This is a genomic window from Sphingomonas sp. Leaf5, from assembly GCF_001421155.1.
GTDB lineage: Bacteria > Pseudomonadota > Alphaproteobacteria > Sphingomonadales > Sphingomonadaceae > Sphingomonas.
The window spans coordinates 113,994-170,821 of the sequence record NZ_LMJZ01000023.1; the positions used below are offsets into that span (position 1 = coordinate 113,994).

Here is a 56,828-nt window from a genome sequence, read left to right on the forward strand (position 1 = left end):
CATGCCCCACAACAGGCTGTTGAGGTCGGCCGGCAGGATGTTGGTCGTGTCGATCGTCGTCAACGTGGTGCCATCGGCCAGCCAGCGTGACGAAAAGTCCCAGCCGCTCTCCGCCCCGGCGCGCAGCTCACGATACACCTCCGCCACCGGCCGGCCGCTGGCCTTTGCCGTCTCAACATCCTCGCGCCACGATTCGTCGCGTGGCGTGGTCCGCGCATCCCAATAATGTTGCAGCACCGCTCCGTCGGGCAGCGTCGCCGACCGCCCGGGCGCGGTGAAGAACGCATGTTCGCGCTTCAGCGCCGCCACCCGCCGCGCCAGCACCGCCGGGTCGGTTTCCTTCGACAGGCCCATCATCAGGTACAGGAACGGCGGCTGCGACCGGCTGAGATAATAGCTGCGCGTGCCGTTGGGCACATGGCCGTATCGCTCGACCAGATCGGTGAACGCCGCGACCATCGATTCGATCAGGTCCTGGCGGTTGTCGGCAGCCAGACCCAGCATCGTGAAATAGCTGTCCCAGTAATACATCTCCCGGAACCGCCCACCCGGCACCACGAACCGGTCGGATACCGCCAGTGCGCTCGACCCCGGCGGCGGTGCCACCGGTTCGCGGGTTAGATGCGGCCACAGATCGGCGATATGCCGCTCGATCGGCAGGCGCGGGCCGTGATCGGACTCGGGCACCGGCAGCAGCCCCGGCACGTCAAAATTGGCCAGCACGAACGCCTTGAGCGCCGCATCGTCCCGGAAATCGCCGCGCCGGAAATCGGCAAGGATCGCGGCATCGGCGCGCTTGGGCACCGCATCGACGAAGGTCTTGCCGTCGGGAAAGATGCGCCGCATCTGCACCGCTTCGAACAACGGCCCGAACCGGTCGGCCGGGGTCGCCACCCCCGCCGCCGGGGCCGTGACGGCGACCGGCGGTGCCTGACCGGACGCAGCGCATCCGGCCAGCAGCAACGGCAGCAACAGGCGATACCGGTGCCGCATCTCACGCCACCGTCTGTTCGATCACGCCGAAGATCGGGTGATGCCGATCATCCTCGGCCCAGATGCGGACGGTGTCGCCGGCCTTCAGGAACGGCGTCTCCGCCTTGCCGCCATGGATCGTTTCGACCGTGCGGATCTCGGCCAGACACGAATATCCGACCCCGCCCCCGGCCACCGGCTTGCCCGGTCCGCCATCGGCATCGCGGTTCGACACCGTGCCCGACCCGATGATCGTGCCGGCACCCAGCGCGCGTGTTTTCGCGGCATGGGCGATCAGTGTGCCGAAATCGAAAGTCATGTCCTCGCCCGCGTCCGCCCGCCCGAATGGCTGCCCGTTCAGGTCGACGTTCAGCTTGCGGTGCAGCTTGCCGTCCTGCCACCAATCGCCCAGCGCATCGGGGGTGACGAACACCGGCGAAAATGCCGATGCCGGCTTCGACTGGAAGAATCCGAACCCCTTGGCCAGTTCGCCCGGGATCAGCCCGCGCAGCGACACGTCGTTGGTCAGCCCGACCAGCCGCACCGCCGCCAGCGCCGCCTCGCGCGAAGCGCCCATGGCGACGTCGCCGGTGACCACCACCACCTCGCCCTCGAAATCCAGACCCCAGCCATCGTCGCCCGCCGGGATCGGGTCGCGGGGGCCGAGAAAGCCGTCCGACCCGCCCTGATACATCAGCGGATCGTGCCAGAAGCTGTCGGGCATCTCCGCCCCGCGCGCCTGCCGCACCAGCGCGACATGGTTCACATAGGCCGATCCGTCCGCCCATTGATACGCGCGCGGCAGCGGCGACGCGGCCTCGCGTTCGTGGAACCGGTCCTTGGGGATCACGTCATGGTCGAGATCGGTGGCAAGGTTGCGCAGGTCGCCCTCGACCCGGTCCCAATCGTCCAGTGCCGCCTGCAACGTCGGCACGATCGCGCTCGCATCGGCATACCAGGCAAGGTCGCTCGACACGACGACCAGCCGACCGTCCCGGCCGTGCTTGAGGCTGGCGAGTTTCATGGATGCGCTCTCCTGATCGTTGTTCTTGTGTCCCGGTTCTGCGCGCCCGCACCAGCGATGTCGAGGGCCGGGCCGCACCGTTTCTTAACCCGTTGGGCATATCAAAAGCCGGTCGCCCATTCGCAGGACCGCCGTCATGCTCCGCGCCGAAGATTTGATCCGCGAACATCTGCAACTGGCGTCGGTGGCCGCCGATCTCCTCCGCCATGCCGAGGCGCGACCGATCGATCAGGCATCGATCGCGACGACACGCTGGTCGCTCAGCCGGCAGCTGTTCGCCCATCTCGCGACCGAGGACCGCGTCCTCTACCCCATGCTCCGGCGCAGCGCGGACCGGAAAACGGCGGAACTGGCCGACCGGTTCGCCACCGAACTCGGCGGGCTGGCCGATACGTTCAAGGGCTATATGCTCGACTGGACCGCCGAACGCATCCAGCGCGACCCCGACGGCTTCGAACGCGACACCCGCATGCTGTATGCCCGGCTGGGCGAACGCATCCGGCGCGAGGAAGCCGAACTCTATCGTCACATTCCTGACACGCGATCCGTCGCCAAGGTGGACGTGGCCGCGCGAGGGGCCTAGTGCAGCGCCGATACCGACAGGCATGAGGGTTTCAGGACGTGGCGAACGTAGCGGTGATCGGCGCCCAATGGGGTGACGAGGGCAAGGGAAAGATCGTCGACTGGCTGGCGGAGCGCGCCGACATGGTCGTGCGGTTTCAGGGCGGCCATAACGCCGGCCACACGCTGGTCGTCGGCGGCACCGTCTACAAACTGTCGCTGCTCCCCTCTGGCATCGTCCGCGGCACGCCGTCGATCGTCGGCAACGGTGTCGTCCTCGATCCATGGGCGCTGAAGGCCGAAATCGAACGGCTGCGTGAACAGGGCGTCTCGGTCACCCCCGACACGTTGATGATCGCCGAGACGTGTACCCTGATCCTGCCCTTCCACCGCGACCTCGACGGCCTGCGCGAGGATGCGAGCGGGGCCGGCAAGATCGGCACCACCCGTCGCGGCATCGGCCCGGCCTATGAGGACAAGGTCGGTCGCCGTGCGATCCGCGTCTGCGACCTTGCCCATCTCGACGATCTCGAAGCGCAGCTCGACCGCCTGACCGCGCATCACGACGCGTTGCGCGCCGGCTTCGGCGAACCGCCGGTCGACCGGGCACGGCTGATCGCCGAACTGCGCGAGATCGCCGATTTCGTCCTGCCCTATGCCCAGCCGGTGTGGCGCGTGCTGGCGCAGGCGAAGGCGACCGGCAAGCGCATCCTGTTCGAAGGGGCGCAGGGCGTGCTGCTCGATATCGACCACGGCACCTATCCCTTCGTCACCTCGTCCAACACCATCGCCGGCACCGCCGCCGGCGGTTCGGGCATGGGTCCGGGCGCGGTCGGCTTCGTGCTGGGCATCGCCAAGGCCTATACGACCCGCGTCGGCTCCGGCCCGTTCCCGACCGAACTGGAGAACGAAACCGGCGAGCGGCTCGGCGTACGCGGCCATGAATTCGGCACGGTGACCGGCCGCAAGCGTCGCTGCGGCTGGTTCGACAGCGTGCTGGTACGACAGGCGGCGGCGGTCGGCGGCATCACCGGCATCGCCCTGACCAAGATCGACGTGCTCGACGGGTTCGAGGAAGTGGCGATCTGCACCGGCTATCGGCTGGGCGATCAGGTGCTCGACTATTTCCCGCCGCACGCCGCCGATCAGGCGAAGGTGGAGCCGGTCTACGAAACCATGCCCGGCTGGTCGGAATCGACCGCCGGCGCGCGCAGCTGGGCCGAACTGCCGGCACAGGCGATCAAATATATCCGCCGGATCGAGGAGTTGATCCAGTGCCCGGTGACGCTGGTATCGACCAGCCCGGAACGCGACGACACGATCCTCGTGCGCGATCCGTTCGCCGACTGACGCCTTCGCCGTTACCCACCCACGCCCGCTCGGTTCGAGCAGCTTCGAGCGAAGTCGAGAAGCGTCCGTCGAGAACGCCTTGTGTGGCGTAACCCCTTCCCGACTTCGGTTCTCGACCGGCTCGAAGCCAACGGGGCAGGCTGGCGGGGCATGAGACAGCAAAAGGCCCGCCCGGATCACCCCGGACGGGCCTTTTCGCCAAATCAGCCGATCAGCGCGGCTTGCGTACCTTGCCCGGCGGCTTGGTCGTCGTTGCATCACCCGTGCTCGGCGACATGGTGTCGTCGGTCGTGGCGGTGGTGCCCGTCGTCGTGCCATCGGTCGTCGTTTCACCCGGCCCAGTCGGATCGGTAGGTACCGGGTTGGTCGGACCGGTCGTCTGCGGCATCGGCTGGGTCGGGCGCGCCGGGTCGACCGTGCCGGGTACGCTGTTCGGCGACGTCGGTTGGGTCTGGGTCGTCGGCACCTGCGCGACGGCGGCGGTGGCCCCGCCCAGGATCAGCAGGCTCGCGAAAATGGTCTTGCGCATCGAGTGTCTCCTTGCATCAAGCAGGGGACTCAAGTCGCGAACGGCCCGAAGGGTCCATCCGCTTCACTCAACCCATCGTAAAATATGGTCATTCCTGCGCCGGACCGTGGCTCAGCGGCGATCGGCCATCAGCCGACCTGCCCGCGGTGCCGCAGTTTCTGATCGGCCAGCACCAGCGCGACCATCGCCTCGACCACCGGTACGCCGCGAATGCCGACACAGGGATCATGCCGTCCCTTGGTCGCGATCGTTGCCGCCTGCCCATCGGGGCCGATCGTCTCGACGGGCGTCAGGATCGAACTGGTCGGCTTGAACGCGACCCGCAACGTCACCGGCTGTCCGGTCGAAATGCCGCCAGCGATGCCGCCGGCATGGTTGGCAAGGAACGCCGGCCCGCCCTCGCCCGGCCGCATCGGATCGGCATTGGCCTCGCCCGACAGCGCGGCCGCCGAGAAGCCGTCGCCAATCTCCACGCCCTTGACCGCATTGATCGACATGGCCGCGCTCGCCAGTTCGGCATCCAGCTTGGCATAGAGCGGCGCGCCCCAGCCTGCCGACACGCCCTCGGCACGACAGGCGACGACCGCACCCAGCGACGACCCGGCCTTGCGCGCGCCGTCGACCAGCGCCTCCCAGCGCAACGCCGCCGCCGCATCGGGACAGAAAAACGGGTTGCGGCCGATCTCGGCCACATCGAACGCCGCCGGGTCGATCGCATCGCCGCCGATCGATTCGACCCATGCGGTGATCGTCACTTCGGGGATGACCAGCCGCGCCACCGCACCCGCCGCGACCCGCGCCGCCGTCTCGCGCGCCGACGACCGCCCGCCGCCGCGATAGTCGCGAAAGCCGTATTTGGCGTCATAGGCATAATCGGCATGACCGGGGCGATACGCCTTGGCGACGTCCGAATAATCCTTCGATCGCTGGTCGACATTCTCGATCATCAGGCTGATCGGCGTCCCCGTCGTCCGCCCCTCGAACACCCCCGACAGGATTCGCACCGCATCCGGCTCGCGCCGCTGGGTGGTGAAGCGGCTGGTGCCCGGCCGCCGCGCGTCGAGGAACGGCTGGATATCCGCCTCGCTCAGGCGCAGTCCCGGCGGACATCCGTCGACGACCGCACCCAGCGCCGGGCCATGGCTTTCGCCCCATGTCGTGAAGCGGAACAGATGACCGAAGCTGTTGTGGCTCATGCGTCTTCCCCCAACGCCGCAAAGGCACGGGCATGGGTCGCCGCGCCGGGTGTGTGGACGCACGGTCCGTCGTTCAGGCGGATGCCCAGAAAATTCTCACCGGCATAAGGGCTGTCGAACCCGCGCGCCGTTGCCGCATCGAACCCGAAGCGGCCATAATAATCCGGATCGCCGAGCACGAATGCCAGCTCGACCCCGGCGCTGCGCAGATGGGCAATGGCGGCGGCGACCAGTGCCTCGCCGACCCCCTGCCCCCGCGCCGCACGCACCACGGCCAGCGGTGCGATCGCCACCGCAGCGACCTCGCGCGTGTCGGCGGCCACCTGCATCCGGCTGGCGGCGATCATGCCGACCACCGCGTCGTCATCCTCGGCGACCAGCACCAGCACCAGATCGCCGTCGATCGCCAGTTGCTGGACCAGCCGCGCCTCTTCGTCGCGCGGGAAACAGGTGCGCAGCAGCGCATCGACCACCGGTGCGTCGGCCCCGGTCGCCGCGCGGATCACCGCCGGATGCTTCATCCGCCGTATTTTCCGGTCGGACATGCCGCCTTCGCCAGCTCCTCGCCGATCGTTTCCGGCGCGATCGGCCGATGGCGGTAGCGATTTGCAGCTTCGTTGGTGCTGTCGACGACATTGCCTTGCGGATCGTAATCGATATTCGCGAGCACCTGATAAGTGGCCGCAGCGCAGTCGATGGCGAAACGCCGTTTCGACGATCGGACCCGTACCGTTCGATCGGCGCTATAGTCCGCCGTCGCCCAGAAAACGGGATTCATTTCCCCTTCGTTAGCGAGATCATTGGCCCTGACGGACCAGATAGCGCCGGTATCTGCCGTCGCCACCTTGCGCCACGGATTGTCGTCCTGCGCCACCATGAGCATCGTTAACACCGTCAATGCGGTCGTCACCATCGAACAGCCCCCCGTTGACCTACCTTACCTCACGCCAGCGCGATGTCGGGGGCGTCCTCGGCCTTCATGCCGATGACGTTATACCCGGCGTCGACGTGATGGATCTCACCGGTGACGCCGCTCGCCAGATCGCTCAACAGATACAGCCCCGCCCCGCCGACGTCGTCGATCGTGACGTTGCGGCGCAGCGGCGAGTTCAGCTCGTTCCACTTCAGGATATAGCGGAAATCGCCGATGCCGCTCGCGGCCAGCGTCTTGATCGGCCCGGCGGAAATGGCGTTCACCCGGATATTCTCCGGCCCCATGTCCATCGCCAGATATTTGACCGACATGTCCAGCGCCGCCTTGGCCACGCCCATGACGTTGTAATGCGGCACGACCTTTTCCGACCCGTAATAGGTCAGCGTCAGCAGCGATCCGCCATTGGGCATCAGCGCCCGCGCGCGCTTGGCGACGGCGGTGAACGAATAGACGCTGATGTTCATCGTCATCAGGAAATTGTCGAGGCTGGTGTCGTAATAATGACCGCGCAGCTCGTTCTTGTCCGAAAAGCCGATGGCGTGAACGACGAAGTCGATCGTCGGCCAGCGCGCGGCGATCGTGTCGAACGCCGCGTCGAGCGCGCCCATATCAGCTACGTCGCATTCGATCAGGAAGTCGGAACCCAGTTCGCCCGCCAGCGGACGGACGCGTCGTTCCAGCGCCTCGCCCTGGTAGGTGAAGGCCAGTTCCGCGCCCTGCGCGGCAAGCTGCTTGGCGATGCCCCAGGCCAGCGACCGATCATTGGCGAGTCCCATGATGACCCCGCGCTTGCCCTGCATCAAACCGTTCACGCGACTTTCCCTTTTTCGTCTGTAGCCGCATCCTCTAGCGCAGGGTCGGGCGTTTCCGCCAGCGCCGCGTTCAATTCGCCGCCGATCACCACGCCAAGTCCGACGATGTAGAAGAAAAACAGCGCGATCATGACCCCGGCAAGGCTGCCATAGGTGCGGTCATATCCGCCCAGCGCGTCGATCGCCAGCGGCAGCAGCTGCGTCGTGCCGATCCACACCGTCGCCGTCGCCACCGCCCCCGGCCATTTCGGGCAATTCGACGTCCGGTATTTCTTGGGGCTGAGCGAATAGAACAATGTGTAGAGTGCCACGAACAGCGCCAGTGCCGGAAACAGCTTCGCGATCGACAGATAGGCCGCATAGGGCTGCAGGAACGGCAGCACGCGGTAGATCAACTGCTCGACGCCGACCAGCACGACCTGAAGGCTGAACGCGATCATCAGCATCAGCACCGACCCGACGATCAGCCCGATCGATCCCAGCCGATATTCCCAGAAGGGCCGCGAAAACGGGATGCCATAGGCCTGCCGCAGGATCGACCGCACCGTTTCGATGAAGCCCGTCGTCGTCCACAGCCCGACCAGCGCGCCCAACCACAGCAGCGATCCCGACCGTGCCTGCAACACGTCGAGAATCGGCTGTTCCAGCACCACCGCCACGTCGCGTGGCACGGTTTCGAGGAACGCGGTGACCGCATGGATGCTGTCGCCGCTGCGCCCGACCGCGCGCGCGATCGCCGCGGCGACGATGAAGAACGGGAACAGCGTCAGCAGCGAGAGATAGGCGAGATTGCCGGCATGGGTGAAGCCGTCGTTGAACGTCCCGATCGCGACACGCTTCACCACCTCGATCGCCCGTGCCGAGGGGCGCAGACGCGACAGGGCGGGTCGGCCCCGATGGCGGCGTACCTCGGGACTTTCCGGGGACGGCTGATTCATGCAATGCGCTCCGGCCGGATCAGGACCGCATCAAACGCCGAAGCGTGCGCGCGGGTCCGTCGTCCGCCCGTCCCAATCCTCGACGAACGCCGTCAGCGCGGCGTCGTCGGCGGGCAGATCGACCATCAGCGTCACCAGCTGATCGCCCCTCGTCCCGTCCTTGCGGTGGAAACCGCGCCCTTTCAGCCGCAGCGTCTTGCCCGAGGTCGCGCCCTTGGGCACGCTCAGCATCACCGCGCCCTCGACGGTCGGCACGCGCACCTTTGCCCCCAGCACCGCCTCGGCCAGATTGACCGGCAGGTCGATGCGGATATCGTCGCCGTCGCGGGTATAGAAACGATGCGGTTCGACCTCGATCGTGACGATCGCGTCGCCCGGCCCGCCCGGCCCCGGATCGCCCTTGCCGCTCAACCGCATCTGCGTGCCGCCATCGACCCCGGCGGGCAGTTTCAGGTCGATCGTCTTGCCATCGGCCAGCGTGATACGCTGCGGGCTGAGTGTCGCCGCATCCTCGAACGGCACCTTCAGCTTGTAGGCGACGTTGCCGCCCTTGGGCTGGGGACGCCGGCCGAAGCCGCTCGCAAAGCCGCCATTGTTGCTGCGCCCGCCGAACAGCCCCTCGAAAATATCCGAAAAGTCGCCGCCCTGCGCATCATTGCCCATGTCGAAACCGCCGCGACCGCCCGGCCCGGCCCGGAAACCGCCCGGAAAGCCACCAGCCCCGCCGCCGCCCGCCCCATGGCCGAACGGCGACGCCGGATTGCCGTCGCCATCGATCTCCCCCCGGTCGAAGCGCGCGCGCTTGTCCTTGTCGTTCAGCAGGTCATAGGCCTGCGTGACCTTCGAGAACCGATCGGACGCGGCCTTATTGTCCTTGTTCCGGTCGGGGTGCAGCTCCTTGGCGAGCTTGCGATACGCTTTCTTGATATCCGTCTCGGTCGCATCGCGCGCTACACCAAGCGTTGCATAGGGATCAGCCATGGTCCGGTAGCTAGGGCGCTACGCGGCGCTCGGCAATGGTCCAAACCCGCGAAACGGAAGCAAAACGACCCCCGGTTCAACGTCGGTTCACGCACGCGGCGGCACCGGGAGCCCCTGGCTGCGTTGGCAGCGCGATCTTCCCCAGGAGAACCGGCCCATGATCCATGCCCCGATGTCCCGTCGCCGCATCCTCGGCGCGACCGCGCTGATGCTGCCGGTCGCCATTCTCGGCGGCTGCGCCACCCCGCTGGGCAGCTATGGCGTCGAGGAGGGCGTGCGGCGGTTGCTGACGCTGTCGAGCCAGCGCGCGTTCGAACGGCTGATCCGCCCCGGCGGCTTTTACGACGATCAGCTGACGCGGCTGACGCTGCCGGAAACCGCCGGGCAGAACAACGTGCTGGCGGCGGTGCTGCGGACCAATGCGGTGCGCTCGCGGGTCGCACTGGCGCTGAACGATATCGCGGTCGATGCCGCCGATCGCGCGACGCCGGTCGTGCTGGACTCGATCCGCGGCCTGACGCTGGCCGATGCGGTGGCGGTGCTGCGCGGTGGGCCGACCGCCGCCACCGACCTGCTGGCACGATCGGCGCGGGGCGCGGTGATCGACGCGATGTTCCCCGAATTTTCGCACGGCCTTCGCTCCGATACCGCCGAGATCCTGTCGGCGATCGTCGCGGCGCAGACCGGCATCGATTACGGCGCGTTGGCGCGCAGCGCCGCCGATCAGGCCGGCAACGCCATCTTCCGCGCGATCGGCCGCGAAGAGGCGGCGATCCGTTCCGATCCGCGCCGGACTGGCGATCCGGTACTGACCGCGCTGTTGCTAGGCACGCGCTGACGCTTGGCAAGGGCCGCGGGCGGGCGGATAAGCGCGCGATGACCACGCCCGCCCCCGCCCCGCCCGCCACCGAATTCGATGTCGTGATCGTCGGGGCCGGGCTGTCGGGCATCGATGCCGCCTATCACCTGCAAACGCGCTGCCCCGACCTGCGCTACGCCATTTTCGAGGCGCGGGGGGCGATCGGCGGGACATGGGACCTGTTCCGCTATCCGGGCGTCCGGTCGGATTCGGACATGCACACGCTGGGCTTTCCGTTCCGGCCGTGGCGCGACCGCAAGACGATCGCCGCCGGCAACGATATCCGCGAGTATATCGAGGATACGGCGAAACTGTTCGGCATCGACCGGCATATCCGGTTCGACCACCGCATCGTCGCGGCGGAGTGGTCGTCGGCGGATGCGCGCTGGACGCTGCGCTGCCGGGCCGAGGGCGGCGACCATCTCGTCCACTGCCGGTTCCTGTTCATGGGGTCGGGCTATTACGACTATGCCAGCGGCCATGCCCCGCAGTTCGACGGGCAGGAAAACTTTGCCGGGCGGATCGTCCACCCGCAGCAATGGCCCGCCGATCTGGCGGTATCGGGCAAGCGGATCGCGGTGATCGGCAGCGGTGCCACGGCGGTGACGCTGGTGCCCGCGCTCGCCGAACGGGGGGCACAGGTGACGATGGTCCAGCGATCGCCAAGCTATATCGTCGCGCATCCGTCGCTGGATGCGCTCGCCGACCGGCTGTATCGTTGGCTGCCGGTCGCGGCGGCGGGGCGGCTGGCACGGTGGAAGAATGTCGCGATGGGGCTGGCCGCGTTCCAGTTTTCGCGCGCCTGGCCCAAGCGGATGCGGGCGTTCATCCTGAAGGGCACGCACGCCGCGCTGCCGCAGATGGCGGACGTCGACCGGCATTTCACCCCGAGCTACGACCCGTGGGACCAGCGGCTGTGCCTCGTGCCCGATGCCGATCTGTTCCGGGTGCTGAACGACGGGTCGGCAGCGATCGTCACCGACACCATCCGGCGTTTCACGCCCGAGGGGGTGGAACTGGAATCGGGTGCGCAGGTTGCGGCGGACGTGATCGTCACCGCGACGGGGCTGAAACTGCACCTGATGGGCGGGGTCGCCATCACGGTAGATGGCGTGCCGTTCGCGGCGCAGGACCAGATAATCTACCGCGGGATGATGGTGTCGGGCGTGCCGAATCTGGTGTTCGCGATGGGCTATACCAACGCGTCGTGGACGTTGAAGATCGATCTCGTCTCGCGGCGCATGTGCCGGGTGCTCGACCACATGCGGCGGCGGGGCTATGCCTATTGCGTGCCCGCCGCGCCCGGCGCGGCGATCGAACGGCGGCCGCTGCTCGACTTCAGTTCGGGCTATGTCCAGCGGGCAGAGGCGCAGCTGCCGGGACAGGGATCGCGCAGCCCGTGGCGGTTGCGGCAGAATTATTTCCTCGATTACGCGGCGTTCCGGTTCGGACGGCTGGAGGATGGCGTGTTGCAGTTCCGGAAAGCGACGAATCACGACCGGGACCGGAAGGCGGCGGAGTAGAATCCGTCCGGAAACCCGCGAACAAGCGCGTTTCCGAACAGCGTCTCAGGACCGATCGACCTTCACCGAAACCCACGGAATTTCGTCACTCCTGCGCAGGCGGGAATCCATCGACGCCGACGGTTCGGCTGGATCCGCGACGCTGGCGTATAGGGACTGCCGCCTGCGCAGGAGCGACGGAAGGGGAAAGAACGCCATTCCTGCGCCCAGCGAACTGAATGTCGATTGGCCCTAAAGAACGGCCGCCTGTTCGAGCGCGGTCACGTCGCGGTCGTCGGCCAGCTCGATCCGGTCACGACCCGCGCGTTTCGCGCGGTACATGGCAAGGTCGGCGCGGTGCAGCACGGCGGCGGGCAGTTCGTCGCCGGTCGCCGCCGCGACCCCGCCGCTGATCGTCACGCGGATCTCCACGCCGTCCACCTCGATCACCGCGCGCGCCACCGCCTGTCGCAGCCGTTCGGTGATCGTCGCCGCATCGCCAAGGCCGCTGTCGGCGAACAGGATCGCCAGTTCCTCGCCGCCATAGCGCGCGACGCAGTCGACCGCGCGGACCCCGCCGGCGACCCGCGCCGCAACCGCCTGTACCACGATGTCGCCGGTATGATGGCCATAGCCGTCGTTGACGCGTTTGAAATGATCGATGTCGAGCATCGCCACGGCATAGCCGCCGCCGCTGCGCATCGCCGTCTCGCGCGCCGCCTCCAGCCGGGCGAGCAGCGTGCGGCGGTTGGCAAGTCCGGTCAGCGGATCGGTGCTGGCCAGCTGCGACAGGGTGACGTTGGCCGATCGCAGTTCGCCGGTACGCTGTTCGACCATCCGTTCGAGCGCGCGGGTCCGCTGGCGCAGGACCATCGTGCGGACATGGACGATGCCGAACACCCCGGCCAGCCCGACGATCGCCATCGCCAGCCGCACGAACCATAATTCATGCCACGCGCGCGCGACGATCAGGTCGACCGACGTCGTGACCGTGCGCGGATGGACGCCGGGAATCTGTGCCTGCAACTGCAACACGTAATCGCCGCCGGGCAGGTTGGTGTAGATCGCGGTCGCCGGGACCGAGTCGGGCAGGTCGACCCAGTCGGTATCGAATCCATGCAACCGGTACCGGTAATGTACCTCCTGCGGCGCGGCATAATCGGTCAGGGCAAAGGCGACGCGCAGCGCATGGCCATCGCTGCGGATCGCCTGCTGCCCGGGAAACGGGTTGAACGGCAGCGTGTGGCCGTCCTGTTCGATATCGGTCGGGGCCAGCGTCGGCGATCGGCCGGACTGCGCGGCCAGCATCCGGTCGGGCCGCAGCACCAGCAAGCCGCCGGTCCCGCCGAACAGCAGGTCGCCATCGCGCGTCATCGCCGCGACGCGCTGGTTATACGCGTCGGAGGGGAGACCATCGCGCCGGCTGACCACGCGCACCCGTCGCCCCTGTGGATCGAGCACCGAAATGCCGGTGGCCCCCGTCGTCCACACCCGGCCGCGCCGGTCGGGCAGGACCGCCGCGACATTGTCGTTGGCCAGTCCCTGCGCCTCGGTGATCGCCCGGAAGCGCAGGCCGCCCGGCGTCGCCGTGCCGCGCGCGACCCCGCCATAGGTGCCGACCCATAACGCGCCGCCCGACGGCACGATCGACCCGGTATAGTTTTGCGGCAGGCTGGCCGGATCGGCCGGATCGTTGCGATAGACGACGAAGCGCCCGGTCGCCGGATCGAACCGGTTGAGCCCGCCGGGCGTCGCGATCCATGGCCGGCCGTCGCCCGGATCGACGATGTTGATGACTTCGTTGTTGGCGATCGTGGTCGGATCGCCATCGGCGTGACGATATTGGCGCAGTTGCCGGGTACGCGCCTGCCAGACGAACAGCCCCTTATAGGTGCCGATCAGCAGCAGATCGCCCGACCGCGCCAGCGAGATCACCGGCAGGTCGTCGGGCAGCGGCACCGCGACCGGTCGGGGCGTCAGCGTCGCCGGATCGATGGCGACGATGCCGCGCGCCCCGACCAGCACCGTCCCGTCGGGCAGTTCGAGAAACGCCTTCACATCCTGTCCCGACTGTTCGCCGGACAGGCGCAGATGGCGGACGGTCCCGTCGGCACGATCGATCCGGTCGATCATCCCGTTGTTGAGGCCGATCCAGATCCGGTCGTGGCTGTCGACCATCAGCCCGCGCACGTTGCGATCGGCCAGCGACCGGCGGGGATCGGGCATGGCGTTGGTCACGGTAAAGATCGAATCGAGTGTCGGGTCGGTATGCGACGCGCCGACGTCGGTCGCCGCCCATAACCGGCCGGTCCGGTCGATCGTCACGTCGCGCACCGTGTCGCCGCCCAGCGACGCGGGATTGGCGGGGATATTGCGCATCGCGCTGACGGTGAACGGGCCGCGCGTCGAAATGCGCAGCAGTCCCATGCCATCGGTCGCGGCCCACAGCGTCCCGTCCGGCTCGGTCGCAAAGGCGCGGATGGTCCGGTGGCCGATCAGCGGCGCGTCGCCCGACAGCAGGCGCGGCTGCACGAAGCGGCCATCGCTCAATTGCACGAAGATGCCGTGCGCGCCGGTACCGATCCAAAGGCGGCCGAATCGCCCGCGCTGGATCGCCCAGACATCGCCGATCTCCGGCGTGGCGACCCGGGAAAAGGCGCGGTCCTGCGGCCGGCGGACGAACAGCCCCTTGTCCCCGCCGGCAAAGATGGTGCCGTCGGCGTCGCGGAAGACGGCAAAGGCACCGCCGGCCAGATCGCTGCCGGGCTCGATCAGCGACACGACCCGGTTATGCCGCGCGTCATAGCGGAACACGCCATGGTCCGATGCGATCAGCGCCCCGTCCTGGCCATCGGACGCCAGCGCGAGGATGCGGGTGCCGATGCCGACCCCCGCCGCCCCCTGCAACGCGACGAACGCGTTCGAGACGGGATCGAAGCGGACCGCGCCGCCGACATTGGTACCGACCAGCATCCCGCCATTCGACAGCGGCAGAAGTGCCCGGATATAATTGTCGGGCAGGCTCGTCCGATCGCGCGATACCTGTCGAAAGACCTTCAGCCGTTGCCCGTCATACCGGGCAAGCCCGCCGCGCGAACCGATCCACATCAGCCCGTCGCTGCCCTGCACGATCGCGGTCGTGGTGGCGTGCGGCAGTCCGGACGTGGCATCGAGCGTCAGGAACCGCGCGGTGCGCCAGCCCTCCCACGCATCCGCCGGCGCGGCCGCCGATACCGGCCGGGCCACGCCAAACGCCACGAGAAGCAAAATAAGAAGGAAAAAATGCCGCATCAGGGTTCCTGTGCGTCTTCTTATCCGTGCTTGCTTGCGACCTGCTTAACGCGTCCATACTTAATGAAATTATACGGTAAACCATTCCGCCCGCGTTGCCCGGGCGGGGCAGCGCGGCCACCCCGAGCGCCGCATACCGGCGATCGGGGTGGCTGCCTCAGCGCGTTTGCATGCGGATACCGACGCGGAAACGGCGGCCCAGCAGGTCCGAATAGGTCGGGTTCGCCGCCAGTCCGGTCTCCGGCAGCAGCAGCGGCCAGCGATCGAACAAATTGGTCACGTTGACGAAGAACTGCGCCTCCGCCCCGTCGAAGCGAACCTTCTGGGTGAGGTTCAGGTCGGCATAGAAGGTGCCCGAGACGCGGTTGTTGTCATAGGTGAAGAAATTGGCATCGTTCGGCGGGCAGGCGGTCGAACATTCGATGCCGTTCGCGGCATAGCGTCCCGCGCTCACCCCACGACCGACCGCGGTGATCGAGAAGTCGGGCGTGTCATAGGCGGCACTGACGCGGTAAATCCATGTGGGCGTGCTCGACTGGCCGCCATTCACACCGACCGAATTCAGCACCACCGTTCCCGGCACGCCGTTGTTGAGCAGATTGTCGATATAGCGCGTGGCGATACCGCGCACGGTGAAACTGCCCGCCGCCTTGGCGAACAGCGTATCGAGGGCGAGGCGATAGGACGCATCGATATCGACCCCCTTCACCAGCTGGCTCGCGGCGTTGAACGGCTGGCTGCGGATCAGCAGATAGGGCTGCGCCGGATTCTGCGTCCGGACCGGATCGACCGAGATCGCGTCGCAGAACGACTGCTGGTCCTGCAGATAGCACAGGTCCGCGATCTGTTGCGCGCTGAACGTCGTGATCGCCTGCTTCACATCGATGCGGAAATAATCGACCGACAGGTTGAAGCCCGGCAGGAACCGCGGCGCGACGACGACGCCCGCGTTCCATGAGTCCGCCTTTTCGGGACCAAGCGCACGATTGCCGGTGACGAAACCCGAATAGCTGAACGTCGCCGGCCCATTGGCACCGTCTGCGGTGTAGATCGGGTTGCGGATCGCATCGCTGTTGGCCGACCCGCCCTGGAACAGGTCGTTGAGGTTTGGTGCGCGGATGTCGCGCGAGCGGGTGGCGCGGAACCGGATGTCCTCGATCGGCTGCCATGTCGCGCCCGCCTTCCACGTCGTGACATAGCCGGCGGTCGAATAGCGCGTCGCGCGGGCGGCACCGTTGAATTCCAGCCCCATGCCGAGCGGGACGACCGTTTCGACATAGGCTTCCTTCACGTCATATTCGCCATTGGTCGGCAGGTAGTTGCCGACCGACCAGCGGTTCGACGTGATCGGGCGGCCATTGGCGTCGGTCGAGGAAACCGGCTGGAACTCGGCCGGTACCGATCCGCGAATCTTCTCCTTGCGATATTCCGCGCCCAGCGCGACGCTGACGTCACCCGCCCACGTCGCGAACGGCGTGACCGAGACGTTGAAGGCGGCGTTATATTGCTCGATCAGCTCGTCGCGATACGGATTACCGAGGATATAGGCGAAGGCGGCGGGGTTCGCGACGCCGACGCCCAGCCGGTTCAGCGGTACGCAGGCCGGGTCGTTGTTGTTCGGGTTGGTGTCGACGTTGATGAGGCACTGGATCGACCCAGCGGCATAGCCGGCGGCATTGCCAGCGGGCGCGAAGACGGCGGCGGTCGCGTTGTTCATCGCCGCGTTGTTCATGATGTTGCGCAGCTGCGAATGCTGGTCGGTGCGGCCATATTGGCCATAGATGTTCCACGTCGCCCGCTTGCCGAACACTTCGGTCGAACCCTCCGCCCCGATCGCGTAGCGTTGCACTTCCCGCTCGTTGTCGACGGCGCGGAACGGCAGGTCGGCGGCGGTCGTCGCCAGCGTGACGCCGGTGACACCAGTCAGCGCCGCACGCCCGAGCGCATTGTAGAGGAACGCGTTGCAGGTGAGCGGCGCGGTGGCCGACGTCGCCGCCGCCGCGCAACCATTGGCGTTGAGGGCGACGCCGGTCGACAGGTTCGGCCCGGCGTTGAAGAAGATCTTCTGCTGGTTGTATGCCCCTTCCGCGAACAGCTCGACGCCGTCGGCGACTTCGTAGCTCAATCGCCCGAACACGCCGTGGCGGTCGTCGCGCGGGTCGAGGCCGATGCGGCGGCCCGAATCATTGACCTGCCACGACCCCCCTTGCGTCAACGTCGGCGGGGCACTGCCCGTCGCCGAGGGGAAGGTCAGCGCGCCATATTGATAGCGCAGGACCTGCCCGCCATCGCCGAAGTACAGGCCGCGCAGGCTGTTGGCGGTGGTGCCCGCCGACGCGGTGATGAGGCCGCCCGGCGTCGAGTTGGCAGCACCGACCTGACGGCGGATCAGGTAACGCGGCGTCGTGCTGGTGGTGGTCCAGGCGGGGTCCTGGATGCGGACATAGCCGGTCGCGTTCCAGTCGCGATCGACCTGAAAGATGCCGTCGCGGTGCGCGACCTCGCCGCTGAGCAACAAATGCCCGCGCCCCTCGCCGAACGACCAGCCGCCCGCGACGCTGATCGAATAATTGCCGCCGTCGCCCTTGTCGGTGATGCCGCTGTCGATCGCGACCTTCAGGCCGGTATAGTCCTTGTCGAGCACATAGTTGACGACGCCCGCGACCGCGTCGGAGCCATAGGCCGACGACGCGCCGCCGGTGACGACCTCGACGCTTTTCACCAGCGCCTGCGGGATGGTGTTGACGTCGACCAGTCCGGTCACGGTCGAGCCGACCGACCGACGTCCGTCGAGCAGCACCAGCGTCCGCTCCGACCCCAGGTTGCGCAGGTTCATGGTGTTGATGCCCGCCTGCCCGCTCGACAGGTTCAGCCGCGAGTTCGCCGGCGTGAAGCCGCCCGCCAGCGCCGGCAGCTGGTTCACGAAATCGGCGATGTTGTTCGACGGCGAACCGTTCTGGATGTCCTGCTGCGTCAACACGGTCAGCGGGGTCGGTGCCTGAAACCCGTCGCGGACGACGCGCGATCCGGTGACCAGAATGTCGGGACCGCCCTCCACCTGCGGTCCGGCAGGGGCCTGCTCGACCGCGACCGGATCGGCGCTTTGCGCAAAGGCCGGCGCGGCGACGCACAGCGCGACCAGGCTGGAGGCGCGGGCAAGGGCAGGCAGATACCGCCGAAAGTGCATCGAAGTCGTCATAATGGCCCCCTATGGCCCCGGTTCGGGCCGATACATTGACATTGCGCTTTCCTGCGGCATCCGCCGACCCGGTCGTTCGCGCGCCGGTCGTGTCGGATAGCGACGAAGCTGCGCGTCGGCAGGGATGCGCGTCAAGCGAGACGTGATGCTATCGCTTCAGCAGGGCATAGACGAGTGTTATGGTTTGGTGACCGACTTCCGCTTTGTCACCCTGGGAATGACCCGGGTCCCGCTTTCCTCGCGAGAAAAAGAAGCGGGACCCCGGATCGAGTCCGGGGTGACGTTGTGGTGATTGGCTTGCCCACTGCCGATATCCTTGGGGAGTATGCGAGCGGCGTGCCGCTGCCATAAACGCGCCCTATGGGCCGGGACGTGCTTGTCATACCCGGAGCGGCGGGGGCTGGCATAGGATCGACGAGCTGCTCTCTTCCCGATTAAGGATTCCGCCGCGAAACGGACGTCATGACGCGCAACCATGCCGTACCCCCGCGCAGGCGGGGGTCCAGAGCCAAGCAGAACAGCGGCTTGTGGCAGTAACCCTGGCCCCCCGCCTGCGCGGGGGTACGATCATGCGGACGTTCGCCGAACGATCCTGACACGGAAGGGGAGCGGAGAATGCAACGCAAGGGACGCCGATGATGCACCGCCGAGCCTTTCTGACCGGATCGGCCGCCGCACTGGCGCTGACCCCGTTCGCGCTGGAGGCGCGCGGCTTCGCCCCGCGCGGCGACACGCTCACCGCACCGATCGAGATCGTCGACGACGTCCATGGCGTGCCGCATATCCGCGCCGCGTCGATCCCCGACGCCTTCTACGGACAGGGCTATGTCGTCGCGCGCGACCGGCTGTTCCAGATCGACCTGGCGCACCGCCGCGAACTGGGCCGGCTGGCCGAGGCGTTCGGCGAGGATTTCGCGAGGCACGACGCGACCGCGCGGCTGTTCCACTATCGCGGCGACCTGACCGCCGAACTGCGCCGCGTGCCCGGCGACGTGCTGGCCTGCGCCCGCGCCTATATCGCCGGGATCAACGCCCGCATCGACGAGGTGCTGGCCGATCGCACGCTGCTGCCGCAGGAATATGCGATCCTCGGCGTGACCCCGATCAAATGGGCGATCGAGGATATGGTGCTGGCGCGCGGCAGCGCGATCGGCAACGCCGATGACGAGGTCCGCCGCGCACAGCTGGCGGCGATCGGGCTGCTCGACCTCGACGCGATCGTCGCACCGTTGCGCCCCGCGTGGCGGATGACCGTCCCCGCCGGGCTGGACGTGACCGCCGTGTCGCCCGCCGATCTCGGCGTGTTGCGACAGGGCGGCCTGCCCTTCGGTCCCGATACCCCGGTCAACGATCCCGCCGAAGGTACGGCAGAGCGCGCCAATGCCGGCAGCAATGCGTGGACGGTGGCGGGCAGCCGTACCGCGACCGGACGCCCGATCCTCGCCAACGATCCGCATCTGGGCATTGGCGGGTTCGGCCCGCGCCATGTCGTGCATCTCAGCGCACCGGGACTGGACGTGATCGGCGGCGGCGCGCCGGGCCTGCCGGGGATCATGCAGGGCCATACCGATCGCTTCGCGTTCGGCCGGACCAATTTCCATATCGATCAGCAGGACCTGTTCATCCTCGACCTCGATCCCGCCGATCCCGAACGCTATCGCCATGCCGGCGGGTGGAAACGGTTCGAGCGGGTCGAGGTGGCGATCCCGGTCAAGGGTAGCGCCCCCTATGTCGCGACGCTGCGCTATTCGGTGCAGGGACCGGTGGTGATGCACGATCCGGCGAAGCGGCGGGCGAGCGTGCTGGCGTCGATCGCGATGCTGCCGGGCGGCGGCGGATCGTTCGCGATGATCGCGATGAACCTCGCCCGCGACTGGGCATCGCTGCGCAAGGCGTTCCGCCTGCATCCCTCGCCGACCAATTTTCACTATGCCGATATCGACGGCAATACCGGATGGCAGGTGATCGGCTTCGCGCCGGTGCGCAAACAGGGCGACGGACTGCTGCCGGTGCCGGGCGACGGACGGTTCGACTGGACCGGCATGACCGATTTCACCGCGCTGCCCAACGAATACAACCCGGCCAAGGGCTGGTTCGCCTCGGCCAACCAGAACAACCTGCCGGCAAACTGGCCGCGCGACCGCATCCCCGCCTTCTCGTTCCGCGCGCCCTATCGATACGAACGGATTGCGAGCGTGCTGGCGGCGCAGCCGAAGCACAGCCTTGCCGATAGCGTCGCGCTGCAATTCGACACGCTGTCGACCCCCGCGCGACAGTTGGTGGCGTTGCTGCCCGCCGGCCCCTCGCCCGCCGGCGATATGCTGCGCCGCTGGGACGGGCGGCTGGCGGCGGACAGCGGTCCGGCGGCGCTGTTCGAAATCCTGTGGCGCGACCTGTCGCAGCGAATGCTGGCGACGATCGTCCCCGCCCGGGCCAAGGCGCTGGTGACCGAGATCGATCCGTCGGTGCTGCTGGACTTGCTGCCCCGACATCCGACGATCGTGCGCGATGCGCTGGCGTCGTCTTGGGCGACGGCGCAGGGCTTGCTCGGTCCCGATCCGGTGACATGGCGCTGGGGGCGGTTGCATCAGGTCCGCATCGCGCATCCGCTGTCGCGCATTCCCGCCATCGCCGCCGCCTTTCCCCCGATCGAGGGCAGCGGATCGGGCGGCGACAGCTTCACCGTCATGGCCCGCTGGCTGGGCGACGGCCCTGGCTGGCGCGTCGGCGGCGGGGCGAGCTATATGCAGGTCATCGATGTCGGCGCGTGGGACAATTCGCTGTTCCTGAACCTGCCCGGCCAGTCGAACGACCCGCGCTCGCCTTATTATCGCGACCAATATGCGCCGTGGATCGAAGGGCGGACGCTGCCGCTGCTGTTCAGTCGTGCCGCGGTCGATGGCAAGGTCGCGCGCCGGATGACGTTGAAGGGGAAAAGCCGATGACCCGCCCGCTGCCGATCGCACTGTGCGCGCTGCTGATCGGGGCCGCGCCGGGTGCCGATATCGTGATCCGGGGCGGCACCATCCATGACGGCAGCGGCGGCCGGCCGATCACCGGCGATGTCGAGATCAAGGGCGACCGCATCGTCTATGTCGGGCGCTCGCGGGGCACGCGGGCGGCGCAGATCGTCGACGCGCGCGGGGCGATCGTCGCGCCGGGCTTCATCGACGCGCATACCCATCCCGACAGCTATATCCGGTCGCCCGACGCGACCGCGCGACTGAACCTGCCATGGCTGGCGCAGGGGGTGTCGACCATCGTCATCGGCGTCGACGGATACGGCACGCCCGACGTCGCGGAGGATGCGGGGGCGCTGACCAAAGCGGGGATCGGCACCAACGTCGCGCCGTTCGTCGGCTTCGGCGCGGTGCGCGGGCGCGTGCTGGGACAGGACGACCGCGCGCCTTCGCCCGCCGAACTGGCACAGGAAAAGGCGCTGGTGGCAAAGGCGATGTGCGCCGGTGCGTACGGCCTGTCGACGGGGCTGTTCTACGCCCCGCAAAGCTTCGCCAAGACCGACGAAGTGGTCGCGGTCGCGCGCGAGGCGGCGATCCGCGGCGGCATGTACGACACGCATCAGCGCGATGAATCCAACTACACGATCGGCCTGCTCAATTCGACGAAGGAAGCGATCGAGATCGGGCGTCAGGCGGGGATGCCGGTCCATTTCGCGCATTTGAAGGCACTGGGCGTCGACGTGCAGGGCAAGGCACCCGAGCTGATCGCGGTGATCGAGGCGGCACGCAAAGCCGGGCAGAACGTCACCGCCGACCAATATCCGTGGCTGGCATCGGGATCGAGCGTCGATGCGTCGCTGGTCCCGCGATGGGCCAATGACGGCGGTTATCCCAAGCTGATCGCGCGATTCGACGATCCGGCGACGCTGGCCAAGATCAAGACCGAAATGGCCGAAAATCTGCGCCGGCGCGGCGGCAAGGAATCGCTGTTGCTGACCAGCGCGGACATGCCATGGACCGGCAGGACGCTGGGGCAGATGGCGGCGCTATGGGGCATCGATCCCGTAGACGCCGCTATCCGAATCCTGCGCGTGGCCGACGCGACGGGCAAGGAACCCGCCGGCGTCTCGGTCGCCAGCTTCAACATGATCGACGCCGATGTCGACCGGATCATGCGCCAGCCATGGGTGGTGACCAGTTCGGACGGTTCGAACGGCCATCCCCGCCAGTACGCGACCTTCCCCCGCAAATATCAGGTCTATGTCCGCGAACGAAAGGTGCTGACGCTCGGCCAGTTCATCCGTCAGTCGACCGGTGCCACCGCCGACATGTACCGGATGGACGGGCGCGGCTATCTGAAGCCCGGTCGCTATGCCGATGTCGTAGTGTTCGATCCCGCAGGCTACGCGCCGCGCGCCGATTACGTGAACCCGAGGGTGCCGAGCGTCGGGGTGAAGGCGCTGTTCGTCAACGGTCGGCTGGCGCTGAAGGATGGTGCGACCACCGGGGCCGCACCGGGGCGGGTGTTGCTGCGTCCGACGCCGGCGCAGTGTCCGGCGACCTGACTCCCCTCCCTGACAAGGGAGGGGTTGGGGGTGGGTAGGGTTCCGCTGGATGCACCCGTCCCGGCCTGAACGGGCCAACCCACCCCCGACCCCTCCCTTGTCAGGGAGGGGAGAGGCAACCCCACATAACCCCCATCTATAGGTCGGCCCGTCAGCACGATATGACGCTGCCCCCGCCCCGGCCCTATCCCATCGTTCCGACCAGGCAGCAGGTGCGCGATGATCCCCGGACCCTTTCTCCTCTATCTCGGCCATTCCGACGACGCGGTCGGCATCAAGACGTCGCGGGGGGTTGCCGCATTCCTGCCGGACGATTGCGTCGGCGAATGGCGGCACGACGACTGCCCGCTCACCCTCGGCCTGCCGCGGATGGATGCGGCGGAGGGACGCGCGGCCGGGGCCAACACCCTGATCCTCGGCATCGCCAATGCCGGGGGCACGATGGGTGACGCGCTGGTCGAGGACGCGCTGGCAGCGATCGCGGTCGGCATGAACATCGCCTCCGGCCTCCACCAGCGGCTGCGCGACGTGGCCGAGATCGTGGCGGCGGCAAGGCAAGCCGGCGTGCAGCTGTTCGACGTGCGCGATCCGCCAGCGAACCTGCCCGTCGGCAATGGCAAACGCCGCGCGGGCAACCGGCTGCTGACCGTCGGCACCGATTGTTCGGTCGGCAAAATGTACACCACGCTCGCGCTCCACGCGGCAATGGTCGCGCGCGGGATCAAGGCCGATTTCCGCGCCACCGGGCAGACCGGCATCCTGATCGCCGGCTCCGGCGTGCCGGTCGATGCGGTGGTCGCCGACTTCATCTCGGGCGCGATCGAGACGATCACCCCGGCGCGGGACGATGACGGCTGGGACCTGATCGAAGGGCAGGGATCGCTGTTCCACCCGTCCTTCGCCGGGGTGTCGACCGGGCTGCTCCACGGCGCGCAGCCGCGCGCGCTGGTGCTATGCCACGATCCGTCCCGCGACCATATGCGCGGCCTGCCGCATTACGCCCTGCCCGACCTCGCCACCTGCCTCGCCGCCAACCTGTCGGTCGCGCGGCTGACCAGTCCCGACGTGCAGGCGGTCGGCATCGCACTCAACACCGCGAAGCTCGGCGAGGACGAAGCGCGCGCGCTGTGCGCCGAAACCGGCGCGGCGCTCGGCCGGCCGTGCACCGACCCCTATCGCTTCGGCGCGGACCCGATCATCGACTGGATGCAGACATGCTTCGACATCTCGACGTCGCCCATGACCGTTTCGGCCTGAGCACCCCGTTCCGCATCTCGCGCGGCGTCAAGACGGCGTCCGACGTCGTCACGGTGACGATCGCGCAGGGGCAGACGCGGGGGCGCGGCGAGGCGGTGCCCTATGCCCGCTATGGCGAGGGCGTCGACGACACCCTCGCGGCGATCCGCGCGATCGGACCGCACATCGCCGCCGGAGCGACCCGCGCCGACCTCGCCGCGCTGCTCCCCGCCGGCGCGGCGCGCAATGCGGTCGATTGCGCGTTGTGGGACCTCGAAGCGCGCCTCGCCGGGACCAGCGTCGCCGCGCTGGCCGGGATCGCCGAGGCGGTCGCCCTGCCGTCGGCGATCACCATCGGCCTCGACCATCCCGACGCGATGGCCCGCGCGGCGGCAAAGGTCGCGCAGGTCCCACTTCTGAAGATCAAGGTCGACCGCACCGACCCCGCCGCACAGATCGCCGCCGTCCGCGCCGCCGCGCCCGCCCCCCGGCTGATCGTCGACCCCAATGAAAGCTGGACGATCGACACGCTGGAAGCACTGAAACCGCGTCTCACCGAATGGCGCATCGACCTGCTCGAACAGCCGCTCCCCGCCGGCGGCGACGCCGCGCTGGCCGGGTTCGACAGCCCGGTGCCCGTCTGCGCCGACGAAGCCCTCCACACCGCCGCCGATCTCGACGCACTCGCCGGCCGCTACGCCGTGGTCAACATCAAGCTCGACAAGACCGGCGGCTTGACCGAAGCACTGGCGCTGGCGAACGCGGCACGCGCAAAGGGGTTCGGGTTGATGGTCGGGTGCATGGTCTGTTCGTCGCTGGGGATCGCCCCCGCGATGCTGCTCGGGGCACAGGCCGCCTTCGTCGATCTCGACGGGCCGCTCTGGCTCAGCGAAGACCGTCCCGGCGGCGTCACCGATCGTAACGGCATGTTGTCGCCGCCCGCCCCCGGTTTCTGGGGCAACCCCGCCTGATGCGCGGCTGGTTCGCGATTCCGTTGTGGAAGCGCGTCGTCGGCGCGCTCCTGCTCGGCATCGCGATCGGATTGCTGTGGCCGGCGGGTGCGGCGGCGATCAAGATCATCGGCGACCTGTTCGTCCGCCTCATCAAGATGCTGGTCGTGCCGGTGGTGCTCATCACCATCGCCGCCGGCATCGCCTCGCTCGGCGATCCGCGCCGACTGGGCGGGATCGGCGGGCGAACGGTCGCCCTGTTCGCCGTCACCACCCTGCTCGCGGTGTCGATCGGCATGGGGTTCGGCCTGTTGCTGCAACCGGGCGACGGCATCGTGCTGGCCGGGGTCGCGCCGCACGTCCTGGGACCGCCGGTGACCCCCGCCGACCAGCTGCTCGGCATCGTGCCGGTCAACATCGTCGATGCGCTGGCAAAGGGCGACATGCTCGCCATCATCTTCGTCGCCGTCCTGCTCGGCATCGCCAGCATCGTGTCGGGCGAAGCGGGCAAGCCGGTCGTGGCGCTGTTGCAGGGCCTCGCCGCCGTCCTGCTCCACCTCGTCCGCATCGTCATGGAGGTGACGCCGTTCGGCGTGCTCGCGCTGATCGCCAATGCGGTCGCGGCCAACGGCATGGCGGTGTTCGTCCATGTCGGCTGGCTGGCGCTGTGCGTGATCCTCGCCTCATGCACGCAAATGCTGGTGGTCCATGCCGCGCTACTCCGCTTCGTCGCGCGGTTGCCGGTGGTGCGGTTCTTTCGCGGGATCGTCGATGCGCTGGTCGTCGCCTTCTCGACCGCCTCTTCGTCGGCCACGCTCCCGGTCGCGCTGCGCGTGGCGCAGGACAATCTCGGCATCGCCCGCCCGATCGCCTCGACCGTCCTGCCGCTGGGGGCCAGCATCGGCAAGGACGGGACGGCGATGTATGTCGGACTGCTCGGCCAGTTCGCGTTGCAGGCGCTGGGCATCGTTCCCGACGCATGGATGCTGGGCGTCATGCTGCTGACCGGCGCGCTCGCCGCGTTCGGGACCGCGCCGGTGCCGTCCGCCTCGCTGTTCATGCTGGCGGCGATGCTCGGCGCGGTCGGGGTCGGCGCGGAACAGACCGCATTGATCGTCGGGCTGGTACTGCCGTTCGACCGGCTGCTCGACATGACGCGGACGGTCCCCTCGGCCAGCGCCAACCTGACCGTCGCGACGCTGGTGGCGCGTGCCGAAGACGGGCTGGACGAGGCGCGCTATCGCGGGCAGGCAGCCCCATGAACCTGCGCCACATCGAAATCTTCCACGCCGTCTACGTCAACGGATCGGTCAGCGCGGCGGCCCGCGCGCTCAATATCTCGCAGCCTTCCGTGTCGAAGACGCTGCGCCATGCCGAGACGCTGCTCGGCTTCGAACTGTTTCAGCGGACCAACAGCCGGCTGGTCCCGACCGAAGACGCCCACGCCCTGTTCGGCGACGTCGCCGATATTCAGGAACGGGTGCGGGCGTTGCGCGAAGCCGGCCGCAACCTGCGCACCGGCGGCGGCGCGACGCTGCGCATCTCGGCGCTGCCCAGCCTCGCGCTCGGCGCGCTGCCGACCGCCGTCGCGCGGTTCATGGCCAAGCGTCCCGACGTCCGCTTCGACCTGCAGACCGTCCATCACGACGACCTGCTGCGCAAACTCTACGAACGCGAAACCGATATCGCCATCGCCGCCGAAGTCCCGCGCGGCGCACCGCTGGGCAAGATATGGCTCGGCGAAGGCGAGCTCGTCGCGTTGTACCGCGAAGCCGACCTGCCCGACGCCCCGCCGCGCATCGAACTGCCGCAATTGGTCGGGCGGCCGTTCATCACGCTGGCCGCCAGCGGCCCGATCGGCCAGCTGTTCGCGCAGGAACTCGACCGGCTGGGGCTGGAACTGCACGACATCGCGTCGGCCCGCACCTTCTACATCGCCGCCGCGCTGGTCCGGGCCGGCGTGGGGTTGAGCGTCGTCGACAATTTCACTGCCGAAGCGTCCCTTTCCGACGGTCTCGCGATGCGGCCGTTGAAGCCCTCGCTGACCTTCGACCTCCACGCCATGCACCTGCTCGACCGCCCGCCCAGCGCGCTGGCCAGCGAATTTCTGGACGTGTTGCGGGAAGTGATCGAGGGGCCGTAAATTTCCCTCTTCCGACGGGAGAGGGAGGGAGCGGCGAAGCCGCGGAGGGGTGAGGGTGATCCCACCCGCCACGAACCTATGACGCCGTCCTGAAGAGCTGCCGTACCCCCGCGCAGGCGGGGGTCCAGGGTCGCAGGCGGGATCGACGTTCAGTTCGCTGGGCGCAGGAATGGCTTTCGATCCCCGTTCGTCACTCCCGCGCAGGCGGGAGTCCATAGACGCCAGCGTCGCGGATCCAGCCAAACCGTCGGCGTCTATGGATTCCCGCCTGCGCGGGAATGACGAAATTCCGTGGTTATCGCTGAATGTCGATCGTCCACAGGCGCAAGCCGTTGTTCTGCTTGGCTCTGGCCCCCCGCCTGCGCGGGGGTACGGCGGATTTGGGCTGATCGCGCGACTTTCACAGGGTCGTCGATCGAGTCCGGAGTGGCCATCCACTTTCCTACAGCACCCCACCCCGCTACCGTCGCGAGGCTCTTTCCCATCGCCATCCCCGCCCTTCCGCACCCCCAACCCGAAACGTCACACCAAAACGCGGCAAGTGTGACCTTTGTGACCTTTGAAACGCGCAGAACCACCCAACCACCTGATCCCAAACACAAAACTACAGACCACCCTCCGCGTCGAACCCCGCCACCACCGCATCCCCCGTCGCCGGCCGCAGTTCGAAGATACCGCTGTCGACATGCCGCGTCGGATGCACCCGGTTGGTCAGCAGCGTCCACGCCAGCCCGCGCTCGAAATCGACCCACAGCCCGGTCCCGGTAAAGCCGGTATGCCCGATCGTCCCCGCCGAACACGCCTGCCCACCCGACCATCCGGGAAAGCGGATTTCCCAGCCCGCGGTCCGATGCCCCTCGACCGGCGTCCGAATCGCATCGAGCATCGCCGCCGACGCCCCGCTACCGTCGAGCAGCCCGAGCGCGAAATCGAGCACGCCATCGACCGTCCCGAACAGCCCGGCATGACCGGTCCGCCCGCCCATCGACGAGCAGTTCTCGTCATGCACCTCGCCGACCAGCACCCGCCCGCGCCACGAGCAATGCTCGGTCGCGACCGCCGGTCCGGGCGGCGGACCCCAGCTAAGGCCCGACCCGAGCGGCAGCGCGTCCAGCCCGGCACCGATGATCCGTTCGATGGCCAGCCCCAACAGGATGAAGTTGATGTCCGAATAGACCGGTGGTCCCTGCCGCCACGCCCGCTGCAACACGAACGCGCGCAACCGGGCGGGATCGTCGCCATACGTATAGATCGGCTCGACCGCCGGCAGGAAGGTACGATGGAGCAGACAGTCGCGGAACGTCAGCCGCCGCTCCGCCGCGCCCGCAACGTCATATTGCCGCAGATCGGGGATCGCATCGGTCAGCGGCTGGTCGAGATCGATCCGCCCGTCTTCCGCCAGTTGCAGCACGAAGCGGGTGGTCGCGATCACCTTGCTGACCGAGGCGAGGTCGAACCAGTGGTCGCGGGTCAGCGGCTCCTCGACCGGCACGCGCTGCGCCAGCCCGGCGACCCGCACCGACCGCGTACCGTCGGCGGAGACGATGCCGAGCGTGGCGCCCGGTATCCGCCCGTCGGCGACATGGGCGGCGGCGAGGGCAAAGGCGCGGTCGATCATGCGTCGTCCTTCCTCGCACGGATGCGGGTCAGCGCCGGCAGGATCGGGATCGCCGCCAGACTGAGCGCGCCCGACAACAGGAAGAACCCGTCATAGCCGATCACCCCGACCATCGACCCGCCAGCGCCCGCCAGCATCCGCGGCAACAGGAACGCGAACCCGGTCAGGAACGCATATTGCGCCCCCGGATAGCGCGGGTTCACGAGCAGCGAGAGGTAGACGACGAACACCGCCCCCGCGAACCCGTTGCCGAACTGGTCCAGCCCGGTCGCGACATACAGCATCGCCTCGCTGACCTGTTGGTGCGCCAGCCAGACGAAGCCGAAATTGCCGATCGCCGCCACCACCGCCCCGACCGCCAGCGCCCATGCCATCGGCCGCCGCGTCACCATCCAGCCGCCCAAGCCCACCCCGACCATGCTCGCGACCAGCGCGACCACGCCATCGGCCCGCCCGATCTGGCTGAGCGAATAGCCCAGCCCCTTGATCATCGGTTTGGACAGATTCAGCGCCAGCACGTCGCCCATCCGGTACAGCGACACGAACGCCATCAGCACGATCGCCGCCGTCTGGTACCGCCAGAAGAAATCGACATACGGCCCGATCGCGGTCGAGGTCCGCGCCCGGTGCGTGGCCGGTAGCGTCCGTATCCACGGCACCGCCGCCGCCATGGCAAGGAACGGCACCATGCACAGCCCCAGCACCCATGGCGTCACGTTGCTCGTGGCATCGATCCCGATCGATGCCGCCGTCTGCAACAGGGCATAGCCGACCGTCGCCGTCACCGCCGCGACCACGCCCAGAATCACCGCCCCGCCCAGCACCCCGGTCGCCAGCGCCACCATCCGCCCGCCGCCCCGCGCCGCATCGGGCCGCATCGCCACCAGCATCGGAAACGGCAGGAACGCCGCCACCGCGATCGCCAGATAGGCCAGCGCCCAGCCGCCATGGTCGGCCAGCAACAGCGCCCCGCTGCCCGCCGCGACCATCGCGCTGCGATATCCCCACAGGTTCGCGGCGACGATCGGCCCCTGCTGGTCCTGCGTCGGGAACAGCTCGATCCGCCACGCATCCGCCGCCACCTCCAGCGTCGTGGTCCAGAAGGCGAGCAGCACCGCGAACAACGCGGTCAGCGGCAGCGACGCATCGTCCGACGTCCACGCCATCGCCGCCATCGCGGTGACGATGCCCAGCTGCGCCAGCATGATCCACCCGCGCCGTTTGCCCCAGAAGCGCGCGAACCCCGGCACGTCATAGCGGTCGAGCAGCGGCGCCCACACGAACTTCAGCGTCGGCAGCAACTGCACCCACGCAAAAAAACCCAGCACGGTCAGCGCCACGCCATGCGCTTGCAACCGCAGCACCAGCACCGTCGAGAACATGTAGAAGGGCAGCCCGGCGGCAAAGCCCAGCAGCCCGTACACCAGCATCGCCCGCCGTCCCGGCAGCGTCGGAAGGGAGGGGACCGCGGCGGCGGCGGATGCGGTCATGGCGGCTCCGGTCGTGACAAAGCGCGAACCTCCGACGATCGCGCCGACACGTCAACCGCGCCATGACCGGCGCTGTCGCCTCACCGGTGTCGCAGCCCCCATTGGTCGTAGCGCAACAGGCGGTCGCCGAGCCGGAAGTCGCCACCGCCGTCATCGTCGACCGTCGTCGCATTGCCCGCCATCCAGTGCGGCACCCGGAGGCGGTCGATCGGGTTGCCGAACGGCCCGGGCAGCGGCGGGTCGAGGTCGATCAACAGGTCGCGCCCGCCCAGCCGGGTCACCGCCTTCTCCGCATCGCGCCAGTCGAGTTCGCTGAAACGCTGCGACAGGTCGAGCGCGACCTGCGCGGCGGTCTGTCCATCGGCCGACACCCCGCCCGATCGCATGGCGGCATGGTTCTGCCATGCCGCGCCCTGATCGCGCACGACCTCGGCCAGCGCGTCGGGATGCAACGCCCCCTCGACCAGCCGGCGGTTGTCGCGCGGGATGACGATGTCGGGCGTCTCCTCGATCCGGCGCAGCGTCGCTTCGAGCTGGGCGAGGTTGGGATAGACATGCCCGCCAAGGCCATGGAACCCGCCCTTGCGCGTCAGCAACGGCGTCAGGTCGCGCCCGGCGGGACGCAACACGATGGCGCGCGCCTCGGCAAAGGCACCGCGCTCGCGCGCGTGCCGATGCAGCCGTCCGATCCGCTGGAGCAGCACGTCGATCGGGGCCAGATCGGTGATGAGCAGATCGGCATCGATGTCGAGCGACTGTTCGAGCGTCTGCGTGCCGACCAGCACCCGCCCGCCCGCACCGCGCGTCTTGCCGAACGCGCTCTCCACCGCCGCGTCGAGCAGCCGCCGGTCGTCGGGCGCGAACCGGCCATGGTGCAGCGTCGCGACGTCGCCGACCCGGAACGCCAATTCGGGCGCGCGCGCCGCCACCGCCTGCGCCACCGCGATCGCGCCGCCGACACTGTTGCGCACCACCAGCACCGCCGCGCCGGCGCAGGCTGCCGCCACCGCGCGTTCGGCGATGGCGACCGGGTCGTCGATCTCGCCGGCCGTCTCGATCCGCACCCGCTTCTCGCGCCCCGCCCCGGCCACGGCGCGAACGGCATCGCGACCCGACAGCGCCGGATAGGGGACCGCCACCGCCTGATCCTGCGACACGATCGGCTGCCGCAGCAACTGCGCCCGCGCCCGCGCGCCGAGCGTCGCCGACAGCAGCAGCGCATGACCGCCCACCGCGACATGATGGGTCAGCAACCGGTCGAGCAGCCCGGCCATATACGCGTCGGAGGCATGGACCTCATCGACGACCAACAGGCTGCGCGCCAGCACCGATGCCCGGAACAGCGCGTGGCGCACGGGCAGCGTAGCGAGCAGCGCCTGATCGATCGTCCCCACCGCCACCCGCGCGGCGAGGAACCGGTTGGTCCGCTCCGCCGCCCAGCGCGCATCGGGCTTGCCGCCTGCTTCGCCATCGTCCCAGCGGACGGCATAATCGGGCAGCGCCTGCCCGGTGGCATCGCCCGACTGCAGATAGCCCGGCACGGCGAGTACCGCTTCCGGCGCGTCGGCACCCCATAGCGATTTCAGAATGGTGTCGACGCGCCGGTGCAACTGCACCGCCGCCGACCGCGTGGGCAGTGCGAAGAACAGTCCGTCGACCTCGCCCCGTCGCCGCAGTTCGATCCAGCGCCACAACGCCGCCTCGGTCTTGCCCGATCCGGTCTCCGCCTCGATCAGCGCGACGGGGCCAAGGTCGTCGGCGGCGGCCTGCGCCTGAAACGCGAAAGGGTCCTTGCCGAACGCCGCCCGGAAATCACCGGGCGGCGTGGCCGACGGCAACAACCCGCGCGCCTGCGCCGCTGCCGCCGCGGCCACGTCCCGCACCGCGACCCGATCGGTGCCATAGGGTTCCTCGATCGGAAAGCGGTCGCTGTCGGACCCGATCCAGTCGGCCAGCGTCACCAGGCCGGCGAACAGCGCGACGAAGCGCGGTGCCTGCGGCAGCGGCTCGCCGGCCTCCCATGCCAGCGGCCAGCGCGCGCGGACGGCAGCAAGGACCGGCAGGACATCGGCGGCGGGATCGCGACCATGTTCCGGCATCCAGCATCCGGCGAACTTCATCCATTCACTGGTATCGGGCGGAAAGCGGAACGCATCGACCGGCCTGCCATGATGCGCCATCACCGCCGCGAAATGTTCGGCGGCACCCCAGGCGTCGAGCATCGCACCGATCGCCTGCGCCGCCTCCCCCGCCCGCAATTTCGAATGGCACAGCAGGGCTGCAACTGGGCCGGCATGGCCGATCTTCTGGTTCGCCTTCGGGTCGATCCGCGCCTGAAACCCGCGATTGGCCTTGCCGAGATCGTGCAACGCCGCGAGCGCGATGAGCCGCGCCATGTCCTGCCCCGTCAGCGCCCGCCCCGCCGCCGCTTCGAGCGGCCGGGTCCAGCCCGGCAACACCGCCGCCATCGCCGCTCCGACGTCGAGGCAATGATCGACCAGCGGCAGCGCGGCGGCCACCCGGCCGTCGGCATTCTTTTTCAGCTTCGCCCAGACCATCGCCGCTCCCCGTCCCCGCCCATACTGCACCCTATCCGTTCGACAGCCCGCACCCAAATGATCCGAAACGGAGGAAAGTCGCCAGCAAAGCGGATGCAACCTTCGTTGGCAGCGCGTCCGCCGCCCCGCACTGTCGCGTGCAGGAAAGGGGGCGCTTGGCATGGCCGACACGCAATCCACCGGCCGCGCCCCTGCGCGCGCCGGACCGCCGGGGGTCGGCCAGTTCGTGTCGCTGCGCGGGCGGCTATGGATGGTCGAGGCCGAACCCGACGGGCCGCTCGACGGCCATCTGCTCGCCTGTATCGACGACGATGCCAGCGGCGAGGAAGCACGCATCCTGTGGAGCGCCGAGGTCGATGCACGGCTGCACGATGAAGAGGCATGGGACGCGCTGGCCCGCGGCGGCGGCGATGCGGCGAGCTTTTCCGCCTATCTTCGCACGGTTCGCTGGCGCACCGCGACCGCTGCCGAGCGCGACCTGTTCCAGGCCCCGTTCCGCGCCGGCATCCGCCTCGATCCCTATCAGTTGCTGCCGTTGCGCAAGGCGCTGCGCCTGCCGCGCGTGAACCTGCTGATCGCCGACGATGTCGGCCTCGGCAAGACGGTCGAGGCCGGGCTGGTGCTGCGCGAGATGCTGCTGCGGCGGCGGGTCGACTATACGGTGGTGCTGGCGCCGGCGGCGATGACGCTGCAATGGCGCGACGAGTTGCAGACCAAATTCGGGCTGGCGTTCGAGATCGTCGACGCTGCGCATCTGGAGGCGCTGCGGCGGCGGCGCGGCTACGGTGCCAACCCGTGGGCGGCGGGGTCGCGGTTCATCCTGTCGCACCGGTTGCTGGGGGAGGAAGCCTATGTCGCCGGGCTGCGCGACCTGCTCGGCGGGTTTCGCGCGCGCTCGCTGCTGATCCTCGACGAAGCGCATCATGCGGCACCGGCGGGCGGCGGACGCTATGCGATCGAAAGCCAGTTCACCCGGTCGTTGCGCGACCTGTCCGACCGGTTCGAACACCGGCTGTTCCTGTCGGCGACGCCGCATAACGGCCATCCCAACAGTTTCGCGACGCTGCTCGAACTGCTCGATCCGCAGCGTTTCACCCGCGGGGTGCCGGTGCGGCCCGCCGATCTCGAACCGGTGATGGTGCGCCGGCTGAAAAGCGACCTGCGCGCGCTGGGAGAGGCGTTTCCGCAGCGGGTGGTCGAACCGGTCGGCTTGCGCGACCTGCCCGCCGATGCGCCCGAACTGGTGCTGGCGGCAATGCTGGCCGAATATCGCGCCTTGCGCGAGGCGCGGATTGCGACGCTGCCCGGCGTACAGGCTGCGCGGGCGCGGCTGGGCTTCGTCGGGTTGCAGCAGCGCTTGCTGTCCTCCATCCCGGCCTTTGCGCGCACGTTGCGGGTGCATCTCGACGGGCTCGACCGAGCGATGGTCGAGGCGGTCGACGCGCCCGACCGCGCCGAGGACGAAGCCGCCGCACTCGACCTGCTGGCCGAGCGCGAGGCGGCGATCGCGGTGGAGGCCGGCCCGCTCGCCGCCGAACGCGACCATGCGCTGGCAATGCTGGCCATCGCCGACGCGGCGCGCGGCGGACCCGATGCGCGGGTGCGGTGGATCCTCGACTGGGCGCGGTCCCACCTGCTCGACGACGACGGGCGGTGGCGCGACCGGCGGCTGATCCTGTTCACCGAATATGAGGATACGCGCCGCTGGTTGCAGCGGCAATTGGCGGTGCTGCTCGACGCGAGCGACGCGCACGAGGCGCGGCGGATCGACAGCTTTACCGGCGTCACCTCGACCGAACGGCGCGAGGCGGTGAAGCGCGCCTTCAACGATCCCGACGATCCGCTGCGCATCCTGATCTGCACCGACGCCGCGCGTGAGGGCATCAACCTGCAGACGCAGTGCCACGACCTGATCCATGTCGACCTGCCATGGAACCCGTCGCGGCTGGAACAGCGCAACGGGCGGATCGACCGCAAGCTGCAACCAAGCGACACCGTCACCTGCCGCTATTTCGTCTATGCACAGCGGCCCGAGGACGTCGTGCTCGACGCACTGGTACGCAAGACCGAATTGATCCGGCGGCAGCTGGGTTCGGCCGGACAGGTGCTGGGCGACCGGATCGCCGACCGGCTGGCAAGCGGCGGCATCGACCGCGCGGCGGCGGCGGCGCTGGCCGGGCGCATCCGCGGTGCGGAGGCCGACGACCGCGTGCGGGCTGCGGTGCGTGATCTGGACGACGGAGCCGATGCGCGGCTGGCGCGGCTGCGGCGCGAACAGGCGGACCTTGCCGCCGCTCTGGACAAAGCGCGCGAGCGGGTCGGCGTCGATCCGGACGAATTGCAGTCGGTGGTCGGGCTGGCGCTGGCACGGTCGGGCGGCGGCTGGCACTGCCCGGCGGCGATCGGCACGACGCCGGTGTTCGCGCTCGACGCGGCGCGGATGGCGCAGGATGCCAGCTGGGCACCGCTGCTCGATGAATTGCGCGCCCGCCCGCCCCGGCCCGGCGAACGCCCCGGCGACTGGCGCGCCGATGCCGCCGTCCGGCGGGTGAGCTTCGCGCCGGCGATCCTGCCCGACGGTCGCGATGCCGGCGACGTCGTGCAACTGCATCTCGAACACCGCCTCGTCCGCCGTCTGCTCGGCCAGTTCCTGTCGGCGGGGTTCCGGCAGGGGCTGGAGCGCGCCTGCGTGATCCGCACGCCGGCCGCATCGTCGCCCCGCGTGATCCTGATCGGACGGCTGGCGCTGTACGGGGAAAAGGCCGCGCGACTGCACGAGGAAGTCCTGAGCGTCGCCGCCGAGTGGCGTGACGACGGCCCGTTGCGGATCCTCGCCGAGGGCCGCGAGGCGGAGGGCCGGGTCCTCGACGACCTGATCGCCGCGCTGAAGACCGCCGAGGACGCCGACCCCGCCATCGCGACCCACGCGACCGCACGGTCGGCCCGCGACATCGCCGAGCTGCGTCCGGCGCTGCTGGCGCGGGCGGAGGCGCGTCGCGAGCGGGTCGCCACCGAACTCGCCCGGCGCGCGGCGGCGGAGGCGCGCGGGCTGGAAACGCTGCTCGACGCGCGGCTCGCCCGCATCGGGCGCGAACGCGGCAGCGACGACGCGCAGCTGACGTTGCTGCTCGACCCGGCCGAGGCACGGCAGCGCGCCGCCGATCGCCGGTCGTGGGAACGCGCCACCGCCCGGCTCGCCGAGGAGCGCGTGCGTGAGCCCGAACGACTGCGCGGTGCCGCGACGATCCATGCCACCCGGGTCGAACCGATCGGCCTCGTCTATCTGTGGCCCGCCGCATGAGCCGGGCCGATGCCCACGGACTGCACGACTGGATCGGCTATCTCCAGCCGGTCGGGCTGGTCGTCGCCCCCGCCGCGCTTGCCCGGATCGGCGCATGGCCGGCACCGCAGCACGCCCGCGATTCCGTGGCGGTGGCTCAGGCGCTGGCGGACGCCGATCCGTGGCGCCTGTTCCACGACATCCTCGGCTGGCCCGCCGACCGGGTGGCGGGCGCGCCCGGCGGACCGGCCATCCCCGACACGCTGCGCATCGCCTTTCCCGAACAGGACACGCTGCTCGAACCGCATGGCGTCGTGCTGACGAACGACGGCGCACCCCAATTGCCGGTGCGGATCGAGGACGTGATCCTCGACCGGCGCGCCACGCTCGACGGATGGGAGGCCACCGCGCAGCAACGCTTCGAACGGCTGCTGCGCGAAACCGGCATCCTTGCCGGGGTACTGATCGGCCTGCGCGAGACCGGGCGGCACGATGCACCTACCGAACGCGTCCTGCGGCTGGTGGTCGCGCCGCGCGGCGAGGTGTCGGGGCATATGAGCTGGCCGCTCGATGCATTGTCGAGCGTTGGCGGCCGGGCGATGCTCGCCGGGCTGAAACTGTTGCTCGACGCCCATGCGCTGTTCACCGGGCCGCCCTTGCACCGCCTGCCCGCACTCCTCGCCGAAAGCCGCGCCGCACAGGCCGATGTGTCGGCACGGCTCGCCGGGCAGGTGCTGGCCAGCCTCCACGAACTGCTGCGCGGTCTCGACGCCGCCGCGCCGGAGCGGGTCCGCGCGCTGGCCGGAGAGCGACCGCAGCATCTCTACGAAGCGTTGCTGACGGTGCTGCTGCGGCTGATATTCATCCTCTATGCCGAGGACCGCGCGCTGATGCCGTCCGCCCCCGGCGGCGCGGCGGCGGCGCTGTATGAACAGGGCTATGCGCTGGGCGCGCTGCACCTGCAGCTACGCGAGGGTGCCGCCCAGTATCCCGATACGATCGACGACCGGCGCGGTGCATGGGGGCGGCTGATCGCGCTGTTCCGGCTGGTCGATCGCGGCCATCCGTCGGGATTCATGCAGGCGCGCGGCGGCAAGCTGTTCAGCGAAGCCGCTTTTCCCTTCCTGCTCGGCCGCAGCGCGCCGGACGATCCGGAGACGGTGCTGCCGGTCGGCGACGGCTGCGTGCTGCGCGTGCTCGACGGACTGCTGATGCTGGGCGGGGAGCGTGTCGCCTATCGCTCGCTCAGCGTCGAACAGATCGGGTCGGTATATGAAACGGTGATGGGCTTCACCGTCGAGCGCGCGGGCGGCACGGCGCTGGCGATCAGCGCGGGCAAGGGCAACCGCGTGCCGGTATGGGTCGATCTCGATGCATTGGCGGGCGTACCCGCAGGCGAGCGCGAAAAGCGGCTGAAGACCCTGACCGGACGCGGGAGTTTCGCGCCCCCCGTCACCCGCGCGATCCGATCGGCCGGCGATGTCGACACCCTCGCCACCGCCCTTTCGCCCGTCGTCGACCGCCGCGCCTGCCCGCGCGGGCAGCCGGTCGTGGCGGGGACGCCGATCCTGCAACCGACCGACGAACGCCGCCGCACCGGCAGCCATTATACCCCCGCCGCGCTGACCCGCCCGATCGTCGCCCATGCGCTCGCCCCCGCCTTCGCGCGGATCGGACCTGATGCCGGCCCGGCCGACATCCTCGACCTGAAGGTCTGCGATCCCGCCGCCGGATCGGGTGCGTTCCTGGTCGAGGCGTGCCGGCAACTGGGCGAACGGCTGGTCGCGGCATGGAGCCGCTGGCCGGCGCAGCGCCCGACCATCCCGACCGACGAGGACGAACTGCTCCACGCCAAACGGCTGGTCGCGCAACACTGCCTGCGCGGCGTCGATCGCAACCCGCTGGCGATCGACCTCGCCAAGCTGTCGCTGTGGCTGGAAACGCTGGCGAGCGCGCATGAATTCACTTTCCTCGACGCGGTGCTGCGCGCCGGCGACAGTCTGGTCGGCCTGCCCAATCCCAAGATCGTTGCGGTGACGTGGAACAAGGTGTCGGGACAGCACAGCTTCGTCGAGGCGATCGTGCGCGACGGGATCGATGCCGCGGCCGAACTGCGCCGCCTGATGCGCAGCGAGGCGGAAATCGCGCCCTATGCCGCGCAGGAACGCCGCCATCTCGCCGCGACCATCGCGCTCGAACGCGCGCAGCTGGTCGCCGATGCGGTCCTGTGGTCGTTCTTCACCGGAACCGGCGCGCGCGACCGCGATGCGCGGCTGGCCGAGGTGCAGCAATGCGTGCTGGCCCCAGGCGCCGCGAGCTGGGCGCAACTCGTCGAATGGCAGGCGGCGTTGCGCGCGCCGCCGATCGGCATCACCAGCTTCCATTGGGAACTGGCGTTCGAGGATGTGTTCGCCCGCCCCGATCCGGGGTTCGACGCGATCATCGGCAATCCGCCCTTCGCCGGCAAGAACACCATCGCCGCCGGCCATGCCGCCGCCTATCCCGACTGGCTCAAGACGCTTCACGCCGGGGCGCATGGCAATGCCGACCTGTCGGCGCATTTCTTCCGCCGGGCATTCGGGCTGCTGCGCACCGGCGGCAGCTTCGGGCTGATCGCGACCAACACCATCCGGCAGGGCGATACGCGCGAGACCGGCCTGACCCGGATCCTGCACGACGGCGGCGTCATCTACCGCGCGGTCAGCCACCACGTCTGGGAGGGTGAGGCGGCGGTGGTCGTCGCGCAGGTCTTCGTCCGGCGCGGCGGGCACGACGAAACGCCGACGATGCTCGACGGACGACCGGTGCGGCGGATTTCGGCATATCTGATGGAGGGCGATCTGGATGGATCGCCGGCGTCGTTGCGGGCCAACCGAAAACAGGCGTTCGAAGGTTCCAAGCTCTATGGCAACGGCTTTGCGTTTCGCGACGATCGGCCCGCCAGCGACGAACACCGGCTGGCCTCTATGCACGCCATTCTGGCCCACGAACCGCAGAGCGCCGCCCGGATCAAGCCCTTGCTAGGCGGTGAGGACCTGAACAACCATCCCCTGCATCGCGCAAGCCGGTACGCCATGAACTTTTCCGGCCTGACCGAGGCACAGGTCGAGAACGACCATCCCCGCCTGTACCGGCTGTGTCGCGACACGGTGAAGCGCGAGCGGGACCATGTCACCACTCGGTCGACCCGCGAGAATTGGTGGCTGTACGAACGCGAACGGCCCGATCTCTATACCGCGATATCGGGGCTGGCCACGGTATTGGCGCTGTGCCGGGTCAGCCCCCATCTGGCGATCGCCCGCGTCGATGCGAACCAGATTTTCGGCGAATCCGTCGACGTGTTCGCCCTGACCTCCTTTGCATCCTTTGCGGTTCTGCAATCCCGCGTCCACGAAGTCTGGGTGCGGTTCTTCGCATCATCCATGAAGGACGACCTGCGCTACACCCCGTCCGATTGCTTCGACACCTTTCCGCTACCCCCGGACCATGCCACTGACTCCGCGCTCGAAGCGGTCGGGCAAGCCTATCACGATCACCGCGCGGCGATGATGGTCGCGGGTGGCACAGGCATGACGCCGACCTACAACCGGTTCCACCGCGCCGCCGACACCGCGCCCGATATCGCGACGCTGCGCGACCTGCACGCTGCATTGGATCACGCGGTCCTCGCCGCTTATGGCTGGGACGATCTCGCCGCCGAAGCGGCTCCGGTCCCGCTCGATGCCGATCGCGAGGACGACCACCGATACCACGACCGCCTGTTCTGGCCCGCGCCGTTTCGCGACGCGGTGCTGGGGCGATTGTTGCGACTGAACGAGGAACGCGCGGCGATGGAGCGACTGTTGTGAATGCCGATGGCGTGCGCGCCGAACTGGTCCGGCGGCTGCGGCGCAATCTGATCGGCCCGTGCGAACGCGACGATGCCGACCTTGCCGCCGAACGGCTGCCGCCCGGCGAAAACCCGTCGCGCTGGTATCTGGCGGGGTTCATCGCACCGTCGGGCGAACTGACCGCCGCGGCGGACATCGCCGCCGATGCCGAACCCGACGATATCGACCGCTATCTGTTCGACGATGCCGGTTTCGGGGCCGGCGGGGCGGCGGGCGATCACGACGAACCCGATCCGCCACCCGCGCGTCGTCGCTACCTGCCGAGCAGTATCGGCCTGTCGACGATGGTCGATGCCGATGTTCGCACGATCGACGTGACCGTCGACTGGGGCGATTATGTTCCCGAACCGCCGCTGCCGCCCGATATGCTCGACAGCGGCGGCGAACCGCATGGTCAGCCGATCGGCTGGCGGCGGGTGCCGCGCAGCCATGGCATCGCGCTCCCCCTACCACCGGTCGACCACGGCATCGCCCACCATCCCCTGCCCGGCACCGCCGCCACCGCCCGGCCCGGCGGCGCGCTGGAACTGGCGGTGCGGGCGCGGCCGTTCGCGCTGAAACTGCCCGACGGCACGACGCGCGCGGTCCGGGTCGTGACGGTGTTCCTGGTCAACAAACGGCTCGAACCGCCGTCGCGCTATCGCGACCTTGCCTATGCCTATCAGGTCCGCCTGACGCTCCGGTGCGAAGCGGGGTTCGTCGCGCAGCACGACCTGTCGCGGATCGCCCGCGACGATTGGGACGACCAGCTCGCCGACCTCCATTATCGCGACAGCGCCGCATATGCCGCCGGGCTGGGCTGTGCGGCGGCGCACAGCGTAGCGGACGACGGCACGGTCCGCCAGGTCCACACGACGCATATGCCACTGGCCTCGGTGGAACGCACCGTCGCGGCCGGGGTCGATGCGGTGCCGTTCGGCATGGACCGCCTCGCCGAACTGGCACGCGGCGACGGTGCGGCGTTACAGGCGGCGCTGCAACCGCTGATCGCCGCCTATGCCGGCTGGACGGAGGGTCAGCACACCGCGGCTACCGCCACCGACATCGCCGGGGCACCGCAACGGGCCCGCACCGCCGCCGCGCTGATAGCCGCGCAACACGAAGTGCGTGGCCGCATCGCCGCCGGCATCGCGCTGCTGGCGACCGATGCGCGCGTGCGACAGGCGTTCGAGATCGCCAACCGCGCCGTCGCCGACGCGACCCGCGCCCGCCGGCCGGGCGACGTTCGGCCGGCATGGCGCCCGTTTCAGCTCGCCTTCCTTCTGCTCAACCTGTCCGGCATGGCCGACCGCCGCCATGCCGACCGCGAGATCGCCGACCTGCTGTTCTTCCCGACCGGCGGCGGCAAGACCGAAGCGTATCTGGGCCTTGCCGCCTTCACCATCGCGCTGCGTCGCCTGTCGGGGGACGGGCTGCTCGGTGCGGGCGTATCGGTCATCATGCGCTATACGCTGCGGCTGTTGACGCTAGACCAGCTGGGACGGGCGGCGGGGCTGGTCTGCGCACTCGAATTGCTGCGCACCGGGGCCGGGTACCGCGACGCCGGCGGTCGTCCGCTGCTCGGCGACTGGCCGATCGAGATCGGGCTGTGGGTCGGCTCCGACGCCAGCCCCAACCGACTGGGGCGCAAGGGTGACAAGCGCGAGGGCACCGCCGTCCGCCGCGTCCGCGCCTATACCAACGGCCGCGACAGCCGCGCGCCTGCCCCGATCAAGGCCTGCCCGTGGTGCGGCACCGCCTTCACCCCGCAAAGCTTTCGCTGCGTGCCCCATGCCGATGCGCCGACCAATCTCGAACTGCGCTGCGTCAACCTGGCCTGCCCCTTCACCGGCGACCGCGCGCTGCCGGTGGTGACGGTCGACGAAGCGATCTATCGCCGCCTGCCCGCCTTCCTGATCGCGACCGTCGACAAATTCGCGGCGCTGCCATGGCTCGGGGCGGCCGGCGCGTTCTTCGGCCATGTCGACCGTGCCGACGACAGCGGCTTTTACGGCGCTGCCGAACCGGGCAAGGGGCGCGCGCTGGGCGGCGGCCATCGGCTCGATCCGCCCGACCTGATCGTGCAGGACGAACTGCACCTGATTTCCGGCCCGCTCGGCACCGTCGCCGGCCTGTACGAATCCGCGATCGACCGTCTCGCCAGCCGCAGCGTCGACGGACAACGGGTCCGGCCGAAGATCGTCGCGTCGACCGCCACCGTCCGCCGCGCCGGCGACCAGATCCGCGCGCTGTTCGACCGCGGCGAGACGCGCATCTTTCCGCCGCCCGGCATCGACCGCCGCGACAGTTTCTTCGCGCGCACCTGTCGCGAAAGCGCGGCCGATCCGGCGCGCTGGTATGTCGGCATCGCCGCCGCCGGGCGCGGGCCGAAGCTGGTATTCCTGCAGGCGCTGGTGACCCTGCTCGGCGCGGCGCAGGGGCTGGCCGATGGCGGCGGCGACGCCGATGCCTATCGCACGGCTTTGTGCTATTTCAACGCGCTGCGCGAACTGGGCGGTGCGCGCCGGATCGTCGAGGACGAGGTCGCGAACCGGCTGGCCAGCTATGGTACGCAGCGGCGGCGGATCGAGCCGGTCGAGCGGCCGTTCGGCAACCGGCTGCTGGGCGAACCGGTCGAACTGACCTCACGCGTGTCGACCGATCAGGTCGCGGCGGCCAAACGGCGGCTGGAGACGGGCTTCGACGGGCCGGACCCGGTCGATGTGGCGCTGGCGACCAACATGATCTCGGTCGGGCTCGACATCGATCGGCTGGGGTTGATGCTGGTGCAGGGACAGCCCAAGACCGCGGCGGAATATATCCAGGCGACCAGCCGCGTCGGCCGCAATCCGGCGCGCCCCGGACTGGTCGTGGCGGTGTTGAACGTCCACCGCCCGCGCGACCGCATGCATTTCGAACAATTCGGCCATTTCCACGACACCTTTTATCGCGCGGTCGAGGCGACCAGCGTCACGCCATGGTCGGCGCGCGCGCTCGACCGGTCGCTGGCGGCGGTGGTGGTGGCGATCGCCCGCCATCTCGATCCGGCGCTGACACCGTCCGACGCGGTCGCGGCACTGGCGGGAGCCACTGCCACCCGTGCGGCGGTGGTCGCGCATCTGGTCGATCGCGCCCCCGCCGAAATAGATGGCGGCCGCGATCGGCTGGCAACGACGATCGAGGGACTGCTCGACGACTGGATCACGATCGCCGCCGAACAGACCGGCGCTGGCGGACGGTTCAGCTACGATGATCGCCCGCAACGCCTGCTCCACCCCCCGCTCGACCCCGTGCTCGCCAACCTGTCGCCCGCGCACCGGCGGTTCCAGGCCGGATGGAGCATGCGCGACGTCGAACCGGCGGTGCTGGTCCGGCCGCGCGGACCGACCGGCGAACGGGTCGGCGGCGCAGGAGACATGGCATGACCGGCAAACCCGTGACGCTGCGCCCGTCGCAACTGGTGCTGGGCTTCGGTCCCGGCGCGATGGTCGACCTGCCGACGCGGTCGGTGGTCATCGGCGGCCTCGACCTGTGGCATATGCGCGAACGCGGCAGCTGGCGGCCGATCCACGAACCGCGCGCGGCGGCGGTGCTGGAGGCACTGTTGCGCGGCAACGGGCGACTGGCCGATGGCGTGCGGCTGACCTTGCGCACCCCGCCCGCGCATGACGAAAACCGCACCGGCCCCGGCGAACCACCGGGCATTGAGGCGCGCATTTTCCCCGCATGGTTCGTCGCCCGCGATGCCGAGGAGGCGGGCGACGTCCGCCGCCGCCGGCTGGTCCGCTGGCGTGATCTGAACCCGCGCGGCCGGGCCGAGCTGATCGACGATGACGGGCACCGTCTGGCGGTGACGCCGATCCGCTTCGTCGCCGGCTGTCACAAGGGGCATTTGCAGGACATCGACTGGGCCTATGCCGTGCATGTCGACCTGCCCGGGCGCTGCGTCCAACCGCTCTGGCTGGAGGAACGCGGCACGTCGGGCGATCCCGCCTCGACCCGGATCGTGTGCGGATGCGGTGCGGCGCTGTCGCTGCGCGATGCACAGGCCGATGGCCGGTTCGGCAAATGCCGGGGCCGCCGACCCTGGCTGCCGACCGACGACGCGGACTGCGGCGAAAATCTGCGCTTCCTGACCCGGACCGCGACCAACGCCTATTTCCCGCAGGTGCTGACCGTCATCTCGCTGCCCGCCGGTGAGGACGAACTGACCCGACTGGTCGAGGCGCATATGGATGCGATCGACTGGGTGACGACCGAAGCGGAAATGGCGATCGCCCGCCGCGCCAACCCGGCATTGCGCGCGGCCTTGGCCGGATGGAGCGATGCCGACATCGTCGCCCGCGTCGCGCAACTGCGCAGCACCGGCCATCAGACCCTGGCCAAGGCACCCAAGGTCGCCGAATTCGACCTGCTCGCCTCCGGCCTGCCCGCCATCGGCAGCGACACCCCCGACGCCCGGTTGTTCGCCCGCACCCTGACCCGCGCCGAATGGGACGGTGATCGGCCGCGCCTGTCACCGATCGCTGCGGCGGTCGCGGTCCACCGGCTTCGCGAGGTCGCCTGCCTGTACGGCTTCACCCGGTTCGAGGCCGCGCCGACCGCGATCGACGGCGATCTGGAGGAACTCTATATCGCCGTCGAGGGCGCGGCACTGGCCGTCGATCTAGAATGGCTGCCCGCCGTCGAGCAACTGGGCGAAGGCATCTTTCTGCGCTTCGATCCACAGGCGATCCGGTCGTGGCTGACGCGTCCGGCGGTGGCGGTCCGGGGGGAAGCGTTGCTGAGTGGATGGGACCGCTGGCGCAGCGGTCAGGCCTATGGCGACAAGCTGCGCTTCCCCGGCCTCGCTTATTACGCGATGCACGGTTTCAGCCACGCTCTGATGACCGAGATCGCCCTCGACTGCGGCTATCCCGCGACCGCGCTGAAGGAACGGCTATATGCGATCGTCGATGAGGACGGCGAACGCTTCGGCCTGCTGCTCTACACCGCCTCGACCGGTACGCAGGGGACGCTGGGCGGGCTGGTCGCGGTGTTGCCGCGTCTGGGCGCGATCGCCGAACGCGCGCTCGACCGGCTGGCCCTGTGCAGCGGCGATCCGATCTGCGCCGAACACGATCCCGACGCCCATGCCGACGAACGCGCGCTGAGCGGTGCGGCCTGCCACAGCTGCCTGCTGGTCGCCGAAACGAGTTGCGAGGCCCGCAACCTCTACCTCGACCGCGCGCTGACTGCACCCACGGTGCTGACCGATGCGGCGGCGTTGTTCGGCGCATGACCATGTCGCCGCCCCACAGGCCAATGCCGCTACCGGATTCCTCCGCGAACGTCCCTTTCTCGTACCTCCGCGCAGACGGGGGTACGGCAAGATCGGGGCGCACGTTGCGACTTTCGCAGCGGTATCGCGCAGGGATGGAACCGAAGTGGCGGCGATCCTATGCGTGCGCTTGACTGCCCGGCTCCATCGGCCATGTTCGGCGGCGGGAGGGCGGCATGATCGGTTGGCAGGACGAAGACGGCCGGGTGCATCGCGGTTCGCTGTTCGCGGCCTTCGCGGCGCTGGCGGACGGGCAGGCGTGGAGCTTTCCGGCACTGCGCCCGCACCAGCGAGAGCCTTGGCATGCGTTTACGGTACAGGTGGCGGCGATGGCGCTGATCCACGCCGATACCGACACGCGGCCGACGGGAGAGGCGGCATGGCGCGACCTGCTGATGGGCATGACCCCCGACCTGCCCGAAGCATGGGAACTGGTCGTCGACGACTGGTCGAAGCCGGCATTGCTCCAGCCACCGACGCTCGCCCCGACCGACCGCGCCGCGTACAAGAACCGCATCCCCACGCCCGACGCGCTCGACATGCTGGTGACCGCGAAGAATCACGACCTGAAACAGGAGCGCATGGCCGGTGCCAGCGATGAGGACTGGCTGTTCGCATTGGTGACGTTGCAGACGACCGAGGGGTTTCTGGGTGCCGGCAATTACGGCATCTCGCGCATGAATGGCGGCTTCGCGTCGCGCATGAGCCTCGGCATCCGGCCGCTTGGCGGCGCGGCACGGGCCTTCGGACGCGACGTCGCGCGGCTGGTCGCCGATGCCCGCGCGCGACCCGACCGGCGGGCCGGCACCCTGCTGCTGTGGACCGTGCCGTGGGACGGCACCCTGTCGCTGGCCTATGACGGGCTCGACGAACTCTATGTCGAAATCTGCCGCCGGGTGCGGCTGCGGCGCACGCCTGCGGGCATCGAGGCGCTGGCCGCCGGGTCGAAATGCGCCCGCGTCGCGGCATCCGACCTGAAGGGCGCGACGCTCGACCCATGGGCACCGATGAAGGCGGACGGGTCGACCAGCCACACCCCCAGCGGCGCGGGCTTCGGTTATCGACAGATGGCGACGCTGCTCGACAAGGCGAAGATCACCCTCCCCCGGCTGGCCAAGGCCGATCCCGCCGACGACCGGGAAGGGCTGGCGATCGTCGCCGCCGCACTGGTGCGCGGACAGGGCAAGACCGAGGGACTGCACCGCCGCACGGTCCGCACCCCCGGCGCATTGCGCGACGCAGGAGGCCGCCCCCTGCCGATCGACCGCATCGGCGAAGTCGCCGGCAAGCGCGCCGAAGAAGGATTTCAGGCCAGCCGCCGTCTGAGCCGCGCGTTGATCTCGCTGGTACAGGGTGGCCCGGACAAGGCACGGCTGGACGATGATTCCGCGAAGAAGAAGATCGAACGCTGGATGAACCGGTTCAACGAAACGGTCGACGGCATCTTCTTCGACGGACCGTTCTGGGCAGAAGTCACCGCGACCGATGACAATCATCGCATGGCCTGGCGAATGACGCTGCGCGACGTCGCGACCGACACCTTCGCCATCGCCGCCGAAGCCGCGCCCGGTACCGAGGTTCGCCGGGTTCCGGCCCGCGCCCGCGCCGGATCGCTGCTCCACTACGAGATGAAGAAATGGGTCGAGGAGGCCGAACATGGCGAGTAACCCCGCCGCGACGGGCGCAGCCCCGGCAACGGCAACACCGCCCGACGACTGGATGCGGTCGATCTCACGCCAGTTGCACAGCATGTCGAGCGGCGACCGCGCCGCCTTGCGCCGCATGCGACCGACCAAATCGCCCGGTGCCGATGCCGTCGCCATCAAGATGCTGCTGCGCGCCGACGTGCCGCAATCGCGGATCGAGCGCGACTGGACCCGATTGCGCCTGATCGGTCATTTCGCCGGACTGTTGTCGGGCACCGCCGCGCTCTATCCGCACGACGAATGGCGTGGGGTCGGTGCGGCGCTGTTCGAAGCAGGCTTTTCCGAAAAGCGTCTGCTGCGCCTGCTTGCCAGCCGTGGCGAGGCGCTGGTCGATCAACTCGCGCTCGCCGTCCGCATCCTGTCGCGGGAGCGCCAGCCGGTGAATCTGTGGGACATGTATCACTTGCTGGGTGGCGATCCGATCAAATCGGACAGCGCCCGGCTGCGCATGGCGCGGCATTATTACGCCGCGCAGGCCAAATCGAACTGAGGGGATTTCGCATGACGACCACCGCAACCGACGGCATCGTGCCGAAATTCATCCAGATCCATTTCCTTGCGGCATGGCCGGGCGCATTGCTCAACCGCGACGATGCCGGCCTCGCCAAGCGCCTGCCCTTCGGCACCGCCACCCGCACGCGGGTGTCGTCGCAATGCCTGAAGCGCCACTGGCGCATGGCCGACGATCCCCGCGCGCTGCACGAACTGGCGAAGCGCAACGGCGTCGAGGGCGTCCGCTCGAAACAGGCGATCGAGCGCGAGGTCACCGGCCCACTGCGCGCCCGGTTCGACAAGGACATGGTCGACGCGGTCGAGGAAGCGTTCATCACCAAATTCTATGGCAAGAACGCGAAGGACAAGCAGCAGCGGCAGGCGTTGCTGTTCGGTCGCCCCGAACTGGCATGGCTGGCGTCCGAGGCCGAACGCCTGCTCGCCGAGAGCGCCAGCGCGGCCGGCGTGAAGGCGGCGGCCGATATCTGGGTCAAGGAACAGAAGAACAATCTGAACCAGTTGCGCGATCAGAACCTGCTGGCGGCATCGCTGGAGGCGGCATTGTTCGGACGGATGGTGACCAGCGACACCCGCGCCAATCGCGACGCGGCGATCCATGTCGCCCATGCCTTCACCGTCCATGCGATGCAGGCCGAGACCGATTATTTCACCGTCGTCGACGACCTCCGCGACCGGGAACAGGGTGACGATGCCGGGGCCGCCGGCGTATTCGACACCGAACTGACCTCCGGCCTCTATTATGGCTATGTCGTGGTCGATGTGCCGCTGCTGGTATCGAACCTGACCGGCTGCGACCGCAAGGACTGGACCGGCGACCACGACCGCGCGCTGGCGGCGCAGGTGGTCGAGCATCTCGTTCACCTTGTCGCCGAAATCTCGCCAGGGGCCAAGAAGGGATCGACCGCACCCTATAGTCGCGCCGAACTGGTGCTGGTGGAGGCGGGCGACCGTCAGCCGCGTACGCTGGCCAACGCCTTTCGCGATGCGATCGCGACCGATCACGATCCCGAAGGCTCGCTCGGTCAACGCACGGCGCACGCGATGGCAAAGCACCTCGCCGATTATGATACTCTCTACGAAACCGGCGAAGCCCGCCGCCTTACCGCGATGCCCGACCTGGCGCTGACCGGCATCGCCAACGGCCCGCTGCGGGAATTGGCCACCTGGGCCGGATCGGTCGTGCGGGACGCGGCTGCGTGAAACACCTGTTGCTCGATTGCGACGCGCCGTTGATGAGCTTCGGCGGCGATCTGGTCGATGCCTATGGCGTGGTGCGCGATTTTCCATCGAAATCGATGGTCGCCGGGCTGTTCGCCAATGCGCTCGGCTGGGAACGCTTCGACGTCGATGCCCATGCCGCGTTGCAGGGGCGGCTGGTGATCGGATCGGCGCGCGTGGTAGAGGGTCGGCGCGAGCGCGAGTTCCAAACCGCCCAGCTCGGTGCCAATGATCGCGGCTGGACCACGCGCGGCCGGGTAGAGGGGCGTGCGGGCGGTGCCGACACCTATAAATCGCCACATATCCGCTATCGCGACATGGATGCCGATGCCCGCGTCCTGATCGCATGTCGGCTGGAGCCTGCGGACGCCGCGCCCGATCTCGATGCGTTGGCGGAGGCGCTGCGCCGCCCCGAACGTCCGCTGTTTCTGGGCCGCAAGCCTTTCCTACCGTCGCGCCCGCTGCTGTTGGGCGAGGTGGAGGCCGACACCATCCCCGACGCGCTGGCGCTGGGGTTCGCGAAGATCGAGCTTCGCCGCCCCGCCGCGATCCGCGCGCAATGGCCGTTCGGCGAACCGACCGGCGGCGTCGTTGCACAGGATGCGCAGACCGAGGAACTGACCGACGAACGCCACTGGCCCGCCGGGGTCCATGCCGGGCTGCGTCGGGTGATGGTCGGACGGCTCGACTGGCCGGCGGTGACGCCGTGACCCTGCATCTGGCCCGCATCGGCATCCATGTCCGGGCGCTGGCGGCGTTCGCGGTGGCGCGGCGGCTGAGCGATGAGGATCTGGGCTATGCGCTGCATGCCGCACTCCTCGCACGGTTCGGCGATGCCGCGCCGCGCCCGTTCCGGTTCCTGCCCGACCATGGGAAGGGGCCGCATCTGCTGGGCTATGTTCGGGATCGTACCGCGTTCGACGACGCCGCAGCATTGCCCCCGACCGATACCGAGGTGCAGGCGGTGTTCGACGGCGAGCCTCAGCTACAGCCGATGCCCGGGACCTGGCGGGAAGGCGCGCGCTATGGCTTCGAAGTGCGGGTGCGCCCGGTCGTGCGGTTCGGCAAGACGGTTCGCGCGGCACGGGCCGGTCGCTCCGACGCATGGCAGCGCAACGCCGGGGAGATCGACGCCCATGTCGCCGCGCGCGAACGGATCGAACGGGCGGGCGGCGATCCCGACACGGTCGACCGGGCGGCGGTCTATATCGACTGGCTCGCAACCCGCCTCGCCGGTGCCGCGACGCTGGACCATGCCGACCTCCGTCTGTTCCGTCGCACGCGCGCCTTGCGCAACACCCATCGCAGCGAAGGACGCCGCACCCACCGGGTCGAAGGGCCAGACGCGCTGATCGGCGGAACGCTGACGATCGCCGATCCGGTGGTCTTCGCCGACTTGCTTGCCAAGGGGATCGGGCGGCATTCGGGCTTCGGCTATGGCATGTTGCTGCTCGCGCCACCGAACCGGGCCGGGTAGATGCTGTCGGGTCGCCTCGGCCTTGAAAAGGCGCGTATCCCCCATGCCGATCGGCAAGGGCTGGTATGGCTGGATCGCGGACGGCTGGAGGTGGAGGATGGCTGTCTGCGGTTCGTGACGGCGGGTGGCGGGGCGCTGGGCGCGGGCGATTACCAGATTCCGTATCACGCCATCTCGATCGTGCTGCTGGGACCGGGGTCGAGCGTCACCCATGACGCGCTGCGCCTGCTCGCCCGCCATGGTTGCGCCTTGGCGGCGATCGGCGACGGCGCGGTCCGTTTCTACACCGCGCCGCCGCTGATGCCCGACAGTTCGGCGCTGGCCCGCGCGCAGGTTCGCCGCTGGGCCGATCCGAAGCTGCGCATGGAAACCGCGCGCGCGATGTACGCGATGCGCTTCGGCGAAATCGTACGGACCCGCGACGTCGCCGTGCTGCGCGGACAGGAAGGCGCGCGGATCAAGCGCGCTTATGTCCTCGCCGCCGAACGCCACGGCATCGTGTGGAACGGTCGCCGCTACGACCGCGAAAACCCGGAGGCCGGTGACCTCGCCAACCAGGCGATCAACCATGCCGGATCGGCGATGACCGCTGCCGCAGCGGTTGCCGTCGCCGCGACCGGCGCGATCCCGCAACTGGGCTTCGTCCACGAAGATTCTGGGCAGAGTTTCGTGCTCGATATCGGCGACCTGTATCGCCACGACGTGCTGCTCGACATCGCCTTCGGTGCGGTGCGCGAAGCGCGGGCACGGGGGGCTGCGCCGATCGAACGGCTGGTCCGCAAACGCGCCGCCCTGCTCTTCCGCCAGCGCAGTGTCATCCCCGGCATGATCGACCGGATAAAGGCATTGTTGATGCCGGCCAGCGCGACGGAACCGCCCGGTTCATCTGCCGTGACGCCGCTCCCGTCCGATCCGGGCTGACGCCGTGCCGCTGACCGTCGTCATCACCCGCGACGTCGAGGATCGCTATCGCGGCTTCCTCGGCTCGGCGATGCTCGAACTCGCCCCCGGCGTCTATGCCCAGCCCCGCATGAGCGCCGGCGTGCGCGGCCGCATCTGGACCGTCGTCGAGGAATGGCACACCCGCCTGCGCCGTGGCAGCATCGTCATGTGCTGGGCCGAACCGGCATCGGCGGGTGGTCTCGGCCTGTCGGTCCTTGGCGAACCGCCCAAGGACGTGGTCGCGCATGACGGCATCCTCCTCGTCCGCCGCGCATTGTCGGGACGCCAGATGCCAGAACCGCCGGGGTGAGGCTTTGAAGGGTGCGCGACAGGCGATCTTTGACATCGTGAACGAAACGAGGCAGTTGACCGGCAGAGTCTCCCCCGCACCCGCGGGGATCGACCCAAGGCGTCGGACTGAGCTTCCCTTGCGCGCGCGTCTCCCCCGCACCCGCGGGGATCGACCCAAATCAGGCGGCGGCGATCTTGCGAAGGTCGGGTCTCCCCCGCACCCGCGGGGATCGACCCGCAGCCTTCTTCGCGCCCTTCAGCGCCCGAGCGTCTCCCCCGCACCCGCGGGGATCGACCCTCGGTCTCCCCCGCACCCGCGGGGATCGACCCGCAGCCTTCTTCGCGCCCTTCAGCGCCCGAGCGTCTCCCCCGCACCCGCGGGGATCGACCCGGATGGCATGACCGTCACGCTCGACTGCCGGCGTCTCCCCCGCACCCGCGGGGATCGACCCGGGTCTGCGGACCGAGAACGCCCGCCCGCCCGGTCTCCCCCGCACCCGCGGGGATCGACCCGACGGCGATATCGTCGTGCCGGTCGATGCGCGGTCTCCCCCGCACCCGCGGGGATCGACCCCAGGTGCGCAAAGCGGCCCGGTCGTCACGCCAGTCTCCCCCGCACCCGCGGGGATCGACCCCACCCTGTCCCGGCGCAATACCGGCACCGGGCGTCTCCCCCGCACCCGCGGGGATCGACCCCATGCGCAGGGGATGCAGCCGGCGACTGGTGCGTCTCCCCCGCACCCGCGGGGATCGACCCTTCGGGCAGTTCATGGCGAAGCTGACCGGCGTGTCTCCCCCGCACCCGCGGGGATCGACCCGGCTCAAGCTGGACCAGAAGGGTAAGGCACCCGTCTCCCCCGCACCCGCGGGGATCGACCCTTCGATCAGTTCGTCGCGATGCTTGTCCGAAGGTCTCCCCCGCACCCGCGGGGATCGACCCCTGACGAACAGACAGACGCACAAGCCGTCGCGGTCTCCCCCGCACCCGCGGGGATCGACCCCAGTCGTCGACCCTCATTACCAACGTCACGGAGTCTCCCCCGCACCCGCGGGGATCGACCCTTCCTCGACAGCGTCTGGCAGCGGCAGGAGGCGTCTCCCCCGCACCCGCGGGGATCGACCCTTGCGTACCCACGCGCGGCGGCTGCGCCACACGTCTCCCCCGCACCCGCGGGGATCGACCCCGGGTTGGGGCGCTCCCCAAGCGTGATCTATCGTCTCCCCCGCACCCGCGGGGATCGACCCTCTTTTCTTGCCGCGCGTAATAACAGGATTGAGTCTCCCCCGCACCCGCGGGGATCGACCCGTCGTCGGCCGAGTGATCTTCATCGGGCGGGTGTCTCCCCCGCACCCGCGGGGATCGACCCTTCGACGCTGCCTTCATCGATGAGGGTGAGAGGTCTCCCCCGCACCCGCGGGGATCGACCCTCGACCGGCTGCTTGTCACACAGCGCATTGTAGTCTCCCCCGCACCCGCGGGGATCGACCCTTTAGCGTTTGTCTGCAAGGCGGCGCTTCGGGGTCTCCCCCGCACCCGCGGGGATCGACCCTGCCAACAGCATCTCAGGCGTCGCACCATTGGGTCTCCCCCGCACCCGCGGGGATCGACCCAACGCCCCGCTCAAAGGCTTCCGCAGCGACACGTCTCCCCCGCACCCGCGGGGATCGACCCATTGTCAAAATCGATCGCATCCCCGACTGCGAGTCTCCCCCGCACCCGCGGGGATCGACCCGATCTTGACGATACGCATTTGCTATTCGATCAGTCTCCCCCGCACCCGCGGGGATCGACCCTTGTCCGCCGCTAATGATATCTTTGTCGGTAAGTCTCCCCCGCACCCGCGGGGATCGACCCAACAAGCCGGATCATTGGAACGATGACGTTCCGTCTCCCCCGCACCCGCGGGGATCGACCCGCCGCGACGTGCAAGCGGCCGAGGCCCGGTCCGTCTCCCCCGCACCCGCGGGGATCGACCCCGTGTTGGTTCCCAGCGCCGTAATTTCTAAGCGTCTCCCCCGCACCCGCGGGGATCGACCCGGTTTCAAGCGGCTCGGCATCTTCGTGAAACAGTCTCCCCCGCACCCGCGGGGATCGACCCGAGACGCTGAACGGTTGGCACCAGATTCCCGGGTCTCCCCCGCACCCGCGGGGATCGACCCGCGCCACATACCGCAGATCTTCATCTGTGGCGGTCTCCCCCGCACCCGCGGGGATCGACCTTTGGCTGCAGGTATCGCGGGAGGCGCGAAGATGTCTCCCCCGCACCCGCGGGGATCGACCCAACGACGGCGTGGTGAAGGTATCAGCCGCCGGGTCTCCCCCGCACCCGCGGGGATCGACCCACGCCAGCGAATTTGCTGCGAAGCTGTGGAAGGTCTCCCCCGCACCCGCGGGGATCGACCCTTCTCCCTTCCCGACCAGCGCGAAGGGCAGATGTCTCCCCCGCACCCGCGGGGATCGACCCTTTGCCAAGGATCGAAGCCTTTTCCGCGTCGTGTCTCCCCCGCACCCGCGGGGATCGACCCTGGCCGACACCTACGTCTTCGACACCGATCTTGTCTCCCCCGCACCCGCGGGGATCGACCCGACGCGACGGTGACGTTGACGGTGGAGCAATGGTCTCCCCCGCACCCGCGGGGATCGACCCGCGGTGCTTGCCGGGACGTCGTCGATGTTCGCGTCTCCCCCGCACCCGCGGGGATCGACCCGTTGATAAGCTGTTGGCGGTCTCCCGGATCGGGTCTCCCCCGCACCCGCGGGGATCGACCCATTCGACAGACTTCCTCGACGCTCATCCCGCGGTCTCCCCCGCACCCGCGGGGATCGACCCAAGCCAAGCCGCCGTTGCTAGGCAGCAAGAGTGTCTCCCCCGCACCCGCGGGGATCGACCCCAATACCCGGATGGAATGTAGAAGAGCATCCCGTCTCCCCCGCACCCGCGGGGATCGACCCTCTCCTGCCATGTGTATGCTCCTCAGGCTTGGGTCTCCCCCGCACCCGCGGGGATCGACCCACGACATGGATCGAGTCATCGCCCTTGCGCTTGTCTCCCCCGCACCCGCGGGGATCGACCCGCGGTCTAATGTCGAAAATCGAAAACGTGCCGGTCTCCCCCGCACCCGCGGGGATCGACCGACGACCGGCCCTTCAAGGATGGTGCCGCCGACGTCTCCCCCGCACCCGCGGGGATCGACCCTATGCCACGTCGATCATCTGCTGGAGCTGGCGGTCTCCCCCGCACCCGCGGGGATCGACCCGCCAGCAATGTCGTTCGCCGCACCTTCAATGTGTCTCCCCCGCACCCGCGGGGATCGACCCATCACCCTGGGCGGGCGCGGCGATCGGATCATGTCTCCCCCGCACCCGCGGGGATCGACCCCAGACGCCCGGCTTAAAGACCTGCTCGGCCCAGTCTCCCCCGCACCCGCGGGGATCGACCCCCGGCAGCGGTGTTCGGCACCGGACGCTTTCCGTCTCCCCCGCACCCGCGGGGATCGACCCAACATTCGCGGCGGGTATATTCAGGGTGGCCCGTCTCCCCCGCACCCGCGGGGATCGACCCTGCCTTGCGAGCGGACATGTCAGGCAGGGCAAGTCTCCCCCGCACCCGCGGGGATCGACCGGCGACGCGCGCGAGCGTGCGCTGCTCGACTGGGTCTCCCCCGCACCCGCGGGGATCGACCCGTCGCGTCCTGTAGCGCCTGTGTGTCGGCGATGTCTCCCCCGCACCCGCGGGGATCGACCCGATATATACGGAAATATCATGTCGCGCACAGGGTCTCCCCCGCACCCGCGGGGATCGACCCGACCGGAAGAACCCTTTGCCTTGCTCCAATCCGTCTCCCCCGCACCCGCGGGGATCGACCCCGCCTCGTGGATATCCTCGAAACGCGCATAGGGTCTCCCCCGCACCCGCGGGGATCGACCCCCTGTTGGCTGTAGTATGCGCCATCTCCCGTCGTCTCCCCCGCACCCGCGGGGATCGACCCTGGATCAGCGGACAAAGCTGGCGCTCGAAGCGGTCTCCCCCGCACCCGCGGGGATCGACCCTTCGCCAGCGCCATTTCCTGCGCCTTCTCGACGTCTCCCCCGCACCCGCGGGGATCGACCCCGGTCCGCAACGCGAAGAAGCCGAACGGCTGCGTCTCCCCCGCACCCGCGGGGATCGACCCTTCCGTGAAGAGACTTCCGGGAGCATACTTCCGTCTCCCCCGCACCCGCGGGGATCGACCCGCGGCCGGCATGGTCGCGGAAGGCACGGCCAAGTCTCCCCCGCACCCGCGGGGATCGACCCTTCCGTGAAGAGACTTCCGGGAGCATACTTCCGTCTCCCCCGCACCCGCGGGGATCGACCCGCGCCTGAACCAAAGCCGCGTGGCCCGCGAGCGTCTCCCCCGCACCCGCGGGGATCGACCCCCCGCCCATTGCTCGCTTGTCAGCCCTGCCGGGTCTCCCCCGCACCCGCGGGGATCGACCCCATGATCCTTGTCCCCGTCCGGCTTTCGCCCCGTCTCCCCCGCACCCGCGGGGATCGACCCAGAATGCGACGATCGTCCGCAAGCAGGCGGAGGTCTCCCCCGCACCCGCGGGGATCGACCCCACGGCAAGAGCGACCGCGCGCTTATCCCTAGGTCTCCCCCGCACCCGCGGGGATCGACCCGTTCTGCGGTAGGTCGAAGGTGGTCGCGATGAGTCTCCCCCGCACCCGCGGGGATCGACCCTGGCGCTGTGCTGTCGGCGTCTGGCCCTGTGAGTCTCCCCCGCACCCGCGGGGATCGACCCGGCGTTCGTATCGCCGGCGTCGGGATCGATATGTCTCCCCCGCACCCGCGGGGATCGACCCCACGATGAGTAACGAAACCGGGAACCATAACCGTCTCCCCCGCACCCGCGGGGATCGACCCGTTGACGGTCTGCGTCATGCGGTCGCCGATCGGTCTCCCCCGCACCCGCGGGGATCGACCCTTGCGCGCACGCACCGCCGATTCCAGACCCAGGTCTCCCCCGCACCCGCGGGGATCGACCCGCGACAGCTCGGCGCAGACCGTCAATCGCGTCGTCTCCCCCGCACCCGCGGGGATCGACCCCTCCTCAATGCGTCGCTTGGTCCCGGCCTCGAGTCTCCCCCGCACCCGCGGGGATCGACCCATGTTCTGCTGGAGGTCGAGCGCAACGCGCTGGTCTCCCCCGCACCCGCGGGGATCGACCTTGCGTGAACAAGACGCCGTTCAAAGTCCCGCCGTCTCCCCCGCACCCGCGGGGATCTACCCCGGCCCGTCGTTCTTCCAGGTTACCATGCTCGGTTTCCCCCGCACCCAGGGACTGTTTACACGAGGCGCGTTTTGGATTCTTCTGTGTTCCTTTGATTTGGGACGGGGAGGACAGGATGCGTTGTCCAGCGTGCGAGGGACCGACCTGATCAAGCGGGGCCGCAAGTCGGGCAATCAGCGCTATGTGTGCCGGGCCTGCGGTCGATACTGCACCGACAGCCAGCCCAGGTTCAGTGCCGAGACGAAAGCCCTGGCGATCGAGATGTACATGAA

At 69.1% G+C, this 56,828-nt stretch carries 35 protein-coding genes and 1 CRISPR repeat array (1 of these 36 only partly in view); of the genes, 21 read left to right on the top strand and 14 right to left on the bottom strand.

Features of this window, described 5'->3' with window-relative positions; all coding sequences use genetic code 11:
- Both treF and ASE50_RS15980 read right to left on the bottom strand, forming a co-directional pair.
- On the bottom strand, window positions 1-993 hold the 5' portion of the coding sequence (gene treF, locus ASE50_RS15975; protein ID WP_056402795.1) for an alpha,alpha-trehalase TreF. Its footprint begins 570 nt before the window's first position; only the first 993 of its 1,563 coding nucleotides appear in the window; it begins with the start codon at window positions 991-993; its stop codon lies beyond the left edge, outside the window.
- 1 nt (window position 994) lies between these two features.
- Window positions 995-1,996 (bottom strand): fumarylacetoacetate hydrolase family protein, encoded by a 1,002-nt coding sequence (locus tag ASE50_RS15980; protein WP_056402801.1) that lies wholly within the window; start codon window positions 1,994-1,996, stop codon window positions 995-997.
- Between the two features lie 136 nt (window positions 1,997-2,132).
- On the opposite strand from ASE50_RS15980, the gene ASE50_RS15985 reads away from it, so the two are divergent.
- Together ASE50_RS15985 and ASE50_RS15990 are read left to right on the top strand one after the other, a co-directional pair.
- The gene (locus ASE50_RS15985) at window positions 2,133-2,579 is read left to right on the top strand and encodes a hemerythrin domain-containing protein (protein ID WP_056402805.1); all 447 of its coding nucleotides are present in this window, start codon (window positions 2,133-2,135) and stop codon (window positions 2,577-2,579) included.
- A 38-nt stretch (window positions 2,580-2,617) separates the two neighbouring features.
- Window positions 2,618-3,907 carry an adenylosuccinate synthase gene (locus ASE50_RS15990; RefSeq protein WP_056402807.1) on the top strand — a complete coding sequence of 430 codons (1,290 nt, stop codon included), beginning with the start codon at window positions 2,618-2,620 and terminating at the stop codon, window positions 3,905-3,907.
- 211 nt (window positions 3,908-4,118) lie between these two features.
- Here ASE50_RS15990 and ASE50_RS15995 read toward each other — a convergent pair whose 3' ends face one another.
- The 7 genes from ASE50_RS15995 to ASE50_RS16025 form a co-directional block, all read right to left on the bottom strand.
- A complete protein-coding gene (locus tag ASE50_RS15995; protein ID WP_056402810.1) occupies window positions 4,119-4,436 on the bottom strand; it encodes a hypothetical protein in 318 nt (105 codons plus the stop codon).
- Window positions 4,437-4,564: 128 nt separating this feature from the next.
- A complete protein-coding gene (gene aroC, locus ASE50_RS16000) occupies window positions 4,565-5,632 on the bottom strand; it encodes a chorismate synthase (RefSeq protein ID WP_056402814.1) in 1,068 nt (355 codons plus the stop codon).
- Window positions 5,629-6,177, bottom strand: a complete 549-nt coding sequence (locus ASE50_RS16005) for a GNAT family N-acetyltransferase (RefSeq protein WP_056402816.1) — start codon at window positions 6,175-6,177, stop codon at window positions 5,629-5,631. The genes aroC and ASE50_RS16005 overlap by 4 nt, the downstream gene beginning before the upstream one ends.
- Window positions 6,150-6,545, bottom strand: a complete 396-nt coding sequence (locus ASE50_RS16010) for a surface-adhesin E family protein (RefSeq protein ID WP_056402818.1) — start codon at window positions 6,543-6,545, stop codon at window positions 6,150-6,152. Before ASE50_RS16010 ends, ASE50_RS16005 begins: the two co-directional genes overlap by 28 nt.
- Before the next feature lie 29 nt (window positions 6,546-6,574).
- Window positions 6,575-7,378: an enoyl-ACP reductase FabI gene (gene fabI, locus ASE50_RS16015; RefSeq protein WP_056402821.1), complete on the bottom strand. Its 804-nt coding sequence runs from the start codon at window positions 7,376-7,378 to the stop codon at window positions 6,575-6,577.
- Window positions 7,375-8,316: a YihY/virulence factor BrkB family protein gene (locus tag ASE50_RS16020; RefSeq protein WP_056402829.1), complete on the bottom strand. Its 942-nt coding sequence runs from the start codon at window positions 8,314-8,316 to the stop codon at window positions 7,375-7,377. Before ASE50_RS16020 ends, fabI begins: the two co-directional genes overlap by 4 nt.
- A 30-nt stretch (window positions 8,317-8,346) precedes the next feature.
- Window positions 8,347-9,297 carry a DnaJ C-terminal domain-containing protein gene (locus ASE50_RS16025; RefSeq protein ID WP_056402839.1) on the bottom strand — a complete coding sequence of 317 codons (951 nt, stop codon included), beginning with the start codon at window positions 9,295-9,297 and terminating at the stop codon, window positions 8,347-8,349.
- A 157-nt stretch (window positions 9,298-9,454) separates the two neighbouring features.
- Between ASE50_RS16025 and ASE50_RS16030 the strand changes: the two genes are divergently transcribed.
- Both ASE50_RS16030 and ASE50_RS16035 read left to right on the top strand, forming a co-directional pair.
- The gene (locus ASE50_RS16030) at window positions 9,455-10,135 is read left to right on the top strand and encodes a DUF4197 domain-containing protein (protein WP_056402843.1); all 681 of its coding nucleotides are present in this window, start codon (window positions 9,455-9,457) and stop codon (window positions 10,133-10,135) included.
- A 38-nt stretch (window positions 10,136-10,173) separates the two neighbouring features.
- Complete coding sequence (locus tag ASE50_RS16035) at window positions 10,174-11,679, top strand: flavin-containing monooxygenase (protein ID WP_056402846.1); 1,506 nt, start codon at window positions 10,174-10,176, stop codon at window positions 11,677-11,679.
- Between the two features lie 231 nt (window positions 11,680-11,910).
- Here the strand turns inward: ASE50_RS16035 and ASE50_RS16040 are convergent, their stop codons facing one another.
- A complete protein-coding gene (locus ASE50_RS16040; protein ID WP_162236199.1) occupies window positions 11,911-14,916 on the bottom strand; it encodes a diguanylate cyclase in 3,006 nt (1,001 codons plus the stop codon).
- A gap of 190 nt (window positions 14,917-15,106) precedes the next feature.
- Complete coding sequence (locus tag ASE50_RS16045; protein WP_056402851.1) at window positions 15,107-18,148, bottom strand: TonB-dependent receptor plug domain-containing protein; 3,042 nt, start codon at window positions 18,146-18,148, stop codon at window positions 15,107-15,109.
- A 635-nt stretch (window positions 18,149-18,783) separates the two neighbouring features.
- Here ASE50_RS16045 and ASE50_RS16050 point away from each other — a divergent pair.
- The 6 genes from ASE50_RS16050 (at window position 18,784) to ASE50_RS16075 (ending at window position 27,002) form a co-directional block, all read left to right on the top strand.
- Window positions 18,784-21,093, top strand: a complete 2,310-nt coding sequence (locus ASE50_RS16050; protein WP_056402854.1) for a penicillin acylase family protein — start codon at window positions 18,784-18,786, stop codon at window positions 21,091-21,093.
- Window positions 21,090-22,673 (top strand): N-acyl-D-amino-acid deacylase family protein, encoded by a 1,584-nt coding sequence (locus tag ASE50_RS16055; protein WP_056402857.1) that lies wholly within the window; start codon window positions 21,090-21,092, stop codon window positions 22,671-22,673. Before ASE50_RS16050 ends, ASE50_RS16055 begins: the two co-directional genes overlap by 4 nt.
- Before the next feature lie 219 nt (window positions 22,674-22,892).
- Window positions 22,893-23,930: an N-acetyltransferase DgcN gene (dgcN, locus tag ASE50_RS16060; RefSeq protein WP_056402861.1), complete on the top strand. Its 1,038-nt coding sequence runs from the start codon at window positions 22,893-22,895 to the stop codon at window positions 23,928-23,930.
- Window positions 23,888-24,880, top strand: a complete 993-nt coding sequence (gene dgcA / locus ASE50_RS16065) for an N-acetyl-D-Glu racemase DgcA (protein WP_056402864.1) — start codon at window positions 23,888-23,890, stop codon at window positions 24,878-24,880. Before dgcN ends, dgcA begins: the two co-directional genes overlap by 43 nt.
- A complete protein-coding gene (locus tag ASE50_RS16070) occupies window positions 24,880-26,121 on the top strand; it encodes a dicarboxylate/amino acid:cation symporter (RefSeq protein WP_056402867.1) in 1,242 nt (413 codons plus the stop codon). Before dgcA ends, ASE50_RS16070 begins: the two co-directional genes overlap by 1 nt.
- A complete protein-coding gene (locus ASE50_RS16075; protein WP_056402872.1) occupies window positions 26,118-27,002 on the top strand; it encodes a LysR family transcriptional regulator in 885 nt (294 codons plus the stop codon). The genes ASE50_RS16070 and ASE50_RS16075 overlap by 4 nt, the downstream gene beginning before the upstream one ends.
- 604 nt (window positions 27,003-27,606) lie before the next feature.
- Here the strand turns inward: ASE50_RS16075 and ASE50_RS16080 are convergent.
- From ASE50_RS16080 to ASE50_RS16090, 3 genes are all read right to left on the bottom strand, one after another.
- Window positions 27,607-28,620: a serine hydrolase domain-containing protein gene (locus tag ASE50_RS16080; protein WP_056402875.1), complete on the bottom strand. Its 1,014-nt coding sequence runs from the start codon at window positions 28,618-28,620 to the stop codon at window positions 27,607-27,609.
- Entirely contained in the window at window positions 28,617-30,110 is a 1,494-nt protein-coding gene (locus ASE50_RS16085) for a hypothetical protein (RefSeq protein WP_056402877.1), read from the bottom strand. The genes ASE50_RS16080 and ASE50_RS16085 overlap by 4 nt, the downstream gene beginning before the upstream one ends.
- Window positions 30,111-30,190: 80 nt before the next feature.
- Window positions 30,191-32,668, bottom strand: coding sequence for a CRISPR-associated helicase/endonuclease Cas3 (locus ASE50_RS16090; protein ID WP_056402881.1), 2,478 nt, complete (start codon window positions 32,666-32,668; stop codon window positions 30,191-30,193).
- A gap of 160 nt (window positions 32,669-32,828) precedes the next feature.
- On the opposite strand from ASE50_RS16090, the gene drmD reads away from it, so the two are divergent.
- From drmD to cas2e, 11 genes are all read left to right on the top strand, one after another.
- Window positions 32,829-35,969 (top strand): DISARM system SNF2-like helicase DrmD, encoded by a 3,141-nt coding sequence (gene drmD, locus ASE50_RS16095; RefSeq protein WP_056402884.1) that lies wholly within the window; start codon window positions 32,829-32,831, stop codon window positions 35,967-35,969.
- Window positions 35,966-39,796, top strand: coding sequence for an Eco57I restriction-modification methylase domain-containing protein (locus ASE50_RS16100; RefSeq protein ID WP_235512398.1), 3,831 nt, complete (start codon window positions 35,966-35,968; stop codon window positions 39,794-39,796). Before drmD ends, ASE50_RS16100 begins: the two co-directional genes overlap by 4 nt.
- On the top strand, window positions 39,793-43,242 hold the full coding sequence (gene drmA / locus ASE50_RS16105) for a DISARM system helicase DrmA (protein WP_056402887.1): 3,450 nt from the start codon (window positions 39,793-39,795) through the stop codon (window positions 43,240-43,242). Before ASE50_RS16100 ends, drmA begins: the two co-directional genes overlap by 4 nt.
- Window positions 43,239-45,098, top strand: coding sequence for a DUF1998 domain-containing protein (gene drmB, locus ASE50_RS16110; RefSeq protein WP_056402890.1), 1,860 nt, complete (start codon window positions 43,239-43,241; stop codon window positions 45,096-45,098). Before drmA ends, drmB begins: the two co-directional genes overlap by 4 nt.
- Before the next feature lie 215 nt (window positions 45,099-45,313).
- Window positions 45,314-46,804: a hypothetical protein gene (locus ASE50_RS16115; RefSeq protein ID WP_056402892.1), complete on the top strand. Its 1,491-nt coding sequence runs from the start codon at window positions 45,314-45,316 to the stop codon at window positions 46,802-46,804.
- Window positions 46,794-47,333, top strand: coding sequence for a type I-E CRISPR-associated protein Cse2/CasB (locus ASE50_RS16120; protein WP_082439071.1), 540 nt, complete (start codon window positions 46,794-46,796; stop codon window positions 47,331-47,333). Before ASE50_RS16115 ends, ASE50_RS16120 begins: the two co-directional genes overlap by 11 nt.
- 11 nt (window positions 47,334-47,344) lie before the next feature.
- A complete protein-coding gene (gene cas7e, locus ASE50_RS16125) occupies window positions 47,345-48,556 on the top strand; it encodes a type I-E CRISPR-associated protein Cas7/Cse4/CasC (RefSeq protein WP_056402897.1) in 1,212 nt (403 codons plus the stop codon).
- Window positions 48,553-49,284 (top strand): type I-E CRISPR-associated protein Cas5/CasD, encoded by a 732-nt coding sequence (cas5e, locus tag ASE50_RS16130; protein ID WP_200909567.1) that lies wholly within the window; start codon window positions 48,553-48,555, stop codon window positions 49,282-49,284. Before cas7e ends, cas5e begins: the two co-directional genes overlap by 4 nt.
- Window positions 49,281-50,051, top strand: a complete 771-nt coding sequence (locus ASE50_RS16135) for a type I-E CRISPR-associated protein Cas6/Cse3/CasE (RefSeq protein ID WP_056402901.1) — start codon at window positions 49,281-49,283, stop codon at window positions 50,049-50,051. The genes cas5e and ASE50_RS16135 overlap by 4 nt, the downstream gene beginning before the upstream one ends.
- Window positions 50,052-50,972, top strand: coding sequence for a type I-E CRISPR-associated endonuclease Cas1e (gene cas1e / locus ASE50_RS16140; protein WP_056402904.1), 921 nt, complete (start codon window positions 50,052-50,054; stop codon window positions 50,970-50,972).
- Between the two features lie 4 nt (window positions 50,973-50,976).
- The gene (cas2e, locus tag ASE50_RS16145) at window positions 50,977-51,303 is read left to right on the top strand and encodes a type I-E CRISPR-associated endoribonuclease Cas2e (protein WP_056402906.1); all 327 of its coding nucleotides are present in this window, start codon (window positions 50,977-50,979) and stop codon (window positions 51,301-51,303) included.
- Window positions 51,304-51,370: 67 nt separating this feature from the next.
- Window positions 51,371-56,555: direct repeats of the CRISPR family, unit length 29 nt; unit sequence GTCTCCCCCGCACCCGCGGGGATCGACCC.
- Window positions 56,556-56,828: the final 273 nt, after the last annotated feature.

What these genes read in the sequence shown, in the direction of transcription:
- ASE50_RS15980 (WP_056402801.1), bottom strand. Translation starts at nt 1,996, where the DNA reads ATGAAACTCGCCAGCCTCAAGCACGGCCGGGACGGTCGGCTGGTCGTC.
- ASE50_RS15985 (WP_056402805.1), top strand. Translation starts at nt 2,133, where the DNA reads ATGCTCCGCGCCGAAGATTTGATCCGCGAACATCTGCAACTGGCGTCG.
- ASE50_RS15995 (WP_056402810.1), bottom strand. Translation starts at nt 4,436, where the DNA reads ATGCGCAAGACCATTTTCGCGAGCCTGCTGATCCTGGGCGGGGCCACC.
- aroC (WP_056402814.1), bottom strand. Translation starts at nt 5,632, where the DNA reads ATGAGCCACAACAGCTTCGGTCATCTGTTCCGCTTCACGACATGGGGC.
- ASE50_RS16005 (WP_056402816.1), bottom strand. Translation starts at nt 6,177, where the DNA reads ATGTCCGACCGGAAAATACGGCGGATGAAGCATCCGGCGGTGATCCGC.
- ASE50_RS16010 (WP_056402818.1), bottom strand. Translation starts at nt 6,545, where the DNA reads ATGGTGACGACCGCATTGACGGTGTTAACGATGCTCATGGTGGCGCAG.
- ASE50_RS16020 (WP_056402829.1), bottom strand. Translation starts at nt 8,316, where the DNA reads ATGAATCAGCCGTCCCCGGAAAGTCCCGAGGTACGCCGCCATCGGGGC.
- ASE50_RS16025 (WP_056402839.1), bottom strand. Translation starts at nt 9,297, where the DNA reads ATGGCTGATCCCTATGCAACGCTTGGTGTAGCGCGCGATGCGACCGAG.
- ASE50_RS16030 (WP_056402843.1), top strand. Translation starts at nt 9,455, where the DNA reads ATGATCCATGCCCCGATGTCCCGTCGCCGCATCCTCGGCGCGACCGCG.
- ASE50_RS16035 (WP_056402846.1), top strand. Translation starts at nt 10,174, where the DNA reads ATGACCACGCCCGCCCCCGCCCCGCCCGCCACCGAATTCGATGTCGTG.
- ASE50_RS16045 (WP_056402851.1), bottom strand. Translation starts at nt 18,148, where the DNA reads ATGACGACTTCGATGCACTTTCGGCGGTATCTGCCTGCCCTTGCCCGC.
- ASE50_RS16050 (WP_056402854.1), top strand. Translation starts at nt 18,784, where the DNA reads ATGATGCACCGCCGAGCCTTTCTGACCGGATCGGCCGCCGCACTGGCG.
- ASE50_RS16055 (WP_056402857.1), top strand. Translation starts at nt 21,090, where the DNA reads ATGACCCGCCCGCTGCCGATCGCACTGTGCGCGCTGCTGATCGGGGCC.
- dgcN (WP_056402861.1), top strand. Translation starts at nt 22,893, where the DNA reads ATGATCCCCGGACCCTTTCTCCTCTATCTCGGCCATTCCGACGACGCG.
- dgcA (WP_056402864.1), top strand. Translation starts at nt 23,888, where the DNA reads ATGCTTCGACATCTCGACGTCGCCCATGACCGTTTCGGCCTGAGCACC.
- ASE50_RS16070 (WP_056402867.1), top strand. Translation starts at nt 24,880, where the DNA reads ATGCGCGGCTGGTTCGCGATTCCGTTGTGGAAGCGCGTCGTCGGCGCG.
- ASE50_RS16075 (WP_056402872.1), top strand. Translation starts at nt 26,118, where the DNA reads ATGAACCTGCGCCACATCGAAATCTTCCACGCCGTCTACGTCAACGGA.
- ASE50_RS16080 (WP_056402875.1), bottom strand. Translation starts at nt 28,620, where the DNA reads ATGATCGACCGCGCCTTTGCCCTCGCCGCCGCCCATGTCGCCGACGGG.
- ASE50_RS16085 (WP_056402877.1), bottom strand. Translation starts at nt 30,110, where the DNA reads ATGACCGCATCCGCCGCCGCCGCGGTCCCCTCCCTTCCGACGCTGCCG.
- ASE50_RS16090 (WP_056402881.1), bottom strand. Translation starts at nt 32,668, where the DNA reads ATGGTCTGGGCGAAGCTGAAAAAGAATGCCGACGGCCGGGTGGCCGCC.
- drmD (WP_056402884.1), top strand. Translation starts at nt 32,829, where the DNA reads ATGGCCGACACGCAATCCACCGGCCGCGCCCCTGCGCGCGCCGGACCG.
- ASE50_RS16100 (WP_235512398.1), top strand. Translation starts at nt 35,966, where the DNA reads ATGAGCCGGGCCGATGCCCACGGACTGCACGACTGGATCGGCTATCTC.
- drmB (WP_056402890.1), top strand. Translation starts at nt 43,239, where the DNA reads ATGACCGGCAAACCCGTGACGCTGCGCCCGTCGCAACTGGTGCTGGGC.
- ASE50_RS16115 (WP_056402892.1), top strand. Translation starts at nt 45,314, where the DNA reads ATGATCGGTTGGCAGGACGAAGACGGCCGGGTGCATCGCGGTTCGCTG.
- ASE50_RS16120 (WP_082439071.1), top strand. Translation starts at nt 46,794, where the DNA reads ATGGCGAGTAACCCCGCCGCGACGGGCGCAGCCCCGGCAACGGCAACA.
- cas7e (WP_056402897.1), top strand. Translation starts at nt 47,345, where the DNA reads ATGACGACCACCGCAACCGACGGCATCGTGCCGAAATTCATCCAGATC.
- cas1e (WP_056402904.1), top strand. Translation starts at nt 50,052, where the DNA reads ATGCTGTCGGGTCGCCTCGGCCTTGAAAAGGCGCGTATCCCCCATGCC.